A 53782-nucleotide genomic window follows, 5' to 3' on the forward strand; every position below is an offset into this window, starting at 1 on the left:
CGACAGCGCCAGCCCCACATCGTCACCGGCTACTTCAAAGCCCCGCACGTCCGATACGTCCTCGACGAGTGAACCCAATGAGTTTCTGATCAATATCACGAAGACCGTGGTGACGCCCGCAAGGGCCGCTTTGAAAGAGCCGCGATCGTCGTAATCAAGGTACCGAGCCTGCGCATGACGGGAAAGGGCCGGAGGCAGGCGCTTGGGGGTGCGGGTTCCCAACACCAGCGGCTCGTCGAGCTTGGTCAGGCTGCGGCTGACCGCACGCCCCAGGGTGCCGGATGCGCCGGTGACCAGTGTTGCCATGCGTGCGCCTCATTTCTTTTCGGTACGCCGGATGGCGGTCCCGTTGTATGGAATGCGTCTACGCTGCCTGCACTTGGCGATACGCCCAGATCCCTTGAGGGCGGCGCAGCGCCCGCTCAGTCGTTCATCGACTCGGTCGGGGGGGACTGCTTTCACCTACGGGGAAGAGGGGCCGGTTACGCGCCTGCGGGCGAAGGGCGGACCATCGGCGATGGGGAGCCTGAGGGGGCCGACCGTGATGCAGGGCTGTGGACGGTCGCACGCAGTACGGGTGCCGGGGCGGCAGGGGCCCGCCTCCTCCTCGGGCAGCGGCAGGACCGGCCGTTGGGGCCCGCCAGCGCCGAGCCGCCCGAGGTCTGTGCCGGCGCCGTGCGGGTCACAAGCGGTCGGGTGTTCCATGCGAAGGCCCCCTTTTCGGTGGGAAGGGTGGTGCAGATCTCGTCGAGCAGGACGCCGGCGCGGCGCACGTCATCGTCCAGCGGGCGGTCGGGGTCAACGCAGGGAATCTCCTTGTGGATCCGGGCCAGCACATCCGCCAGGAGCGGGGCAGTGGGCCGCCGTGCCCCGACGTGCACCGACTGGCTCAGCGCAACGGCCAGGGACCCGTGCAGCAAGCGCAGCATGCTGGTGATGTCGAGCGTGTTCAACGCAGCCTGGGTTCCGAAGGGGATCACGTCCTGGTTGTGCAGGTTCGTGGGCAGACTCTGGACGGAAGCCGGCGTCGCGCTGCGCCGCATGGCCGCGATCACGGCAGTGGCAGCCAACTGCACGCCCTGCAGGGCGTGTTGTCGACCTGGCTCCCGCGCGAGCATCGGTGGCAGACCGCCGTGCGCTGAGGGTCGAGCAGCAGGTCGAGTTCCCGCTCGGCCAGGTTGCCCAGCTGTACCGCGGCGAGGGTGAGGGTGTCCGCGCAGAACGCCGTGGGCTGGCCGAAGAAGTTCCCGCCGTGGGCCACCAGGTCCTGTTCGGGAAAGAACAGCGGGTTGTCAGTGATTCCGTTGATGTCGTCCCGTGTGATCGTGGCGCAGTGGTCCAGCGTTGAGGCGACAGCCCCGATGAGCTGTGGGGTGCAGCGGATGCTGTACGGCTCCTGGAGTCCCCGGCTGCCCGAGGGGACCGTGCCTTCGAGGAGCTGACGAAGGGTATGACCCACGGCTTCCGTCCTGTGGTGTCCCAAGGCGCCCAGCAGGCTGGCATCGAGGAACGCCGGGGCGCTGCCCAGGACATCTACGAGCAGGGCCACCAGCAGCATCGCACACCGGTGCGAGCGCTCCAGTGCCCGGACGGCAAGCCCGCACGCGGCAGCTGTCAGCGAGGTGCCGTTGACCAGCGCCAGGGCGTCACGCCCGTCCAGTTCGACCGGCGCCAGCCCCGACCGGGCCAGAGCGTGCGCGGCGATAAGGCGCTCCCCGCCGGCGTAGGCATGTCCATGTCCCTGAAGTGCGCGCGCCACATAGGCCAGCGGGATCAGATCCCCACTGGCGCCCAGGGACCCCCATCGGGGCACGGCCGGGGCGAAGTCCGTGCGCAGAGCATCGGCGAGAGCGTCCACGACAGCCGGCGACACCCCGGATCTGCCCTGGCACAGGGACCGCAGCCGGACGAGCATCGCCGCCCGCACAACGGCCGGTTCCAGGTCCGGCCCCTGTCCCGCGATCAGATGATTGAGCGCGTTGTCGCACTGTTCTGCGGCGCTGTCGCGCCCGGGGAACCCCACCAGTGGACCGAACCCCGTGGTTGCTCCATAGACCGGGCGCCGGTCCCGCAGGCAGCGGACCAGGAACTCGCGGCACACCTGCACGCGTTCACGGGTGGCGGCATCGATGAGGACCTCCAGCGGCCGTTCCGCCCGCTCCAGGTCGGACAAGCCGATGAGGGAACCGGGAGACATGGGGGATACGGAAGGTGACCTCTCCGTCATCGGGGCCACGTGTTCTCCTCACGGCGGTAATACGGCCTCAGGCCCACAGGGCATGAGGCCTCCCCTGCAGGGACGCGGACAGGACGCAGATCAGGTGCGGTAGAGGCAGTCCTTGAGCGAAGCCGTCGCCCACTCGGCGCCCACCGGCTCCAGGACGGTGCGAACGGGCTGTGGTCCCGCCGCGGGGCTTCGCCGGGCCCGCGGCGTTGGCGTATGACCCAGTGCACAACCCCACCAGCTCTCCGAACAGAGGGGCGAAGGCATGCGCGTCATGCATCGCATGCAACTTTGTTCCCTTGTGAACACGCGGGTGGGAAGGTGCGTAGGACTGACGGGGCCGGGACCGGTACCGGGAACAGAGGTCACTCGTGGGACACGGGCCGCATGCTCCGCTGCCCGGCAGTTGGTGGACGGACGCGGTGTGAGCGGGGCGTCGTCCTAGAGAGCGCCCGGATTGAGGGCCGCGGCGATCGCGGGAGTCAGGGGATGCCCCGCGAGGAGGTGGCGGACGGCTTCGAGGGGGACGGAGCGCTCGTAGTAGTCCTCGAAGTGGTCCCGGACAGCCTCGGGGGAGCGCTCGGTGAGGAGGTGGAAGAGGAAGCCGGAGCCGTCCGGGTTCTCGTTGCCGGGCGGGAAGGCGAGGGCCGAGCCCGTGTGCCAGGCCGTGTCGCCGGTCTCCCGCCAGAGGCAGGCGGTGACACGGGGGATGTCGATGTCATCGTCGCGGAAGGCCGGTTCGTCCAGGAGCGGTCTCAGCGCAGCGGGCACCTCGTCGACGACACCGGGCCAGACCTGCGGGTCGTCCATGCGGTACGGGCTCATCTCCGACTCGTGGTCGAAGCCGCGTACGAGAACGCCGGCCGGGGTGAAGACGACGGAGAAGTCGTCCCCCGAGCCGTTGTCCATCAGGGCTGCCTCCTCGCCGGGACCCCAGGTCGCGTCGAAGGCGTAGCGGCAGAAACTCGGATCGTCCCCCATCGCGGCGTCCAGAACGGCCAGCGCGCGCAGATGGACGCGGAGTTCGTCGGGGTCGGGGAGGAGGGCGGTGGTGTCGCGCACGGTGCTCATGACGGCATGGAAGCAGCCGCCGCTGACAAAGGGGTACGGCCGGTGCCGGGCGGAGGCGTGGTGCCGTTGCCACCGGCAGGACCTGAGCGATCCCAGGACTCCCTGCGCGGGATCGGGCGGTGCGGGGGAGCGGCCGCAGGCGTTCCCGGTGCGGGATCGGGCGGCCCCGCGCCGGGGCCGGTGGTCTGCTTCCCGTACTCGGCTCCCCGGCCCCGCCGCCGGGCCGGTGGTCTGCTTCCCGCGCCTGGCTTCCCGGCCCCGGCGCCCGCCGCGATGTGTGAACTCCACCACGCCGCCCGTGTGGCGGAGTTCATGTGGGCCGAGCACTCCGTCCATGAGGACGTTCTGTGCGAGGAAGGTGCGCATACCGTCACTCGGGGTGCCGCTCCGAAGGCGGGCGGGGTCCGTTCCGGAGAGCCGGGCGAGTGGGCGCGCGAGGCGCCTTTGCGCTGGTGCGACGCGGATTGCCGAAGAGCCCGGGACCCGGCCCGGCAGCCGTGGGCCGGGCGGCGGCGTCCGGACGGACGCGCTCCCTCGGATCCCGCGCATGCCGGCCGGCCCGTATGGCTTCCCGCTGACCTCGGAGCCGGGTGCGGGGCGAATGCGCACAGCGAAGAGTATGCGTCTCACTACGGTGCGGAATCGCGGGCGGAGTTGTCCGGGCGGGGGTGGCTGTTGTCCGCAGTAAGGTAATGGGGGTTTATCCGTGTTTATAGCTGCGATCAGACCGTTGCCGTGGCCATCGGTCGGTGTAGTCCGTGGCGTCCGCCCGCCGGATGGTGAGGGGTGGCGGCGCACTTGAGAGGGGTGTGTGGGAAGGGCTGGGACGGGTGGGTTCGGCCGCTGTTGTGGGGTTGTGGCCGCCGTCTCGTCTTTGAGGTGGCGAGAGTCGGTAAGCTATGCTCCGGCGACCGTCACATCTGACGCCGACAGGCTCCGTAGCCGTCGCGCATGCCTCCGTAGAAGGTACGACGGTTCATGAACGGAAGGATCACGATGGCGGGCTGCTCAATAGCGGCGATTTCCTGGGAGCGTGTGCACCTCACGCTCGATGTGACGGTTTCGGACTTCAGTGGAGATCCTAGTGCTCTCCGTTTCGTGATTGTTGACAACGAGCGCGAATTCCCGGTGAACTCCCGGCAGATCGACGCCGAACAGCATCGCCTGGAGATCAACGTCACCAACTTCGAGAACCGGCGCCAGGTGCCCAACGGCACCTGGCGGATCGTCCCGGTGATCGGTGAAGAGCGCCTGTCGGCCGCCGACTTCGACCTCACGGCCACGGACGAGCTCGACGTCTGCTCCCGTACCTTCCTCTACGACCGCAACCGCTCCGTGTACGTCATCGCGTTCGGGATCTCGGATGACCTGGACAGCCCCGACTTCCTTATGCGGACGTACCAGCTGTTCCGCAGCGCGGGGCCGGGCAAGAAGCCGGCGAAGAAGAAGCCGATCGGCAAGCGAATAGGGCTCAAGGTATTTCCGCGTGCCCGGCGCCGCAAGATCGCTCAGCGTTTCTACTGGACCGCGCGCCGCCTGAATCCGCCGCGTGGCAACCGGATCCTGTTCGCCTCCGAAATGCGCACCGGCCTCGGCGGAAACCTGGCCCGTGTCCACGACCGGATGATCGAGCGCGGCCTCGACAAGAAGTACGAGTTCAGCCACTCGTTCCGAATACCGGCCACGGCGAACAAGTGGAGCACGCTCCGCCTCATCTATCGCCTGGCGACGTCGGACACCGTGCTGATGGACGACTACTTCGGGCTTCTCGGAAATCTGAGCATTTCGCCGGACACCAAGATCATCCAGCTCTGGCACGCCGGAAGTGGCTTCAAGGCCGTCGGCTACAGCCGGTTCGGGAAGTACGGTTCGCCGAAGCTGTCCAACGCCCACCGCAAGTACACCTACGTGATCACCGGGTCCAAGCACCTGGTGCCGGTGTACGCCGAGGCGTTCGGTATCGAGGAGTCGGCGGTCGTGCCGACCGGTCTGCCGCGCATCGACACGTTCCTCGACGAAGAGCATTCCCAGAAGGTCAAGGACGACTTCTTCGAGTCGTACCCGCAGCTTCGCGGCAAGAAGATCGTGCTGTTCGCGCCGACCTTCCGAGGGAAGAGCATCGGCGACGCGCACTACGACTACGACCGCATCGACTGGGAGAAGCTCTACGAGGTCTGCGGCGACAAGTACGTCGTCCTCTTCCGGATGCACCACTTCATCACGGAAGCCCCGCCGATCCCGGACGAGTACACGGACCGGCTGGTGAACTTCGCGTCGTTCCCCGACACGAACGACTTGCTGCACGTGACCGACGTGCTCGTCACGGACTACTCGTCGGTCATCTACGAGTACACGCTGCTCGACAAGCCGATCCTGTTCTACGCGTACGACAAGGACACGTATTCGGTGATCCGCGGATTCCACCGGGACTACGACTCCGTCGCCCCCGGCACGATCTGCGTGACCTTCGATGATCTGCTCAAGGCCCTGCAGGACGAGGACTTCGATCTTTCGAAGGTCGAGGAGTTCCGGCGGGAGAACTTCGACTACGTCGACACCAACTCGGCGGACCGCGTGATCGACTGGCTGGTGGTCGGCGATCACGGTGGCAGGGACAAGGGCGGCCAGCACCGCTGGCTCGACCCCGTACCGGACGACACGACGGTGGCTGACCAGCCGCTCAGCGACCAGTCGGAGGAATAGACACAATGAACGTTGCTTTGCTTTTTGCCGGCGGTATCGGTTCGCGAATGAACTCCCGTGCCCTCCCGAAGCAGTTTCTGGAGGTCAACGGCAAGCCGATCATCATCCACACCCTTGAGCACTTCGAGTCTCACCCCGAGATAGACAGCATCGCCATCGCGATACTCGCCGAGTACCGCGAATACATGGAGAAGCTGCTGAAGCGGTACGAGATCCAGAAGGTCAAGTGGATCATCGACGGCGGCAAGACCGGCCAGGAGTCGCGGCACAAGGCCCTCTCGACGGTTGCCGCCGAGTGCCCCGACGACACCGTCGTGCTGATCCACGACGGCGTGCGGCCGCTGATCGACGCGAAGCTGATCAGCGCCAACATCGAGACGGTGCGGGAGCACGGCTCGGCCATCACCTGCACCAAGTTCAACGAGACCGTGGTGTCGAGTGAGCACGAGCACATCGACGACGTGATCCCGCGCGATCACATCTACGCCGCGCAGGCACCGCAGAGCTTCCGGCTCGGCGAGATCCTCTCGCTGTACGACCGAGCGGTCGCCGAGGACGAGCACGACACGATCGACTCGTGCTCCCTCATGCACAAGTACGGCCGCAAGATCTACCGTGTGGTCGGCCCCCGCTCGAACATCAAGATCACGACGGCCGAGGACTTCTACCTCTGCCGGACGTTCTTCGAGATCCTTGAGAACCAGCAGATCGTAGGTACGTGACCCCGTGACCACCGTTTCCAGCCCGGTCGTTGCGCACGACCTCGACGAGATCCTTGACCGCGACCTGCCGTGGGGCGAGCTGTCCGGCACCACCGTGCTGGTCACGGGTGCGAGCGGCATGCTGCCGTCGTACGTCGTCTACACCCTCCTCGCGCTGAACGACCGGCACGGCGCCGGTATCACGGTGCACGGCCTGGTGCGGAACGAGGAGAAGGCCAGGCGGCTGCTCGCGGACGTGCTCGACCGCCCGGACTTCCACCTGGTCGTCCAGGACGTGTCGGCTCCGCTGGAGCTGCCCGGCCCCGTCGACTACGTGATCCACGGAGCGAGTGCCGCGCGGCCCGCCCTGCACGGCAGCCAGCCGGTCCTGACGATCAAGGCGAACCTGCTGGGCACGTTCAATCTGCTCGACCTCTGCGTGGAGAAGGCCAGCCGCGGATTCCTGCTGATGTCCTCGGCGGAGGTCTACGGGGCCCAGGCCCCGGAGACCGAGCTGATCGACGAGCAGAGCTACGGCGGCTTCGACATCCTCAACCCGCGGGCCTGCTACGCCGAGGGGAAGCGCGCGGCGGAGACGATCTGCGCGACGTACCAGGCGCAGTACGGAATCGACAGCCACGTCGTCAGGTTCGGCCACGTCTACGGGCCGGGCATGGCGCTGGACGACGGCCGGGTGCAGGCCGACTTCGCCGCGAACGTGGTGGCCGGCAAGGACATCGTGCTCAACAGCGACGGTTCCGGCGTCCGGACCTACACCTACGTGGCCGACGCCATCGCGGGGCTGTTCTACACGCTGCTCCGCGGTGACCAGGTGGCCTACAACGTCGCGGACCCGGACGGTCTCGTCTCGATCAGGCGGCTGGCCGAGCTGTTCACCGAGGTGCGCCCGGAGCGTGGGCAGCAGCTCCGCTTCACCAACGAGTCCGACGCGCGCGCCTACAGCCTGACCAAGAAGCAGGGTCTGGACAGCACGCGGCTTGCCGGTCTCGGCTGGAAGCCGGTGGTCGATCTGCCGACCGGGCTCAACCGCATGGTGACCCATCTGGAGTCGAGCGCCCCGGCGCTCTAGCGTTTCCGGCGTGGGCCGCTCGCCCGTCGAGCGGCCAGCGCCCGCGCCGGCACATCACCGGCGCGGACCGGACGCACGGATGACATCAGACGTATATGGCCTCGGCCCCGGACTTCCGTCCGGGGCCGAGGCCATATACGTGGGTCGCTGAACTGCCGAAAGCGGGTGCTTCAGGAGGAGCGCATCTTCCTGGCCAGCCGCCGCACCGGAGCAGGCAGGAGCCGGACCAGCCGACGCTGCCCGCCCGCCTTCGGCTTCGGCCCGACCACGATCTTCTCCGAAGTGCCGTCGTCATCGGTGAGGTTCCAGTACTGCGTGGACTTCTCGCCCTTGCGCGGATGCAGCTCATTGGGCTGACGCCCGACGACCTCGGGGCGTTCCCAGGCGATGTTCCGCCGTACCACTCGCGCGGGCGAACCCACGGCGGTGCAGTTGTTGGGAATGGACTTCGTGACGACGCTGCGGAAGCCGATCACCGAACCGCTGCCGATGGTGACGCCGCCCATCACGACCGCGTGCTTCGCGATCCAGACGTGCTCGCCCACGACGATCGACTGGGACGGGTTCACACGCTTCTCGGTGCGCACATCGAAGATCGGGTGGGTGTCGTCGCCGCGCACCTCGATGTTCTTGGCGAACATCACGTCGGCACCGATCGTCACGGACACGCCCTCGACGGCGGAGATGAAGGTGCGGCCCGCGCAGCCCACGTTCTCGCCGATCAGGATCCGGGACTTGTGCCCGCAGCGCAGCTCGAAGCGGAGGCCTGCGCGCTTCTTCGTGGTCTGCTCGATGTCTATCTGACCGTTGTCTCCCGTGAAGGTGACGAGTAGGTCCTGGATATCCGCTTTCGGGCTGATGACGAGTCGGTTGTTCGACCCCTTGAAGCGGATATCGATCTTTTCCGTACGGATCTCTCCGTCGTAGACGATCTCGTTTCCCTGATCGTCCTTGTAACGCTCGAGCTTGCGCACTTGCAGCATTGTGATCTGAGGGATGCCCTCGACCGGTTCAGGGTCGGACCTGCCCCTCGTACCTCCATTCCGGCTAGGGATCTCGGCTTAAGTTATCAGATGATTCTGTTACTGAATCTTGGCGTGATCGGACCAATCTTGACCGTTACATCGACTGCCGGTTCCGTGCTTCGATGTCCGAAGGTTCACGCTATGCGCAGTCAGGGGCTTATTGAGTGCTTGGTCATGATTTGGCATTCGCGTGCTCCATGATTCCACCCGTAGGCGGGAGGGGTGCCGCGAAGGTGATATGTCCCTCTTCTCCCGCGAGTTGGGGTGGGGGAGCGGATGCTCCGTGACCGGGGCCGTTCCTGGGGTGACGAGCCGGCGCCTTGGTGTCGCGGGCCGCGGTCCGGCTGCCCGTACCGCCGTGATCACCGGTGGAGACCGGTCCGCCACGGACGGTGGGGTGCCTCTTCGTGGGGTCTGCGGGGGTGGAGGCGGCCCGCGTCGATCGCCGGGTGCGCGGCGGCTCCCGGTTGTGATTCTCCTCATCGGAGAATGACCCGTGCTGCCGGGTGCGTGCAGACACCGGCGAGGTGAATTGGTCCGGCTGTTTTCCATGAACCGGGGGCGGGCGGGCCGTTGTCGGGATTCGCTCGCAGAGTGTACGGAAGGATCGGCTGTGGGTGTTCCGCGCCGGGCCGGTGGATTCCGCCTCGGATACGGCAGCGGGGTGCCGCACCACTGCTTCTCGGTGCCATTCCGGTGTTCACCCCCGGCTGTGGTGCGCTCCTGATGGGCCGCGTCGCCCAGGGGTAGGCCCTCGGCGCAGGGTGGCCGGGGCGTGGGCGGTCGGGGGATGGGCGGCCCCTGTCGCGCCCCCGGCAGGGCGTGATCGTGGGATTCGCCCCGGAGGCGCGCCGCGGTTCGGCGGAAGCGGCGCAATCGACTGCCGAATGTCGATGCTCATTCAGGGCATCAGTCTTTCTTCGGTGAATTCACCCTCTGTTCGGTGGCGATCGGGGCTCCGGTACCCGTCATGGCGGTGGTGGCAATCGGGTTGACTGAGAGCACAAGGTGCCGCTCGTTTCTTCCCGGTTGCCCGACCGGAATTCTGGCAAATTGCCGACGGTGCCTATTCTGTGGGAATTTCGTGCACCGGGGATCCGGGGCGTCACCGCTTTCATGGTGATCTGCGCCGGTCTTCTCCCGGTTGTGCTCGGCCCGGTTTTCCGGCTCCGAGGGCCGGCCCGACCCCGGTCCGTGTTCATCCGCCCTGTGGCGGCTCCACCCGCCCCAGCCACGCCGTCAGCAGTGGCTCCAGTGCCGCCGCCTCGTCCCCGGTCAATGTGTCGAGGAGGCGGCGTTCGTTGCGCATGTGCTCGGCGAAGGCCCGGTCGATCAGGTCGCGCCCCGCGGGGGTGAGGGCGACGACACGGGCGCGGCCGTCGTCCGCCGCGCGGCGGCGGGTGACCAGGCCGGCGCGCTCCAGGCGGTCGATGCGCTTGGTCATCGCGCCGGTGGTCACCATGGTGTGCGTGGCCAGTTCGCCGGGGGCCCGCTCGAACGGCTCCCCGGCCCGGCGCAGCGCGGCCAGTACGTCGAACTCGCCCTCGCTCAGGCCGAACCGGCGGTACACCACGCACAGTTCCTCCGTGAGCAGCAGAGCCAGCCGGTGCAGCCGGCCGATCACGCCCTGGGGGCGCACGTCGAGATCCGGGCGCTCGCGGGCCCACTCGGCCTGGATGCGGGCCACGTGGTCCAGGGGGAGTGGGGTGGTGGAATCGGGCATGGCCCCATCGTAGCTTCCAGGGAAGATATCTCCGGGTAAGGTAGCTTCCATGGAAGCTACCTTGCGATGGGTGCTGATCACGGCGATCGCGCCGGTGGCCTGGGGGACCAACTACTACGTCACCCACGCCTACCTCCCCGCCGGCACCCCGCTGTACGGCGCCGCGATCAGGGCGCTGCCCGCCGGGCTGCTGCTCCTGGCCGTCCGGCGCGAGCTGCCCCGGGGATCCTGGTGGTGGAAGGCCGTGGTCCTGGGCGTCCTGAACATGGGCGGGTTCTTCGCCCTCGTGTACGTCGCCGCACAACTGCTCCCGACGAGCACCGCCTCGACGATCATGGCCGCTTCACCGGTGGCCATGATGCTGATCGCCTGGGCACTCGTCGCCGAGCGGCCGGGCCTGCTCCCCCTGCTGGGGGCCGCCGCCGGTATCGGCGGCGTGTGCCTCATGCTGCTGACCGGGACCGTCCAGGCCGACGTCCGAGGGGTCCTCGCCTCGGTCGCCGCCCTGACGATGTCCTCCCTCGGCTACATCCTCACCAAGCGGTGGGGTTCCGGGACCGATGTCCTCGCGTCGACGTCCTGGCAGCTGATTGCCGGTGGCCTTCTGCTGCTGCCCCTCGCCGCAGCCGTGGAAGGCGCGCCGCCCGCGCTCGACGGGCCCGCCGTCCTCGGGTTCGGCTACGTGACCGTGGTGGCGACCGCCCTCGCCTTCGCCGCCTGGTTCGCCGGGCTGCGCCATCTGCCCGCCGCGACCGTCGGCCTGGTCGGGCTGCTCAACCCGGTGACCGGAGTGCTCCTCGGCACAGTGATCGCCGGTGAGCCGCTCACCCTCCGGCAGATCTGCGGGCTCGTCCTCGTGCTGGGCGGAATCCTGCTCGGCAGGCCGCGGGCACGCCGACGGCCGGCCGGGGTCCGCCGCACCCGCCCTACGGCTGCGTGACCAACAGCTCCCGTACGCCCGTAGGTTCGGCCGCATCCGCCGAGCGGACCGTCACCCGCACCTGGCGGGCCACCGCGCCCGCCCGGTACGGCTGCCAGCTCCGGCCGTCGGCCGAGGTCTCCAGTCGGTACGAGGCGGGGGTGGCGTCGGTCCACCGGGGCGCGAATCCCGTCACCGGGGCCGCCCGCCCCAGGTCCACCGTCAGTGAGCCGGTCGCCCCGTCCGGGGACCAGGCCGTCGCCGTGCTGCCGTCGACCGCCGCCGCCGCGTACAGGCCGGGCGTCTCGGACGTCGCCGTCGCCGGTCGGCAGCGGGCCGCGTCGGTGGTCGGGGTCAGGTCCGGGCGGCGGGTGGGGAGGGAGAGCACGGTGGACAGGGAGCGGGGACCCGACGGGGTGTGGAGAGTGAAGGGGGCGCCGGAGGTGAGGCGGACCTCCGTCGTCCGGGGGCCGATCGCGATGTCGTACGTACGCCCCTGATAGCGCAGGCCCGTCAGTTTCACACCGTCGCTCAGCTGCGGCGGCAGCATCGGGTCCAGACGCACCCCGTCCTCCCGCAGCCGCAGACCCGTCAGCCCGTGGGTGAACACCTGAAGGAAGCCGCCCTTGCCGGTGAGGAAGTCCTCGGCTGGGAAGCCGGACAGAGGATCCTGCGCGCCCGCCTTCGCGCCCCGTGCCTCGCTGAACAGGGCGTACGGGCCGCGCATGAACGGGCGCACGGAACGCTGGAGATAGGTGTACGTGGCACAGCCCGGCTCCCCGATCGCGGCCGCGTCGATCGCGTGGACGGAGTCCGTCATCGCCGGGCCGTCCGGATCGGTGTGAGCCGCGTAGTAGTCGAGCGTCGAGGCTGCCGCGCCCGGCTCCATCGGCCACTCCAGGGGGTAGATCAGCAGCACCGTGTCGGCCTGCTTGATCGTCGAGCCGTCGTAGCCCGCGTACTGGAGATAGAGCTTGCGCTCCGGGTCGTACGGGATGCGCAGGCCGTCCGCGACCTCCGTCCATTCGGCCGGAGCGGGGTGCCCGAGGAGCTGTGCCGCGCGGGTGGCGTTGCGCAGGGCGGTGGCCGCGACGGCGTTGGTGAACACCCCGTCGGTGACGCCGTTGCTGTACTCGTCCGGGCCCGCCACCTCCTTCACCGAGTAGCTGCCGTCGCCGTTCGCGGTGGCGCGCGAGGCCCAGAAGTCGGCGATGCCCCGGAGCAGCTGCCAGCCGTGGCCGGCCAGCCAGTCGCGGTCGCCGGTGGCCAGGTAGTACTGCCAGACGGCCAGCGAGACATCGCCCTGGAGGTGGTTCTGGGTCACGCAGTGCGGCGGGTTCCAGCTCTGGCACTCGGACCAGAGGCTGCCTTCGCTCGCGCTCGTCCACGGGTAGAACAGGCCCTTGTGCCCGAGCTTCTCGGCATTCGTACGGGCTTCGCCGCGCGTCCGGTAGCGGTACTCGACCACCGACCGGGCCAGTTCGGGACGGGTGGCGAGCAGTCCCGGGTACATCCAGGTCTCCGCGTCCCAGAACACCATGCCCGCGTAGTTGTCGCTGGTCAGACCGGCCGGGGCGATGCTGTCGCGGGAGCCGGCCCGGGTCGAGGCGAGGAGCCCGTACTGGGCCGAACGCAGCCACTTCTGCAGATCGGGGCTGCCCGGCACGGACACATCGGCCGACCAGTCCCGGCGCCAGACTGCGGCGTTCTCGGCGAGGACGGCGGACCAGCCGAGCCGCGCTCCGCGCCGGGAGGCCTCGCGCGCGTCGGCACGCGGGGCGCGCGAGGTGAGCGCGGTGTCCACCCCGACGTACTTCTCGAAGGTGTACGTACGCCCGGCGGTCACCCGGGACGGCTGCCCGTTCGTCCCCGCCGGGCGCATCGTCTGGACGATCGCGCCCGCGGTCCCCGTGCCCCGGGTGCGGAACGTCCCGTCGTCCTCCAGCGCGATCCGGCGTGCGCCGCGTGGGTCGAGCCGGCCGGTGACCGTCGCGGTGCCGCTCCAGTGCGGCGTCATCCGCAGCCTCACCGCGCCGGTGTGCACATCGGCGCGGTCGGCCAGCACCTCGTACGTCAGGTCCGTCGCGCGGCCGTCGGCCGTGGTCCAGCGCAGCGACGTCACCACCAGCCCGCAGCGCAGGAACACCGTCTGGCGGTACCGGGAGATCCGGCCGGCCGGGGTGGCGGAGCCGTATGTCTCCTGACCCACCCGCACATCGAGGCCGGTCCAGCTCGGCAGCGCGGCGGCCACCTCGCGGCCCGCCGCCAGGCCGTCCTCGCGGCCGAAGAGCCCGGAGACGAAGGCCCCGTCGTAGCGCGGGGTGAACAGCGGCCAGCCGGTCTTCTCGTCGCGCTCGGCGTACCCGGCACCCGTCGGCGGTACACGGTGCCCCAGATAGCCGTTGCCGACGTAGGGGTCGTAGCCGGCGGCCTCGCCGAAGACGGTGGACGTTGGCGCCCAGGCGGGGTCGGTGTCCCGGCCGCAGGCCGCGGCCGGTGGAGCGGACGGCGGCGGGGCCGTTGCCGACGCGACGGGCGGCAGCGGCGCGACCAGGGCGCATGCGAGGAGGGACGTGAGGAGAGAGGTACGCGAAAGGCTCACGGTACGAACGTAGAGAGGCGGGCGCGACAGCGCGGTCCACGGCGCGCGGGGTGAACGGCTGACGTGCGGGGCGCGAAGCGGCCGGGCGCGGCGCGCGGGTGAACGCCCGGCGCGCGGGGCGGTCCGCAGCGCGCAGGCGAACGGCTGACGCGCGGGCGCGCCCCGCGGTCCCTCAGGCGGCGAGCCCCGTCTTGAGGCCCGCGCCGCACAGCGGTACGACGACGCTGCGGTCCGTCCAGCCGCCCACCGCGGCCCAGCAGGCCACGCCCGTGGTCTCCACGTAGAAGCCCCGGCCGGCCAGATCCCGCTGGGCGGACCGGATCTGATCCTCGGTCACGGTCAGGAAGGTGCCGCCCGACTCCCGTACCGCCGCCAGGATCGCCCGTGCACGCGGCGGACGCGTGATGGCGATGCCCTCGGCGAGGGTGGGGGCGGCGGTGACGTCCGCCGGAGCGTCCACGAGGTCGTCCGCCCCCGCGTGGAAGGCCGCCGCCAGCGGGGACACCGCCTCGGCCTGGACGGCGATCAGGGCGGGCCGGGAGTCGATCAGGCCCTGGGTGAGGAGTTCCGCGGTGGCCAGGGCCGCGCCCAGGAGCAGTGTGCCGTTGCCGACCGGTACGGCGACGGCGTCCGGGAGCCGGCCGCCGAGGTCCTCCCAGAGTTCGTACACGTATGTCTTCGTGCCGTGCAGGAAGTACGGGTTGAAGACGTGCGAGGCGTAGAAGGTGCCGGGGGCGCCGGCGGCGGTCCGGGCCGCCCGCGCGGTCGCCTCGCGGTCCCCGGGGACGGTCTCCAGCCGGGCTCCGTGGGCCCGGATCTGCTCGGTCTTCTTCGCGGAGGTGCCCTCGGGCACGTACACCGTGCAGGGCAGCCCGGCGCGGGCGCAGTACGCGGCGACGGCCGTACCCGCGTTGCCGCTGCTGTCCGCGACGACTCGCTCGGGGGCGAGACGGCGTGCCAGTTCGGCGAGCATCACCGCACCGCGGTCCTTGAAGGAGAGCGTCGGCATGAGGAAGTCGAGTTTGGCGGAGACGGTGCCGGTGAGCGGCACGAGGGGCGTGCGGCCCTCACCGAGGGTGGTCACGGGGGAGGCGAGCGGCAGCACCTCCTCGTACCGCCAGAGGGAGTTGACCCGGCCAGGCAGGGCGTCCGGGAGCAGCGGGCCCGCGCTCTCGAAGTCGAGGTCCCACGGACCCCGGCAGACCGGGCAGCACCAGGTGAGCGAGGTGACGTCGGCACGGGTGCCGTCCTGCGGGCAGCGGTAGGTGGTGGGCATGGCGGCCAGCATGCCAGCCGAGGGGGCGGGGCGGAGTCCGGGGCGGCCGCGTCGGCGCGGCCGCCCCGGAAGGGCCGTTCCTACCGCCGGGAGAGTCCCCGGTCGACGGCGGTCATCAGCTCGCCGTCCTCCGTGTCCCCGTCCAGTGACCAGAACATCGCGCCGCCGAGCCGGTGGTCGCGGATGTAGGCGGTCTTGGCGCGCAGGACCTGCGGGTCGTCGTACGTCCACAGCGTGGTGCCGTCGAACAGCCAGGCGCTGCCGTCGCGGACGTTGCGGTGGATCTTGTACGTACCGGATCCGGCCAGTTCCTTGAGGGCCTTGTAGTCCTCGTAACCGGCCGCCCAGGTGGCGGGCGCGGGGGCCGCGGCGGGCTGGCCGAGGCCGTCGCCACCGCCGGTCACACCGGTCCACCCCTGACCGTAGAACGGCATCCCCATCACGAGTTTGCGGGCCGGGGCGCCGCGCTTCAGCCAGTCGCGCACGGTCTGGTCGACGCTGAAGTCGCCCTTCGCGCGGAGCGCGGACTGCTGGGCCGTCGTCTTCTCGCCGGAGACGTGGAAGTCGTAGCCCTGGAGGTTGACGAAGTCGAAGTCCCGCATGATGCGGGGGACGTCGAAGCCGGCGTCGATCTTCTCGGGGGCCGTGGGGACGAACGCCGAGAGGTCGTAGTGTCTGGGCTTCGCACCGTGGTGGCCGCCCTTGCGCGAGGCGGCCTGGCTCTTCGCGTACGCGTCGAGCTGGGTACGGAACTCGTGCACCAGCGCCGTGAAGTTCCGCTTGTCCTCGGGGCGGTACACCGTGTCGGTGTCACCGGCGGATCCCGGCCATTCCCAGTCGATGTCCACGCCGTCGAAGAGGCCTGCCGCGGCTCCCTCGCCGCCGCGCGTCCCGTCCACCGGCAGGTTGCCCTTGATGTACAGGTCGATGCAGGAGGAGACGAAGGCCTTGCGTGAGGCGGCGGTGCGGGCGGCGTCCGAGAAGTGGGTGGACCAGCTCCAGCCGCCCAGCGAGATCATCACCTTGAGGCCGGGGTGCTTGGCCTTGAGCTTGCGCAGCTGGTTGAAGTTGCCCGCGAGGGCCTGGCCGTCGGTGTCGGCGACGCCGTCCACCGAGCCGGCCGCGTCGAGCGGGCGGGCGTAGTCGGCCCAGGCGTCGGCCTCGCCGGGCACGTTGCCCGTGAAGCACTTGCCGTCTGCGCTGACGTTGCCGAACGCGTAGTTGATGTGGGTGAGCTTGGCCGCCGTGCCGCTCGTCTCCAGGTCCTTGACCTGGAAGTCGCGTCCGTAGACGCCCCATTGGGTGAAGTAGCCGACGCGCTTGTAGGCGGGCGCGGAGCCGTGGTGGTTGTTCCCGCGGTCCGTGCCGTGGCCCGCGGAGGCGTTGGCGGCGGGGGAGAGGGTAGCTGCCAGCGAGAGGGCGCAGGCGGCAATGGCCAGTCCGGACAGGGTTCTTCGACGCATGAGGCCCGTTCCTGTGTGCGTGTGCGGAGGCAGGTGCTGAGAGGTGCGTGGCCGTGCTGTGTGGAGAGGAAACTATTGGTCTGGACCAAACGGGGTCAAGGGGGAAGGGGCGTTCAACGGTCGGGGAATCCTTGGCGGGCCGGGATGGGGGTATGCGCGCGTCCACCGCGAATCATCACTTCGGGTGAAACTCTGGCCTGTGCTTGCGGTTCGGAACCGACCGTTGCGAGGCTGTTGCGGTCTGTCAACCTCTTGGGGAGTTGCCTGTGACTTTCGGTGAGCAGCCCGCCTATCTGCGCGTTGCGAGCGATCTCAGAGAGAAGATCGCCAATGGTTCGCTGCCGCCGCATACGCGCCTGCCCTCGCAGGCGCGTATCCGCGAGGAGTACGGGGTCTCGGACACCGTCGCGCTGGAGGCGCGCAAGGTCCTGATGGCCGAGGGGCTGGTCGAGGGCCGCTCCGGCTCCGGCACCTATGTGCGCGAGCGCCCGGTCCCGCGCCGGATCGCCCGGTCCGGCTTCCGTTCGGAGTCGGGGGCCAGCCCGTTCCGGCAGGAGCAGACGGCGGAGGGTGCGCGGGGGACCTGGGAGTCCCGGAGCGAGCAGGAGGGGGCGAGTCCGGAGATCGCCGAGCGGCTCGGAATCGAGCCGGACGACCGCGTGATGCGTACGAGTTACGTGTTCCGCGACGGCGGCGAGCCGATGATGCTCTCCACCTCCTGGGAGCCCCTCGCGGTCACGGGGCGCACGCCGGTGATGCTGCCGGAGGAGGGCCCGTTGGGCGGCTGCGGGGTGGTCGAACGGATGGCCGCGATCGATGTCGTGGTGGACAACGTGGCCGAACAGGTCGGCGCGCGCCCGGGGCTGGCGGAGGAGCTCCTGGCGCTCGGCGGGGTGCCGGGGCATGTGGTGATGGTGATCGAGCGGACGTACTACGCCTCCGGGCGCCCGGTCGAGACCGCCGACGTGGTGGTCCCGGCCGACCGCTACCGGATCGCCTACCATCTCCCGGTCCGGTGACCGTTTCCGGCCCGGTGGGCTCTCGGCGGAAGGGGAGCGCCGGGATCCCGAAGGCGCGTCCCCGCCCGGCTGTTCGGCCCGCGGGCCGCTGTTCCTGTCGGGTGACCGATACCCGGAGGCAGGTGTCCGGCGCCCGTGACGGCGAGTTAACGGCAGTCCTGGTGTCGTAACAGCCCGGCAATCACCGACCATGACGGCTTGTCATGTCCCGCTCCTAACTTCCCGTTCGGACCCGCACACCGGACCGACGAACGGGAAGTCACCGATGACGGACACAGCCGTACCGAAGACCGGGCCCGCCCCCGGGGAAGACCTCGCGGGCGGGCCGGCCGGCACACCCCCGGCGCGCAGCTACGCCGGACTCGCCGCCGACGAGAGCCGCGAGGACTACTCGCTCCGCTACGCGCCGCACTCCTTCCGGCGCTGGTCGCCCTCCGTGGTCGCGGGCACCGCACTCGGCGGGATCGCCTACCTCGCCGACTTCGCGATCGGCGCTTCGATCGTGTTCACCTACGGGTTCACCAGCGGATTCGCCTCGATCCTGGCCGCCGCGACGATCATCTTCCTCACCGGCATCCCCATCGCCCGAGCGTGCGCGAAGTACGGCCTGGACATGGACCTGGTCACCCGGGGTGCCGGCTTCGGCTACTTCGGCTCGACGCTGACCTCGCTGATCTACGCGTCCTTCACGTTCATCTTCTTCGCGCTCGAAGGCTCGATCATGGCGCAGGCCATGCACCAGGCCGTCGGTCTGCCGGTCGAGGCGGGCTACCTGGTGACCACCCTGATCGTCATTCCGATCGTCTTCCGGGGCATGGGCGCGCTCGCCAAGGTGCAGGCCTGGACCCAGCCCGTCTGGATCATCGGCATGGTGCTGCCGTTCGTCGTCCTCGCCTTCGAGGCGCCGGACGCCTGGGGCGCGTTCGGATCCTTCGGCGGCACGGAGGGGGCGGGGGCGGGCTTCTCCTGGGTCGGGTTCGGACTCGGCACCGGGGTCGCGCTCTCACTCATCGCCCAGATCGGCGAACAGGCCGACTACCTGCGCTTCATGCCGGCGAGGACGGAGGCCAACAAGCGGCGCTGGAACCTCGCCGTTCTCGCCGCCGGACCCGGCTGGGTCGTCATCGGCGCGGCCAAACAGCTCGGCGGCGCGCTGCTCGCCTTCGTCGCCCTGGAGGCTGTCGGCAAGACCCATGCGCTGGAGCCGATCGCCCCGCAGATCGAGGCGCTGAAGCCCTGGCTCGGTTCGTTCGCGCTGCCCGCCGCCGCGCTCTTCGTCATCGTGTCGCAGATCAAGATCAACGTGACCAACGCCTACAGCGGTTCGCTGTCCTGGTCGAACTTCTTCTCCCGCATCACCCACCGCCATCCGGGACGGGTCTGGTACATCTTCCTCAATCTCGTCATCGCGCTGACGCTGATGGAGATGAACATGTTCGCCGCCCTCAACAAGCTGCTGGGCTTCTACTCCAACGTGGGCATCGCCTGGATCGTGGCCGTCGCCGCCGACCTCGTGATCAACAAGCGGATCGGGCTGAGCCCGCCGTACATCGAGTTCAAGCGGGCCTATCTGTACGCGGTGAACCCGGCGGGATTCGGGGCGATGGTGATCGCCTCGACCGTATCGATCCTCGCCTTCTTCGGGCTGTTCGGTACGTACGCGGAGGCGTTCTCGACCTTCATCGCGGCCGGGCTCTCGCTGACGCTCTGTCCGCTGATCGCCTGGGCGACGAAGGGGAAGTACTACCTGGCGCGGCCCAATCCCGTGAACGGGCCGGGCGTCGAGGTCGCGGACATCACCGCCACCCACACCTGCGCGGTCTGTGAAACGGCGTACGAACTCCCGGACATCGCCGACTGCCCCGTCCGGTCCGGTCCGATCTGCTCGCTCTGCTGCTCCCTGGACGCCGAATGCGGCGACGTCTGCCGCAAGGACCCCGCCGGAGGACCGGTGCTCATGCCGATACCGGTCCTGCGCGGCGATGCGGGTTCGGCGTAGCGCCGGTCTCCCACTACCGTGGAACTCCCTGGGGGCGCATTCATCCGGATGCGCCCCCAGGGAGTTGGTCCGCTCCTGGCCGGATCAGTATCTCTTTGTGCGATTACGTATGCGTTGAGTGAAGGTCAGGCGTAGGCTCGGGCATATGCGTACTGCGGTTTCCTGGGGATTCTTAGAGACGTGCATGCCGTTCGGAGGAGGGGCGCGATGCTCTGGAGGGACGCGATGAGCGACAGCGGTGCCGTGCTCCCTTGGCTGGTGATACGGCAGGACGACAACGGCAACCGCTACCGCGTGGGCAGGTATGCCACGCAGGACGAGGCGCAGCGGACGGTCGACAAACTTGAGGACCGGGGCCACAAGCAGCTCTACTGGATCGAGCGCGCGGGGCAGACCGCCCGCCCGTAGTGCGCCCCCTGTGACGCGGTGCTTTCCGGGCGTCGGTGACGGAGCATTACGCTCCGCACCATGACTGATCGCGTGGTGGTGGCCGGAGCCGTCTATGACCGGGGGCGGCTCCTTGCCGCGCGCCGCAGCGCACCGCCGGAGCTGGCCGGGCGGTGGGAGCTGCCCGGCGGCAAGGTCGAGCCGGGGGAGAGCGGCGAACAGGCCCTCGTGCGCGAGCTCCGGGAGGAGCTGGGCATCGAGGCGGAGCCGCTGGAGCGCATTCCCGGTGAGTGGCCGCTCAAGCCCGGCTATGTGCTTCAGGTGTGGACGGTCCGGCTGATCTCCGGCGTGCCCGTGCCACTTGAGGACCACGACGAGCTGCGCTGGCTCGGGCCGGGCGAGACCGGCACGGTGGACTGGCTGGAACAGGACCTCCCCGCGGTGGCCGAAGCCGTACGTCGGCAGCCGGGCGGCGCGGACCGCTGAGCGGAGCGCCCGCACCCGGCCCGTGCGCCCCCTCGTTACGGGTACAGCCGTTCGTGTGCGCGCCCCTACATCCGTACGCCCCACGTGCCGACACCGGGCGGTATTTCATCCTGTATTCCGGGTATGTGGTGTTTAGTCCCCCGTACATAGGATGTTCCCGCTGCTGCTCCTGGGAAGTGATCGGCGTGATCGATACCGAAGCCGAGAGCGCCGAGTGGAGCTTTCCGGCTGTTCCCGGTGCCGTGCGTACGGCCCGGCATGCCGTCCACGACGCGCTGCGCTCCTGGGGGCTCGACACGGCCGTCGGAGACATGACGGTTCTGCTGGTCAGTGAGCTGGTGACCAACTCCATGCGGTACACGCCGGGCCCCATCGGCGTGCGGCTGCTGCGCCCCCGCCCCAACGGCGAAGGCCCCTCGGTCCACCCCGGCCTGGTGGTGGAGGTCTCCGATCCGCTTCCGGATCCGCCCACCGCGCGCAAGGCCGGGCCCGATGACGAGGGCGGCAGAGGGCTGCAGCTCGTGGCCTGTTCGGCCCGCCGCTGGGGGACCCGGCGCGGAAAGAGCGGCAAGACGGTGTGGTTCGAGCTGGCCCTGCCTGGTTAGGAGTGAGGTGGGACGAACAGCGATCACGGAAGGTCCGTCAGAATCTGGCCGAAACGGACTGAGACCGTGCTGTGATCGTGAACGCCGTGTCGGTAGGGGCCGTAGTGCTGAATACTGCGGGCAGGACCGGTCCGGTGTGTGAGCTGGAGGGGACGGTCGCGTGAGCGAAATACCTGGGACAGCGGGCGATGTCGTGTGGCAGAGTAGCCCGCCTGGCTCGATCTACGACTACATCAGGGTCGCCTCCTTCTCGATCGGCCCCGATGGCCTGATCGAGCAGTGGAGCCGCCGGGCAGCCGGCCTCTTCGGCGTTGCCGCCCACGAGGCGGTGGGCATGGACCCGGTCGAGGCCTTCATGCCCGGCGAGACGCGCCGGGACGGCCACCGTCGGATCGCCGAGGTGCTCGACGGCAAGGAGTGGACGGGACTCGTCCCCTTCCGGATGCCGGGCGAGGACGCCGTGCACGGGCTCGCCGAGATCTATGTGATGCCGAGCGAGACGGCGACGGGTGAACGGGCCGCCGTCTGTATCGTCGTGGACGTCCGAGCGCTGCGGCGCATCGAGACGGACCTCGCGGCCTCGCAGGCAATTTTCGGCCAATCTCCTTTTGGATTCGTGCTGTTCGGCACCGATCTGGCCGTGGTGCGGGCCAACCAGAGGTTCGCCACCGTCTTCGGCGGCCGGGCGGAGGACCACCGCGGCCGCACGGTCGACGACTACCTCACAGGCGTGGAGGCGGACCGGCTGACAGCCACGCTCGAACACGTCCTGGCCACCGGCGACTCCGTCACCGACCTCCAGCTCGTCGGCACCGCCCCGGGCGACACCGCGCGCCGCCACTGGTCGATGAACCTCTACCGGGTGCACAGCGGATCGGGCCGCCCGACCGGCATCGCCGGGCTGGCCACCGATGTGACCCGGCGCCACATCGCGGCGCGCGAAGCGGCCAGCGCCCGGCGCAATCTCGCCCTGCTCAACGAGGCGAGCGCCCGTATCGGCAACTCCCTCGACCTGGAGACGACCGCCCGCGAACTCCTCGACGTCGCCGTGCCCGGCTTCTGCGACCTCGCCTCCGTCGACCTCTACCAGGCCCTGCTCACGGGCGAGGAGACGGCACCTGGCAGCGGGGGTCCGCTGCGGGGGGAAGCCGTCGGCGGCTCCGCCGAACTGCGCCGCGTAGCCTTCGCCAGCGCCGTGTCGGACGTCCTGCCCGACATCGGCCCCGATCCCGACCTCGGTCCGGGTTCCGCCGGGCCCCGGACCGAGGACGGCCCGCCCGCACTCGGCGCCGTGCACCGCTACCCGTTCGGCTCGCCGTGCGCCATCGCCCTGCGCACCGGCCATGTGGAGGACGTACCCGGCGACGACCGGGGCTTCGTCCAGTCCACGCTCGCCGTGCCGCTGGTCGCCCACGACACCGTGGTCGGCCTCGTGCAGTTCTCCCGCACGAAGGGCAGCGAGCCCTTCGGCGAACGTGACCGCGCCCTGGCCTCCGAACTCGCCGCACGCGCCGCCGTCTGCATCGACAACGCCCGCCTCTACCGGCGCGAGCACGAGCGCGCGCTGATCCTCCAGCGCAGCCTCCTGCCGCCCGGCGACCCCGAGGCCGCGGGCCTCGACATCGCCTGCCGGTACCTGCCGGGCAACACGGCGACCGAGGTGGGCGGCGACTGGTTCGACGTGATCGAACTCCCCGGCCACCGCACCGCCCTCGTCGTCGGCGACGTGATGGGCCGGGGGCTGCGCGCCGCCGTGGCCATGGGCGAACTGCGCACCGCCGTAAGGACCCTGGCCCTCCTCGACCTGGAACCCGCCGAGGTGCTCTCCGCGCTCGACGAGGTCGCCCGGGGCCTCGGCACGCCCGGCGCCGGCACCTCCTCGGACGCGGGCGGCGGCGCCCAGTGGCCCTCGCGGGCCGCCCACAAATCGCGCGAGGCGGACCTCTCCGAGGTCTATCTGGCAACCTGCGTCTACGCCGTCTACGACCCCGTCACCCGGCGCTGCACCTTCGCCAACGCCGGCCATCTGCCTCCCGTCGTCGTCGAGCCCGGCGAGGCGGCCCTGCTCCTCGACGTCCCGCCGGGCATGCCGCTCGGTGTCGGCGGCGAACCCTTCGAGGAGGTCGAGGTGGAGCTCAAGGAAGGCGCCCTCCTCGCCCTCTACACCGACGGTCTCGTCGAGTCGCGCGATCACCCGCTGGACGAGGGGCTCGAAGCGCTGCGCGGATCCCTCGTGGAACCCGACCGGCCTCTCGAGGACGTCTGCGACCGCGTACTGAGCTCGCTCGACACCCGGCACGGCGAGGACGACATCGCCCTGCTGATGGCCCGCGTCCAGGGGCTTCCGGCCGAGGCCGTCGGCGACTGGCGGCTGCCCCGTGAGCCCCGCTCGGTCGGCCGCGCCCGGGAGCTGGCCCGGGACCGGCTGATCGCCTGGGACCTCGACGACCTGGTGGACACCACCGAACTGCTGGTCAGCGAACTCGTCACCAACGCCCTGCGGTACGGCGAGGGCGAGATCCGGCTGAGGCTGCTGCGCGACCGCACCCTCGTGTGCGAGGTGTGGGACGCGGGCCTCGTCCAGCCGAGGCGCCGGCGCGCACGCGACACGGACGAGGGCGGCCGGGGCCTCCAGCTGGTCGGACTGCTGAGCGCGGCCTGGGGGTCGCGCCGGACTCCGCGCGGCAAGACCGTCTGGTTCGAACTGCCGCTGCCCGGCGGCCGTCCGGCCGCCGAGCGCACGGTGGAGGAACTGCTCAGCATGTTCTGAGACCGGCCCGGCTCCCAGGGTTCGGCGCCGGCTCCAGCCGCCCGCACGGGCTGCGGCCCCGCCGGCCGCCCCGGCCCCGCGAGCCGCCCGGGTCCGGCGGCCGTCCGCGTCCGGGTCTCGCTGACCGGCCGGCCCCTGCCCCGCCCCTCGGCGGCCGGCGGCCCCCGCGGACTCAGGAGCCGGTCTTCAGGGCGGCGAGGCGGGCCTCCACCTCGGCGCTGTCGCCCAGTGCGTCCAACTGCTCGAACTGGGCGTCCAGGGACGACGCCGCGAGCTCCTGCTTGCCCAGCGCCTTCGCCTCCTCGCGCCGCACCTTGTCCTCGAACCGGCTCAGCTCACTGGTCGGGTCGAGGACGTCGATGTTCTTCACGGAGTCCATCATCCGGTTCTGCGCCTGGGCGGACTTGGCGCGGGCGACCAGCTCGTCGCGTTTGGCCTTCAGTTCCGTCAGCTTCGACTTCATCCGGTCCAGTCCGGACTTCAGCTTGTCCACCACCTCGGTCTGCGAGGCGATCGTGGGCTCCGCGGTCCTCGCCTCCTTCTCCGACTGGAGCTGCCGTCCGAGCGCGACCTTGGCCAGGTTGTCGAACTTGTCGGCGTCCGGGCCCGAACCGCCCGCCCGCAGCTCATCGGCCTTGCGGCTGGCGGCGAGCGCCTTGTCGCCCCACTCCTTGGCCGCCGCGACATCCTCGCGGTGGTCCTGCTCCATCAGACGCAGATTGCCGATGGTGGCGGCCACCGCCTCTTCGGCCTCCGCGATGTTGGAGGTGTAGTCGCGGATCAGCTGGTCGAGCATCTTCTGGGGGTCCTCGGCCTGGTCGAGCAGGGCGTTGATGTTGGCCTTCGCCAGCTGGGTGACGCGTCCGAGAACGGTCTGCTTGGTCATGGCATCTCTCCTGTGTCCGGTCCTGCTCCGCGAACGTGATGTGTCGCGATGCGTACGTGTGCGGGCTCCGTTCAGAAGCGGCCGCCGCCACCCCGCCGGCCGCGCGTCCCCCCACCGCCGAAGCTCCCGGGGCTGCCGCCGCCGAACCCACCGCCGCCGAACCCGCCGCCTCGGCCGCCCCCGCCCAGGAGTCCGCCGAGGATGATCCCGCCGAGGACCGCACCACCCATGCCGCCGCCCGGGCCACCCCCTCCCGGCCCGCCCCGGCCCCCGTACGCCCGCACGTCCTGCTCCGCGAGGGTCCGTGCCTCACCGGCCAGCGCGTCCGCCCGCTGTGCCTCGGCCAGTGCGGCCTGCGGATCGTCCGTACCGGCCAGCTCGCGGGCCCGCTCCAGCCGCCGCTCGGCCTCCGCCAGCCGGGTCCGGGCCTGGCTGCCGACCGCACCCCGGTTGGTGGAGACGTAATCGGCTGCGGCTCCGATCGCCGACCGAGCCGTGAGCATCGTCTGGTCGAGGAGGGAGCGGGCCCGCTGGTTGCCCTGCTCCTGCTCGCGGGCCCCGGCCAGCGCCTCGTCCAGCACCGCGTCCGCCTCCTCGACCCGGCGCAGGGCGTCGATGGGGTCGTACGGGCCCGCCCCGGTCTCCGCCCGCACCTCATCGGCCACGGACCGCGCGCGGGCGATCCGGCCCCGGAGGTCCGCGGTGGACACCCCCTGCGCCGTGCCCTCCAGCAGCCCGCCCGCGTCCGCCAGGTCCGTCTCCGTCTCCGTGAGCGCGGCCGGCAGCCGGGCCGCCGCCTCGTCCAGCTCCCGCGCACGCCGGCCGACGGCGTCGACGAGCGTCGCCGCCTGGCCCACCGCACCCTCGGCGGCCCGTATGTACACCGCCGCCGACGAGCGGTCGCCCCCGTCCACCGCCTGCCGCGCCCGGTTGAGCGAGGACGTCGCGAAGACGAGCCGGTCCTTGGCCTGCTCGATGCCGTCCGCGACGGGGGCCGAGGCCGACCGGGCGTAACGGGCACGCAGCGTGCCCAGCGCGGCCTCCGCGGCGGAGACCCGGCCGGTGAGCGAGCGGAACGCGGTCTCGGCCGCAGCCAGCGCCTGCGGGGCGTCGCGTTCGAGTGCGCGCAGCCGGTCGAAGTCCTCCGCGACCGCGTCCAGCCGGGCGTTGGCGTCCGCGCAGCGGCTGATGATCTCGTCCAGCATCCGGCGACGGGTGGCGTCGTCCTCCGGGAAGGCGTCGTCGAGCTGCTGCCGCAGCCGGAACGCCGCCGTCAGCTCATCCCTGGCACAGCCGACCGCCTCGGCGAACGGCGCTGCGGCCTCCTCACCGAACTGGGCGGTGGCGAAGCCCAGTTCCTCGTCGCTCGTGCGGACCGCGTCGTCCGTGCCGACGAGTGTCCGCTTGGCCTCCGCGTCGAGTTCGGGGAGGGGGGTGGGCGGCTGCTCCGGTTCGCCCTGCCCGGCTCCGGCCGGACCCCAGCCGGTCGCGCCGGGTGTCGTGCGGGTGGTGGCGCGCCGCTTGCGCCGGGTGAAGGTGTACGCGGCGACCGCTGCGACGCCGCCGACGAGGACGATCGGCAGCACCAGGTCCCCGGTGCTCGTGCCGCCGGAGCTTCCCGAGCCGGGGTCGTCGGGGCCCGGGGTGATGGCCGGGGTGGGGACGGGGGAGCCGGCGAGGACGGCGGAGTATCCGTTGGCGGCCCCGATCGCGGCACCCGCCCAGTCGTTCTCCTTGAGCGCCGGCTCGATGGCGGTGCTCGCCACGTCCTGGAGCTGTGCGTCGGTGAGGCGGGAGTCCTGGTCGACGGAGTACGCGTACTGCCGGTCGTGGGTGGCGACGGCCAGCAGCACGTCGTCGAGGCCGAGACCGTTGCGGCCGGCCGTCTCGTCGGCCCAGTCCTGCGGGGAGCGCCCGGAGAAGTCACGGACGTAGGCCACGAAGAGCTGGACGCGGCGCTGGTCGTAGAGCCGGTCGAGTGCGGTGACCACCTGGTCCTCGCGGTCCCCGAGGGCGCCCACCCGGTCGGTGATCTGCCCGTCGCGGGACAGCGTGATCGGCCCGTCGGCGCGAGCTGCCGGCACGTGGGACAGGGCCAGCCAGCACACCGTCAACAGCACGGTGAGCAGGGTCCGGCCCGGTATGAGGATCCGGGTTCGGCTCACAGACGGCGTCACGTTCGTGAGGCTATGTCCGCCTTTGGTGGCCCGCGACCCGACGGGTGCGCGGCGCCGCGCCGCGTCGATGTCCCGGGGGGTGCGGCACAGCGGCTCGGACTCCGGTCGGGTGACGAGCGGCGCGCGGGCGGGGCGTGCGCCGGCCCCGGCACGGCAACGGCGGGCGCGAGCGGGGCGTGCGGGGGCGCCGGTACGAGAGCGGCCGGCCGGTGTCCTCGGTACAGGAGGGCCGACCGGCCGGTGGTGCGGTACGGGGACCGGCGGATGTCAGGTTCCGCCGGTTCCCGTGCGCGCGGGAGCCGTCAGGAGCTCCCGGTCATGGAGCCGGGGTGGCCGGGGCCGGGTGATCTCGGGCCGGGGCCCGGGGCCACCCCGGCCGTCGCTCAGCCGGCGTCGCGCGGCAGGGTGCGGGTGCGGCCCATCTCGCCCAGCCAGACGGCGGACGGCTTCGGCAGCCGCTCGAACGTCTCCGGGTCCCAGCCGATGAGGCCGAAGGTGGGCGCGTAGGAGCCCCACTCGTAGTTGTCGAGCGCGCTCCAGGCGAGGTAGCCCTGGATGTTGAGGCCGTCCTCCAGCGCGGAGGCGACCTCGTTCAGCGCACCGGTGTAGTAGTCGACGCGGCGGCTGTCGACGTCGGTGGCGATGCCGTTCTCGGTGACGATCAGCGGCATGCCGGGGCCCACGATGTCGGCGGTGTGGCGCAGCGCGTAGCCGACGGCGGAGGGGTAGTACTCCCACTGCGTCAGGGTGCGCTCGACGTCGTCCGGGGTCGGGATCGGGCCGTCGGTGCCGATCTTCGTCCGGGTGTAGGACTGCACGCCGATCCAGTCGTCGCCCCGGGCGGCCTCGATGAAGACGTCCTCGCGGGGGTGGCGGTAGGCCGCGGTGACCTCTTCGGCGCCGGGGAGGGCCTGGTAGACCTGGTTGGCGATGGTCCAGCCGACCTTGATGTCGGGGTTGATCGCCCTGACCTCCTTGACGGCCGCGTGGTGGGCGGCGATCACGGCGACGGTGGTCTCGTCGTCCGGCGTCGGCAGTCCGGCGGGCGGGAAGCCGATGTCGCCGCGCTTGGCCTGGCCCGCCATGACGGCGATCATGTTCGGCTCGTTGATGGTGCAGACGTGGCTGACGCCCTCGGCGATGACCGGTGCGCAGGCCGCGACGTAACGGGCGAACAGCTCGGTCGCGCCCTCGGAGGTGAAGCCGCCGCGGGCCTCGAACCACTGGGGAACGGTGAAGTGGTGCAGGGTGACCATGGGGCGCAGTCCGCGCTCGATGGCGCCCTCGACCATCCGGCGGTAATGGGCGAGCTCGGCCCGGGAGAACTGCCCCTCGGCGGGCTCGATGCGGGCCCACTCGATGGAGAACCGGTAGTCGGTGAATCCCAGTCCGGCCAGCACGTCCATGTCCTCGTGCCAGCGGTGGTAGCTGTCGCAGGCGTCCAGGCTGGGTTCCTGGATGTGGGTGCCCGCGGTGTGTTCCTTGACCCACCAGTCGCTGTTGGTGTTGTTGCCCTCGATCTGGTGGGCGGCCGTGGAGGCGCCCCACAGGAATCCTTCGGGGAACGGGACCTGGGTGTGAGTCATCGCAGAACGTCTTTCTGGTGCGTGGAGGGGTGTGGCCCGCGCGGGTGCGGGGTGCGCGGCCTCGTACGTATCGGTGGGGCGGCCGGGAAGGGGGGCCGGCCGCCCCGCGGGGGGCGGGTTACTTCATGCCCGCCGTGGCGATGCCCTGGGTGAAGTGCCGCTGGAGCGCGATGAACACGACCAGGACCGGCAGCACGATCAGGAAGGAACCGGCCATCAGCATGCCGTTGGAGCCACCCGCCTTGTTCGGGTCGGTGGCGAAGGTCGCCAGGGCGACCGGGAGGGTGTACTTGTCGGGGTCGTTGGTCGCGATGAGCGGCCAGACGAAGTTGTTCCAGGACCCCAGGAACGTGAAGATCGACAGTGTCGCCAGGGCGGGCTTCACCAGTGGCATCACGATCCGCCAGAAGATGTACCACTCGCCGGCGCCGTCCATCCGGGCCGCTTCCAGCAGCTCGTCCGGGATCGACTGCATGAACTGGCGCATCAGGAAGACCCCGAAGGCGCCCGCCGCGAAGGGCAGCACCAGACCGGCGTAGGAGTCGATCAGGCCCATCTTGCTCATCAGGACGAAGAGCGGGAGGAGCATCAGGTTGCCGGGCACCATGAGGGCGCCGAGCACCAGACCGAAGATCTTGTTGCGGCCGGCGAAGTTCAGCTTGGCCAGGGCGTACCCCAGCATCGAGCAGAACACCAGGTTCGAGACGGTGACCAGCACCGCCACGATCACCGAGTTCATGAAGTACAGCGGCAGGTCGAGCTTGTCGAGCAGGTCCCGGAAGTTGTCCAGGGTCCACTCGGTCGGGATCCAGACCGGCGGGCTCGCGGTCAGCTCGCTCGTCGTCTTGAACGCGGACAGGGCCATCCACAGGAACGGCGCCGACATGATCAGCAGGCCGAGCGAGAGCAGGACGTAGACGAGGACCCGCTTCAGCGAACGCGGCTGCTTGCCGCCGTCCGTCCGGCCGTCGTTCCCGGGCTTCTTCGACGGCGCCGTCGAGACGGCGCCCGGTGCACTGGTGGCGCTCATTTCGTGTTGTCCTTCAGCAGTCGGAGCTGCAGCACCGTGATGCCCATGATCACTACGAAGAGGACATACGCCATGGCGCTCGCATAGCCCATGTGGAAGAAGTTGAAGCCCTCGCGGTACATGTTCAGCGAGACGGTGAGCGTCGAGTCCGAGGGACCGCCCTGCGTCATCACGAACGGCTCCTCGAAGACGTTGAGGTAGCCGATGGTGGTGATCACCGTGGCGTAGAGCAGCGTGGGCCGCAGCAGCGGGACCGTGATGCCCCTGAACTCCTGCCAGACGTTCGCGCCGTCCAGCCGCGCCGCCTCCCGCACCTCGGTGGGGATGGCCTGGAGGCCGGCGATGAAGAGCACCATGACCGTGCCCAGGTTGCGCCAGACCGCCATCGCGATCATCGACGGCATGGCGAGCTTCTCGGAGCCGAGGAAGTCCGGCGCGGTGAGTCCCACTTCGGAGAAGAGGCCCGCGACGAGGCCGTCGCTCGGATCGAGTACGAAGCGCCAGACGACGGCGACCGCGACGATGGTGGTGACGACCGGGGCGTAGAAACCGACGCGGAAGAAGGTGCGGGCCCGGTCGATGCCGTTGTTCAGCAGTACGGCGACGACCAGTCCGAGGAAGATCGTCAGCGGCACGCCGACGACGACGAAGTACGCCGTGTTGAACAGCGACTTGAGGAACTTCTCGTCGCTGAACAGCTTGGTGTAGTTCTCGAAGCCGATGAAGTTCGCGTCCATCGGGTGCGTCACGTTGCGCAGCCCGAAGTCCGTGAAGCTCATCACCAGCGTGGCGATGATCGGGACGGCCATGAAGACGAGGAAGAGCACGAGGAAGGGGGTGGAGAACAGCCAGCCGGCCATGTTCTGCACGCCCATCGAGGGCTTCCTGCGGCTTCGTGAACCCTTCGGCCCGGCGGCCGGGGACGCGGTGGTCCCCGGCCCGGCCTGCACCTTGGCCGGCTGTGCGGCCTTTCCGGTCGTGGTGCTCATGGCTCCTACTTCACGAGGCCTTCGATCTCGGACTGCGCGGTCTTCAGCGCGTCCTCGGCGGAAGCCTTGCCCTGGGTCACCTTCGCTATCGCCTGGTCGACCTTGTCGGTGATCTCACTCAGGTTGGACAGCGACGGGGAGGACTTGGCGGTGTCCATCTGCTTCTTGAAGATCTGCAGATCGGTGTCGGCGGCGAGGTCGCCCGAGGTCCAGGCGGCGGTGTTGGCCGGCAGGTCCTTGGTGCGCTTGTACCAGTCGGCCTGGCCCTTGGTGTCCGTCAGGTACTTGATGAACTCGGTCGCCGCGGCCTTGTGCTCGCTGTCCTTGGAGATCACCAGCGAGGAGCCGCCGGCCATCGAGGTGGACGACTTGTCGGCGGGCACGTTGGCCACCGCCCACTTGCCCTTGAGCTGCGGCTGGCCCTCGTTGAGCAGGGTGACGTGCCAGGGGCCGCCGAAGAACATCGGGACCCGGCCGTTGCCGAAGTCCTTCACGACGTCGTAGCCGGGCGGCACGGACTTGTTGGAGAGCCCCTTGTCGAAGTACGAGCCGTACTCCTTGAGCGCCTTGACGGCCTCGGGGCTGTCGATGACGGCCTCGCCCTTGTCGTTGACGATCTCGCCGCCGGCCGAGTAGAGGAACGAGTAGAAGTTCTGCACCGTGTCCAGGCCGCTGGGCTGGATGGACAGGCCCCACTTGGTGCCCGCCTTCTTCTGGTAGGCGGTCGCGAGGTCCTGGAGCTCCTTCCAGTTGGTCGGAGCCTTGGTGATGCCGGCCTTCTCGGCCAGGTCGGTGCGGTAGTAGAGGACGCGGGTGTCGACGTACCACGGCACGCCGTACGCCTGGCCGTCCACCTCGCCCTGCTTCCACCCGGCCGGGAAGAAGTCCTTCTCCTGGAAGGTCTTGGTGTCGACCGGCTCCAGCACGCCGAGCTCGGAGAACTCGCCCATGTACGAGCCGCCCATCTGGGCCACGTCCGGCATGGTGCCGGCGGCGGCCGCGGAGACGAGCTTCTGGTGGGCGACGTCCCAGCCGACCGGAGTCACCTTGATGGTGATGTTCGGGTTGGCCTTCTCGTACACCTTGGCCACATCCGCGAGCTTCTCGCCCTCGGCCCCCATGGCCCAGACAGTGAGCGTCTGCTTCTTGTCCGCGGCGACGTCGTCGCCACCGGAACTGCCGCACGCGGTCAGACCGAGAGCGAGCACGACTGCGATTCCGATGCCGGTGGAGGCGGTTCTGGCGGTGCGGGACATGGAGGGCTCCTCCTTGAGCAATCCGAATGTATGCGCTGCCTGTAAGCGCATACATCACTCTGCGGCAGAGATTCGGGAATCCGCAAGAGGGTGCTTGGTCACACTCGTGCAACGTGCTGGACATCTGAATGTTCGACTTGGAACGGTAAGCGGGGTGTTTGCGAAAAAGGTGATGGTGTGACCGATTCCGCATGTTTGTTCCGAGGCCGGATGCGGGTCCCTGCCGTGAGCCGGGCGGCGATAGTGTCGTGATCATGACTTCGTTCGCGCATGACTTCCCGTTCGACCCGGCCCACGGGCGCACTCTCGACGACCTGATGACCGTCCCCGCCCCGTCGGCCCCCGACGACTTCGCGGACTTCTGGCGTGCGCGGTACGACGCGGCCCGCGCGGTGGCGACGGACCCGGAGATCGGGCCGGTTGAGGACGAGCGCGACGGCGTACGGATCCACGGCGTGACGTACAACTCGGTGGGCGGGGTGCGCCTGGGCGGCTGGCTGGCCCTGCCGGTGGAGAGCGCGGAGCCGGTGCGCCACGGCTTCGTCATCGGGCACGGGTACGGGGGCCGCCAGGAGGCCGGGCCCGACGTGCCGCTGCCGCTGCCGTCGTCGGCCGCGATCCTGCCGTGCGTACGGGGCATGGCGGAGCGCGGCCGGGTGGCGGGCATTCCCGAGGTCTCCGCCGGGCATGTGCTGCACGGCATCGAGTCGCGCGACACCTATGTCATCGGCGACTGCGTGGCGGACCTGTGGTGCGCGGCCTCCGCGTTGGAGGAGCTGGTGCCCGAGGTCGCCGGGACGGGCCGGCTGGGCCTCCTCGGGGAGAGCTTCGGCGGCGGGCTCGGCGCGCTGGCCCTGCCGTGGGACGACCGCTTCGGGGCGTCGCAGCTGACGGTTCCCACGTTCGGCAACCACCCGCTGCGGCTCACCTTGCGGTGCACCGGGAGCGGCGAGTCCGTGCGCGGGTACCGGAGCGAGCACCCCGAGGTCGTGGAGGTGCTGCGGTACTTCGACGCGGCGACGGCCGCCGGGTTCGTGGAGCGGCCGACGATGGTGGCCGCGGCGCTGTTCGACCCGTCCGTGCCGCCGCCGGGCCAGTTCGCCGTGCACAACGCGCTGGCGGGGGAGCGGGAGCTGCTGGTGCTGCCGGCGGCGCACTTCGAGTACGAGGGGCTGGCGGGGCAGGTGGCCGGGCTGGTCGAGGCGCGGCGGAGCTTCTTCGGGAAGTGGCTGGAGGGGTGATCGCGGGGCGCGCCGCCGGACGTTCTCGTCCGGCGGGCGCCCCTGAGCGGGTCGCGTCGCCCGGTCCCGTCCGGCGGGGCCTGCCGGCGGGCCCCGCCCGTCGGAGCGGAGCGCCGGCCCTTCTCGTCCGGCGGGCGCCCGTCAGCCCGCCGCGTCAGCCGGTCCTGTCCGGCGGTCCCGTCAGCCGCAGCCGCAGCTGGCCCGGCGGATGACGGAGACCGGGAGGGTCAGCGAGACCGGTTCGCGGCCGCTGTTGTTCAGCCGCTGGACCAGCAGCTCGACCGCCTGCTCGCCCAGCCGCCGGATCGGCTGGCGCACCGTCGTCAGCGGCGGCTGGACGATCCGGCCGAGCGGAATCCCGTCGAAGCCGGTCACCGCCATGTCCTGGGGCACCCGCACTCCGCGCCGGGCCAGGGCGCGCAGGGCGCCCACCGCCATCTGGTCGTTGGCGAAGAGCATCGCCTCGGGCCGCTCCCCGCCCCGGTCCAGCAGGGTCTCGGCCGCCTGGGCGCCCTCGGCCTGCTTCATCATCGCCGTCCGCAGGGCCGGCTCGTCCGGCACCGGGAGGCCGGCGTCCCGGCACGCTTCCCGGAAGCCCCGGAACCGGGCCTCCGCGTCCGGTGAATCGGTGTCGCCCCCCACGAACGCCAGCCGGCGCAGGCCGTGGTCCTCGATCAGGTGGCGGGCGAGCTCGCGTTCGCCCTCGGCGTTGGCGACGACGATGTGGTCGAGATGGTCGATCTCGCGCGGTCCGGCGAGCATCACCACCGGCAGCCGGCGCGATATCACGTCGAGGTCCTCGGTCGGCACGGTCTGTGCCAGGACGGCGAAACCGTCGACCCGCCCCGCGACCTTCGCGACCAGGCTCTCCGGGCCGCCCTCCAGTGATGCCGCGATCAGCAGCGCGTACCCGTGCCGCCGGGCGGCCCGCTCCATGCCCCGGATGATCTGGTCGGAGTAGAGCATCACCGCGTCGTCGGCGTCGCTGTCCGCCTCGGCGTCGGCCTCGGCGTCCGGGTCGGCGTAGTCCGGGAAGCACAGACCGAGCACCCCGGTGGTGCGGCTCGCCAGTCCTCGCGCGTTGCCGCTGGGTACGTAACCGAGCTCGCGCGCCGCGTCGAGCACCCGCTCACGGGTCTGGGCGCGCACGGATTCCGGGGTGCGGTAGACACGCGAAACCGTGGCGATGGAGACGCCCGACCGCTCCGCGACGTCGTAGACCGTTGGGGCGCTCACTCGACCGACCGTCCGCTTCTTCTTCCGTGCCGAGGCGTATCGGCACAACCATCTGTGTACACGTAATGAAAGCGCATTCACCCTAGATCGCGGTCCGTTTACGGGCAAGGATACGCCTTGATTGACAGGTAACCTTGCAAGATGACCTGTGCACCTTTTACGGTGGGGGCATGACGCATCCGTCCGGAACCACGCCCGCCGACCCGACCCCCCAGGAGGTGGCGGACCATCTCGCCTCCGTGGTCGGCAGGCTGGTGCGGCGGCTGCGCTCCTCGTCGTCGGAGAGTCTGCTGACCCCGACCCAGCGCTCGGTGCTGGCCCGGCTGGAGGACGGGGGGCCGACCACCACGGCCGATCTGGCCCGCGCCGAGTTCGTCCGGCCCCAGTCCATGCGGCTGACGCTGGGCGCCCTGGAGGATCAGGGACTCGTCGAGCGGGCGCCCGATCCGGACGACGGCCGGAAGTCGGTCATGTCGATCACGGACACCGGCCGTTCGACGCTCGCCGACGTCCGGGCCGCCAAGCGCAACTGGCTGGCCGAGACCGTCGCCGCCGAACTCGACGGCGCGGAGCGGCGTACGGTCGCCGAGGCGGTCGCGCTCATCGAGCGCCTGGTCGGTTCATGACCCGTCGCGAGGTGCTTCCCGGGCCGGTATCCGCGTCGGCGTCCGCGGCCGGGACCGCGCCCGCCACCGGGTTCAGCGCCCGGCTCACCGCCCCGCTGCTGCTCGGCTCGCTGCTCAACCCGCTCAACACCACCATGATCTCCACCGCTCTGGTGGCGATCGGGCACCACTTCGGCATCGGCGCCGCCGACACCGCCTGGCTGATCTCGGTCCTCTACCTCGCGAGCGCCGTCGCCCAGCCCGTCCTCGGCAAACTCGCCGATGTCCTCGGGCCCCGCCGCGTCTTCCTGGCCGGCCTCGTCGTCGTCATCGCCTCCGGTCTGGTCGGCACGCTCGCCCAGAGCTTCGGCGCGCTGATCGTCTCCCGGCTGCTGCTCGGCATCGGTACGTCGGCCGCCTACCCGGCCGCCATGGCGGTCCTGCGCGACGAGTCGGCCCGGGTCGGCCGGACCACCCCGAGGCCGGTGCTGGCCCGGCTCTCCTTCGCCGCGCTCGGCAGCGCCGCCGTCGGTCCCACGCTCGGCGGTCTGCTGGTCATGGCCGTCGGCTGGCGAGGCATCTTCGCCGTCAACGTGCCCGTCGCCCTCATCGCGTTCGGAGCCGCCCTGCGCTGGATCCCCGCCGACCCGCCGCGCCGGGCGGACGCGGGCGGCGCCAGGCCCCGGCTCGGCCTGGACCCGCTCGGCATCGGCCTGTTCACCACGGCCCTGACCGTTCTCGCCTTCTTCCTGCTCGACCTCGCCCACCCGATGTGGTGGCTCCTCGCGCCCTTCGCGGTCCTGACCGCGGCCCTGGTGGGATGGCAGCTGCGGTGCCCCGAGCCCTTCATCGATCTGCGGATGCTGGCGGGGAACGCCGCCCTCTCGCGGACGTATCTGCGGCACGGGATCAGCTATCTGCTGGTCTACTGCGTGATGTACGGCTACACCCAGTGGCTGGAGGAGGCCCGGGGCTACTCGTACGGGCACACCGGGCTGCTGATGCTGCCGATGTCCCTCGCCGCGCTGGCCTGCTCGCTGCTCGGCGCCCGCACCAAGGGCATCCGGGGCCCGCTCACCCTGGCCTGCGTCCTGCTGACCGCCGGAGCCGGGCTGCTGTTCCTGCTCTCCGGCGACAGTCCGGTGGGGATCCTGCTGCTGGCCGGAGCCTGCTTCGGCGTCCCGCAGGGCCTGATCGGCACGAGCAACCAGGCGGCCGTCCAGGCCCACGCCCCGCCCGAGTCCATCGGCTCCGCCGCGGGACTCCAGCGCACCGCCCAGTACATAGGAGCCATCACCGCCTCCAGCCTCATCGCGCTGGCGTACGGCCAGTCGACCGGCGACCGGGGTCTGCACCTGATGGCGGGCGTCGCGGCGGTCCTGGGCGTCCTGCTCATCGTTCTCACCGTCACCGACCGCGCCCTGCGCGGCCGTACCTGAATCCGTCCGAGCACCACCAGGCCAGGAGCACCGCCCATGAGCGCCACCACCCTCGACCCGAACACCGCGCTGGTCGTCGTCGACCTCCAGAAGGGCATCGTCGGACTGCCGACCGCCCACCCCGCCGCCGAGGTCGTCGCACGCGCCGCGACCCTCGCCGACGCCTTCCGGGCCAAGGGGCTCCCGGTCGTCCTGGTCCGTGTCACCGGCGGCGCCCCCGGCCGCACCGAGAGCCCCGCCGGGTCCGGCAGGCCGCCCGCCGACTGGGCCGAGATCGTCCCCGAACTGGGCCCGCACGACGGCGACATCGTCGTCACCAAGCAGCAGTGGGGCGCCTTCTACGGCACCGATCTCGACCTCCGGCTGCGCCGCCTGGGCGTCACCCAGATCGTGCTGGCGGGCATCGCGACCAGCATCGGCGTCGAGTCCACCGCCCGCTCCGCGCACGAGCACGGCTACCACGTCACCGTCGCCACCGACGCGGTGACCGACATGAGCGCCGAGGCCCACGACAACAGCGTCGGGCGGATCTTCCCCCGCCTCGGCGAGACGGACACCACGGACGCGCTCGTCAAGCTGCTCGGCTGACGAACGGCCCCGGCGCCTGTCGTCCGGGCCGGACCGGGCTCGCGGAATCCGGCCCGGCCCGGACGGACGGCCCTACAGCGCGTCGTGCCGCCGGATCTTGTTGCCCAGCCACACCAGCGGGTCGTACTTGCGGTCCACGGCCCGCTCCTTCAACGGGATCAGCGCGTTGTCGGTGATCTTGATGTGTTCGGGGCAGACCTCCGTACAGCACTTCGTGATGTTGCAGAGGCCGAGCCCGTGCTCCTCCTGGGCCGTCGCCTTCCGGTCGAGTCCGGATTCGGCGGCGGCGTCCAGGGGGTGCATGTCCAGCTCGGCGACCCGCATCAGGAAGCGCGGACCGGCGAAGGCCGCCTTGTTCTCCTCGTGGTCACGCACCACATGGCAGGTGTCCTGGCACAGGAAGCACTCGATGCACTTGCGGAACTCCTGCGAGCGGTCCACATCGACCTGCTGCATCCGGTACTCACCCGCCTTCACCCCCTCCGGGGGCACGAAGGCCGGTATCTCCCGCGCCTTGGCGTAGTTGAACGACACATCCGTCACCAGGTCGCGCACCACGGGGAAGGCCCGGAGCGGGGTGACCGTGATGGTCTCCTCGCGGCCGAAGACCGACATCCGCGTCATGCACAGCAGCCTCGGCCGTCCGTTGATCTCCGCGCTGCACGAACCGCACTTGCCCGCCTTGCAGTTCCACCTCACCGCCAGATCGCCCGCCTGGGTGGCCTGGATGCGGTGGATGATGTCGAGGACGACCTCGCCGTCGTTGACCTCGACCTCGAAGTCCTCCAGACCGCCGCCCTCGGTGTCCCCGCGCCACACCCTGAACCGTGCGTCGTAGCTGCTCATTCGTGGAGCTCCTCATCGGCGAGGTACTTGACCAGCTCCTCCTTCTCGAAGAGGGAGAGCAGATCCGGACGGATGGGTTCGGTCGCCACGCGTTCGAGCTCGATCCGGCCCCCTGAGGCATCCGGACCGGCCACCGGCCGGCACAGCAGATTGACCGGGCGCCAGGAGCGGTCCATCCCCGGGCAGTCCTCGCGGGTGTGGCCGCCCCGGCTCTCGGTACGCTCCAGCGCCGCCCGCGCGATGCACTCGCTGACGAGCAGCATGTTGCGCAGGTCCAGGGAGAGGTGCCAGCCGGGGTTGAACTGCCGGTGCCCCTCGACCCCGGCCCGCCGCGCGCGCTCACGCAGTCCGGCCAGTTTCTCCAGGGCCTGTTCCATCTCGGGGGCGCGGCGGATGATGCCGACGAGGTCGTTCATCGTCTGCTGGAGTTCCTGGTGCAGGGTGTACGGGTTCTCCGCCGGCGCACCCTCGGCGAGGTCCTCCGCGCTGAACGGACGCAGTGCCTCGGCCGCGGCGGCGTCGATCTGCGCCTGGTCCACCACCGGCGGGGCGTCGGCGCAGGACGCGGCGTGTCCGGCGGCGTGCAGTCCCGCCCGCCGGCCGAAGACCAGCAGGTCGGAGAGGGAGTTCCCGCCCAGCCGGTTGGAGCCGTGCATGCCGCCGGCGACCTCGCCCGCCGCGTACAGGCCGGGGACGTCCAGGGCGGCGGCGGTGTCGGAGTCGACGGCTATGCCGCCCATCACGTAGTGGCAGGTCGGGCCCACCTCCATGGCCTCGGCCGTGATGTCGACGTCCGCCAGCTCCTTGAACTGGTGGTACATCGACGGCAGCCGGCGCCGGATCCGCTCCGCGTCCATCCGGGTCGACACGTCCAGGAACACCCCGCCGTGCGGCGATCCCCGGCCGGCCTTCACCTCGGAGTTGATGGCGCGGGCCACCTCGTCGCGCGGCAGCAGCTCGGGCGGGCGGCGGTTGTGGTCCGGGTCCTCGTACCAGCGGTCGCCCTCCTCCTCCGACTGCGCGTACTTCTCCTTGAACACATCGGGGACGTAGTCGAACATGAACCGCTTGCCCTCGGAGTTGCGCAGCACCCCGCCGTCACCGCGCACCGACTCGGTGACGAGGATGCCCTTCACCGAGGGCGGCCAGACCATGCCGGTCGGGTGGAACTGCACGAACTCCATGTTCAGCAGGGGCGCGCCCGCGAGCAGGGCCAGCGCGTGGCCGTCGCCGGTGTACTCCCAGGAATTCGACGTCACCTTGAAGGACTTGCCGATGCCGCCGGTGGCGAGGACGACCGACGGCGCCTCCAGGACGAAGAAGCGGCCGGTCTCGCGTTCGTAGCAGAAGGTGCCCGAGACCCTGTTCCCGTCCTTCAGGACGCGGGTCACCGTGCACTCCTGGAAGACCTTCAGCCGCGCTTCGGGATCACCGAGTTCGCGTGCGTCCTCCTGCTGGAGCGAGACGATCTTCTGCTGGAGGGTGCGGATCAGTTCGAGGCCGGTACGGTCACCGACGTGGGCCAGGCGCGGATACTCGTGGCCGCCGAAGTTGCGCTGGGAGATCTTGCCCTCGGGGGTGCGGTCGAAGAGCGCGCCCCAGGTCTCCAGCTCCCAGACCCGGTCGGGGGCCTCCTTGGCGTGCAGCTCGGCCATCCGCCACTGGTTGAGGAACTTCCCGCCGCGCATGGTGTCGCGGAAGTGCACCTGCCAGTTGTCCCCGGAGTTCACATTGCCCATGGAGGCCGCGATTCCGCCCTCCGCCATGACCGTGTGCGCCTTGCCGAAGAGCGATTTGCAGATGACGGCCGTGCGGGCCCCGCGCTCGCGGGCCTCGATCGCGGCGCGCAGCCCGGCGCCTCCGGCACCGACCACGACGACGTCCCACTGCTGCCGTTCGAGCTCAGTCATTCAGAAAAACCTCGGATCGTCGAAGGCGCCGGAGGCGACGAGGTACACGTAGAAGTCGCACGCCGCCACGCTGATGAGCGAGGCCCAGGCGAGCAGCATGTGACGGGCGTTGAGCCGCCCCACCCAGCCCCACAGCCGGTAGCGCACGGGGTGCTTGGAGAAGTGCCGCAGCCGGCCGCCGATGATGTGCCGGCAGGAGTGGCAGGACACCGTGTACGCCCAGATCAGAACGATGTTCACGACGAAGATCAGCGAACCGAGACCCATGTGGCCCCAGGCGTAGTGCTCGTCGCGGAAGGTGAGCACGGTGTCGTACGTCAGGATCCCGGCGACCGCCACCGCGGCGTAGAAGGCGTACCGGTGGATGTTCTGCATGATCAGCGGGAAGCGGGTCTCGCCGCTGTACTTCTGGTGCGGCTCGGCGACCGCGCACGCCGGGGGCGAGGCCCAGAAGCCCCGGTAGTAGGCCTTGCGGTAGTAGTAACAGGTCAGCCGGAAGCCGAGCGGGAAGACCAGGATCAGCAGGGCGGGCGACAGACCCCACCAGCTGCCGAAGATCTCCCAGTTCGGGCCGTGCCGCATGGGCGCGCAGCTGTCCGCGAGACAGGGTGAGTAGAAGGGCGAGACATAGGGGGCGGCGTAGTAGTCCGCGTTCGAGAACGCCCGCCATGTCGAGTAGACGATGAAGGCGAGCAGCCCGCCCGCCGTCACCGCGGGCGAAAGCCACCAGCGGTCGGTCCGCAGATGCAGGGCGGTGATGGCGGCCCGCGTGGGATGGTGCACACCCCGCGGCCGGGCGGCCGGTGGTTTCGCACCCGCAGCCGTGCTGGGAGACGTGCCTGGATCTTTGTCTGAATCCGTTCCTGTTTCCGTACCGGTGGCCAAGGAGATCTCCTAGGAGGTGTCAGACATGCCTTTCAGGGGGCATGTCTGCCGCGGACGCCCAGACCCTCGTCGTCCGAGTCCGTCCACAGGGTGGTGTCGTACGGCGCTTCGGTGATCGTGATGACGCCGTCGACGGGTGCGGTGTCGCAGGGCTGCGCGGTGTCTCGGGCCGGGGCGAGCGGGTCCCGCACGGTGTCCGTTTCGCGCAGCTGCGCGATGCTCCGCTCCAGCCGTCCGACGGTGCGGACCAGGTCGTCGAGACAGTTCTGAACTGCCGTCAATTCGTCGCTTAGTGACATGACTTGATCTCACTTCCGCAGTCGCGTGTGGCCATGCTCATGCGCCTGCGAGTGTTGCGCCTCACATCCCTGTTGGGAAGAGAGCCGACCGCTCCGTCTTGCCGGTTGCGGGGCCGCGACCCCTTGCGGCGTCGCTTTCCGGCCGGGCCCGGCACTCCGCCGCACGGGTGAGATTTCGGATGGTTGCGCCGTGTCTGCGTGGTCTCCCGCGCGTGGACGCTTTCAGTGGAAGGGCGGAACCAGTGTGATCAACTGCAAATGCCACCACATACGAATCATCCGGTCTATTCGGGTAAGAGTGGGCCGGGCCGTCCCCGGAGGTCTCAGTCATGTCCCACGTCGGCGTCCCGCGCGGGACATCCCGAAAGCGCCGCTCGCTCGCACTTCTCACCACGGGGGTGCTCACCCTCCCCGTACTCGCCGGCTGCGGCTCGGGCGACGACGAGGCCGTCGGCGCGGCCGTCGTCCCGCAGGACATCGCGGCAGCGGCACGCGCCCAGGTGGCGCAGGGCGGCACGGTCAACTGGGCGATCGACGCGATGCCCGCCACCCTCAACGCCTTCCAGGCCGACGCCGACAGCGCCACCACCCGGATCACCGGCGCGCTCCTGCCCACGCTCTTCCCGCTGGACGCGAAGGGCCGGCCGCAGCTGAACCCGGACTACCTGGAGTCCGCGAAGGTCGTGGAGACCGAGCCCCGGCAGGTCGTGCTCTACCGGCTGAACCAGCAGGCCGTCTGGAGCGACGGCCGGGAGATCGGCGCACCGGACTTCCTCGCCCAGTGGCGCGCGCTGAGCGGCAAGGACTCCGCCTTCTGGACGGCCCGCAACGCCGGGTACGAACGCATCGAGAAGATCGAGCGCGGCGCCGACGACCTGGAGGTCAAGGTCACCTTCGCCAAGCCGTACGCGGACTGGCGCTCCCTCTTCTCCCCGCTGTACCCGAAGCAGGTGACGGGCTCCCCGGACGCCTTCAACGACGGTGCGCGGTCCACGCTCAAGGCGACCGCGGGACCCTTCCGGCTGCGCGAGGTGGACAAGGAGGCGAAGTCCGTCGCGCTGGCCCGCAACCCGCGCTGGTGGGGCAGCCCCGCCAAACTCGACTCCCTGGTCTTCAAGGCCGTCGAGCCGCAGGACCGCACCGAGGCACTGACCGAGGGGACGGTCGACGTCGCCGACATCGACGCGGCGGCCGCCCACCGGATCGCCCTGGCCGCCCGCGACACCGGCAGCAACGGCGCACCGCCCGCCCACGGCCCCGGCTCCTACAGCTCCCCGGCAGCGGCGTTGCGGTCCTGGGCACTGGCGCACGGCTCCGACGAGGAGGTGGCCGAGGAGGCGCAGAAGGCCCGGGACGAGAAGGCCAGGGCCGCGAAGGCGTACGCCGCCGAGCAGAACGACCTGCGCGGATACGTGGTCCGCAAGTCCCTGGAGCCCGCCTACACCCAGCTCGCGCTGAACGGTGAGACCGGGCCGCTCGCCGACGACCGGGTACGCCGGGCCGTGGCCCGCGCGCTGGACCGCCAGGAACTCGCCGACGCCGTACTCGGGCCGCTCGGCCTGCCCGCCGAACCGCTCGGCAGCCACCTGGCCCTGGCCGGGCAGCCCGGGTACAAGGACAGCAGCGACGCGCTGGGCAGCCAGGACACCGAGGAGGCCCAGGCCCTGCTGGCCGACGCGGGCTGGACGCGCGAGGGCGCCACGAAGAAGACGGACGGGACCAAGGCCGGCAGCGAGGGCGAGAAGCAGAAGGGCACGGACCAGGCGGAGGAGAAGAAGGCCCAGGAGAAGAAGGAGGAGAAGAAGGCCCAGGAAAGGGCCCAGGAGGAGGAGACGGCGTCGGAGAACGAGGACGCGTCGGAGGAGGAGTCCGGCAGCGCGACGGACGACGGCAAGACGAACCACGCCGCCGGGCGCGAGCCCTCCGCCGACGACGGCCTCTACATCGTCGGCGACGACAACAAGCCCGGCGACGCCGACGGCGCGGCCACCCGCGTCATCGCGCCCGCCGCGGTCGCCGCCGAGCAGAGTGCCGCCCTGCTGCGCCAGGCCGGACGCCTGGGCGAGACGGGTACCTCCGAGGACGCCCCTGTCCGGATCACCGCGCAGGACCGGCAGCCCGGCGGCGCGGCCGGCGCCTACGCCCCGGCCGGTACCGCGGCCCCCGCCCAGGCTCCCGACCAGGCCCCCGACTCGGCACGCGGCCCCCTCGGCAAGGACGGCAAGCCGCTGACGCTGCGGTTCGTCCTGCCGTCCGGTCCCGGCTCCGAGTCCCTGCGAGGCGTCGGCGACAGGATCGCGGCGATGCTCGACACGATCGGGGTCCGTACCGAGATCACCAAGGTCTCCGACGACAGCTACTTCCAGGACCACGTGGCGTCCGGCGACTACGACCTGGCGCTGTACTCCTGGCCCGCCACCGCCTACCCGGCCACGGACGACCGTCCGATCTTCGCCAAGCCGGTACCCGCCACCGACGGCTCGCTCCTGGTCGAGCAGAACTACACCCGTGTCGGTTCGGACCACATCGACCAGCTCTTCGACGAGGCGGCGTCGGAGCTCGACGAGGGGGCCGCCAGGAACCTCATGAAGCAGGCGGACGCCCGTATCTGGGCCGCCGCGGGATCGATTCCCCTCTATCAGCGCCCGCAGCTGGTCGCGACGGACAAAAAGCTGGTGAACGTCGGAGCCTTCGGCCTCGGGGCGCCGCACTATCAGGACATCGGTTTCAAGACGCCGCAGTCCGCCGGTGCTCCGGCCAACCAGAAGAAGTAGCAGGTCAGAGCGGAAGCGAAAGCTCAGAACTGGCTCAATTTCCTTGCCCGCCGGCTGCCGGCGGGCAAGGCTGTCTCCACCTGCTGACCCGGGTAGCACTCCGCCTTCCGGACGCCGGGGCCCCAACCCCGTAGAACCGGCCGCGGAGTCCCCGCTCCGAGCCCCACCTCGGAGCAGTGGCTTCGGAGCCCCACCTCTGAAGTCGCTCAAGTCCCGCGTCCGCGACACCCCGCCGGGGGACCGTGGTCATGACCACCGGTGAACTTCACCGGAAGAACTGATCACGGGGGCTGGAACATGAAGCGGACGCGGGCTTTCAGCTGCGCGGCAGGTCTGTTCGCCGCGGGAATCCTCGCAGGCGCGGGCGGCTGCGGCTCGACGCCGGACGACCCGGGCGCGAGCGCGGGCGCGAGCGCGAAGAAGTCGAGGCCGGCCGATTCGCCGACGGCCTCGCAGACCGGCGCGGAGCAGGTGTCGGTTCCCCAGGAGCGGGCGTGCGAGGGCGGCACGTACACCTGGTTCAACCTGCGGAAGTACTCCGTACTGAACGGGGTCACCAAGGTGCAGCGCGTCACTGCCGCGCCGACCAGGTTGACTGTGCCGATGCAGCGGCTGCGGACTGACCAGGCGTCGCTGGAGACCGAGGGGCCCCGGCTGGACTCGCACGCCGTCTTCTTCGCCCTGAGCAAGCGCATCGGCCTCGCGGAGAAGGGGGACGAGCTGGATGACCCTGCGAGCTGGTCCGGGCTGGGTGAGCCGGGGGCGTACGTGCCTCTCAGTGAAGGCGGCGGAGAAGTCAGCGGGCTTGCCGGCGGCCTTGTGAGCTACAGCATCGTCAAACTGGTCGAGGCGGACTTCCGCTACTCCTGCGGCAGTGGCGGAGACCGGGAACCGACCACCGGGCATGTGTCGACCTGGATCGTGACAGGCGAGGGGTTCCTCGCCTGCGAGGAGCCTCCCCTCAAGGACGCCGGGGCCCCTGCGCGCGAGGCCGTGCGCCTGTCCTGCGGCCGGTAAAACTTGCCCGGGAAGCCGCAGGCGCGCCCGCCCCGTACCATGGGGACTAGCCGTGGCGCGTCCGCCCGGCGGGCGTACGAGGACTCAAGACCGACTAAGACGCCTGAATCCCCGATCCGAGAGAAGCGCAAGCCACCCATGCCCACGCGCCACGACATCCGTAACGTAGCCATCGTCGCCCACGTCGACCACGGCAAGACCACGCTGGTCGACGCCATGCTCAGGCAGGCCGGCGCCTTCGCCGCGCACGCCGCCGAGAACCTCGACGAACGCATGATGGACTCGAACGACCTGGAGCGTGAGAAGGGCATCACGATCCTGGCCAAGAACACGGCCGTGAAGTACCACCCCAAGGATGGCGGCGACGTCATCACGATCAACATCATCGACACCCCCGGCCACGCCGACTTCGGTGGTGAGGTCGAGCGAGGCCTGTCGATGGTGGACGCGGTCGTGCTGCTGGTCGACGCCTCCGAGGGCCCGCTGCCGCAGACCCGCTTCGTGCTCCGCAAGGCGCTCACGGCCAAGCTGCCGGTCATCCTCTGCATCAACAAGACGGACCGGCCGGACTCCCGGATCGCCGAGGTCATCGACGAGACGTACGACCTCTTCCTGGACCTGGACGCCGACGAGGACCAGATCGAGTTCCCGATCGTCTACGCCTGCGCCCGTGACGGCGTCGCCTCGCTGACCAAGCCGGAGGACGGCTCGGTCCCGGCGGACAGCGACAGCCTGGAGCCGTTCTTCAGCACCATCCTCTCCGCGGTCCCGGCCCCGGAGTACGACGAGGACGCCCCGCTCCAGGCGCACGTCACCAACCTGGACGCCGACAACTTCCTCGGCCGTATCGCGCTCTGCCGTGTCGAGCAGGGCGAGCTGCGCAAGGGCCAGACGGTCACCTGGATCAAGCGCGACGGCACGCAGTCCAACGTCCGCATCACCGAGCTGCTGATGACCGAGGCGCTCACCCGCAAGCCCGCCGAGAAGGCCGGTCCGGGTGACATCTGCGCGATCGCCGGTATTCCGGACATCATGATCGGCGAGACCCTGGCCGACACCGAGAACCCGATCGCGCTGCCGCTGATCACGGTCGACGAGCCGGCCATCTCGATGACCATCGGTGCCAACACCTCGCCGCTGGTCGGCAAGGGCGGCAAGGGCCACAAGGTCACCGCGCGCCAGATCAAGGACCGCCTCGACCGCGAGCTGATCGGTAACGTCTCGCTCCGCGTGCTGGACACCGAGCGTCCCGACGCGTGGGAGGTCCAGGGCCGTGGTGAGCTCGCCCTGGCCATCCTGGTCGAGACCATGCGCCGCGAGGGCTTCGAGCTGACCGTCGGCAAGCCGGAGGTCGTCACCAAGCAGGTCGACGGCAAGACGCACGAGCCGATCGAGCGCATGACGATCGACTCGCCGGAGGAGCACCTCGGCGCCATCACGCAGCTCATGGCGACCCGCAAGGGCCGCATGGAGACGATGACGAACCACGGTTCGGGCTGGGTCCGCATGGAGTGGATCGTCCCGTCCCGAGGCCTCATCGGCTTCCGTACGGAGTTCCTGACCCAGACCCGCGGTACGGGCATCGCGCACTCCCTGTTCGAGGGCCACGAGCCGTGGTTCGGCGAGCTGCGGACCCGTCACAACGGCTCGCTGGTGGCCGACCGTTCGGGCGTCGTGACGCCGTTCGCGATGGTCAACCTCCAGGAGCGCGGTGTCATCTTCACCGAGGCCGGCACCGAGGTCTACGAGGGCATGATCATCGGCGAGAACTCGCGCGCCGACGACATGGACGTGAACATCACCAAGGAGAAGAAGCTCACCAACATGCGTGCGGCTTCCGCGGACACCACGGAGAACGTGGTGCCGGCGCGCAAGCTGTCGCTGGAGCAGTCGCTGGAGTTCTGCCGCGACGACGAGTGCATCGAGGTCACCCCGGAGACGGTCCGTATCCGCAAGGTCGTCCTGGACCAGAAGATGCGCGGCCGTTCCGCCTCGCGCGCCAAGCACAACTGACGTCTCCCGCACGGCTGACGTCCCGCACGGCGGGACGTCGGGCAGGGCACGGGCGCCCGGCACTGCACGGGCGCCCCGCACTATTGACGTCCCGCGTCACCGGCGTCCCGCATCACCGACGTCCGGATGTCCTGACGTCTGACCGTCCGGACGTCTGACCGTCCTGACGTCTTGTACCGCTGACACCGAGCAGCACAACCGGTCCGGCGACGGATAGGCCATTTTCGGCCGATGATCCGTCGGCCCGGGGCATTGCAGAAGGCCAGGGCCCTCGCAGACACTGTGGGGGCCCTGGCCTTTGGCAACCGGTTTTCCGGTCACGGTGTCCACCATGCGAGACATGGGCGTCCGATAATCGGGCGTCGCTCTCCGAAACGTGTGTTAACAGTCCGTTTCGGGGGTGTCTGTCTGGGATCGGTTTGTCCGGATTTTGATCCGCACGAGTGGCGGATGTTGTCAAACCGAGACCCTTTAAGTGTGGTTTACGGCCCAGTCGTACTTAATAGTTGGCTCCATTGAGCTCGGGTCAATGGGTCACGCACTGTGGGGAGTGCCGACTCACGAGCACACTAAGGGCACTGAAACGATCACCGTCAGGGGTGTCGGTGTATCGACCCAGTGCCCTTCTTGTAGTCAAAAGTGGACTCATGAGGAGGAAACCCATGCGTGGTGCCAAGAGCGCCAAGTGGGTCGCGGGAGCGGCCATCATCGCCCTGGCTGCGACTGCCTGTGGCGGCGGCGACGACGACGCCGACAAGGGCAAGGGCGGCACCAAGGGTGCCGTCAACGCTGACGGCATCTTCTCCGTCGAGGTCGGTGAGCCGCAGAACCCGCTGCAGCCGGCCAACACGATGGAGTCGAACGGCAGCATCGTCACCGACTCGATCTTCTCGCAGCTGGTCGACTACGACGCGTCCGGCAAGCTTGAGATGATCAACGCGGAGTCTGTCGAGACCACGGACAGCAAGCTCTGGACGGTCAAGCTCAAGAAGGACTGGAAGTTCCACGACGGCACGCCCGTCACGGCCGAGTCCTACATCAAGGCCTGGAACTGGGCCGCCAACGTCAAGAACAACCAGACCAACGCGTCCTGGTTCGGCGACATCAAGGGCTTCACCGACGTCTACCCCGAAGACGCCAAGGCCAAGCCCAAGGCCGACGCCATGTCCGGTCTGAAGAAGGTGGACGACTACACGTTCACCATCGAGCTCAACGCCCCGCTCCCGTACTTCTCGTACAAGCTCGGCTACACGGTCTTCTCCCCGCTGCCCGAGTCCTTCTACGCGGACCCGAAGGCCGCCGGCGAGAAGCCGGTCGGCAACGGCGCGTACAAGTTCGTCAGCTGGGACCACAAGAAGCAGATCAAGGTCGTCCGCAACGACGACTACAAGGGTCTCGACAAGGCGAAGAACGGTGGTGTGATCTTCAAGAACTACACCACCCTCGAGACCGCCTACGAGGACCTGAAGTCCGGCAACGTCGACGTGCTGCGCCAGATCGGCCCGAAGGACCTCCCGGTCTACCGGTCCGACCTCGGTGACCGCGCCGTGGACAAGGCGTACTCCGCGATCCAGACGATCGCCGTCGCCTACTACACGGACCAGTTCAAGGACATCAACCCGAAGGTGCTCCAGGGCCTGTCGATGGGTATCGACCGCGCCACGATCACCAAGACGGTGCTCCAGGGCACGCGTGAGCCCGCCACCGGCTGGGTCGCGCAGGGTGTTCTCGGCTTCCAGAAGGACGCCGCCGGCGACGTCACCAAGTACGACCCGGCGAAGGCCAAGGCTCTCATCAAGGAGGGTGGCGGCGTCCCGGGCAACAAGATCTCGATCCAGTTCAACGCCGACGGTGGCCACAAGGAATGGGTCGAGGCCGTCTGCAACAGCATCACGCAGTCGACCGGTGTCAAGTGCACCACCGACTCGAAGGCCGACTTCCAGGCCGACACGAACGCTCGTGACGCCAAGGAGGTCAAGTCCCTCTACCGTTCCGGCTGGGTGCTCGACTACCCGGTGAACGCGAACTTCATCTCGGACCTGTTCCGTACCGGTGCCGCCGGTAACCAGGGTGACTTCACGAACAAGGGCCTGGACGCGGAGATCAAGAAGGCTGACTCCGCGGCCTCCCTCGACGAGTCCGTCGCGGCGTACCAGAAGATCGAGAAGGAGCTGGCGAACTACATGCCCTCCATCCCGCTCTGGTACTACAAGGTCAACGCCGGTTTCTCGGAGAAGGTCCAGAACGTGAACTACGCGCAGGACGGCGACCCGATCCTGAGCCAGATCGAAGTCAAGAAGTAATCACACCTACGTAGTCCGCGCGCAGGCGCGGGACCGGCATCGAAAGACGGTCCGCGCTTGTCCGCACGCCGTGGCCGGGGGGCCCTTCCACGCAACCGACGACCCCACAGGGGGAGTCGGTGCGGGGGAGGGCCCGTCGGCTGCTGCTTGCCTATTACATGGAGGCATGATGGGGCGCTATGTCGCACGACGACTGCTCCAGATGATCCCGGTCTTCCTCGGGACAACTCTGCTGATCTTCCTGATGGTCTACACACTGCCCGGCGACCCCGTGCGTGGGCTGTTCGGGGACAAGGGTGTCGATCCGGCCACACTGGCGAGACTTCGCCACGAAAAGGGCCTTGATCTGCCGATCCTGCAGCAGTACTGGAATTACATGACAGGCATCGTCCTGCATCTCGATTTCGGTGATCAGATAGCCAGCGGACGTCCCGTCACGGACGTCCTCGGCGACGCGTTCCCCGTCACCCTCCGGCTGGCCGGCATGGCGTTCGTCATTGAGATCGTCGTCGGCATCGGCCTCGGCACCATCGCCGGTCTGCGGGCCGGCCGGCTCACCGACAACGCGGTGCTGGTCTTCACCCTGTTGATCATCTCGATCCCGGTGTTCGTCCTCGGCTTCATCATCAAGGCCGTGTTCGCCTTCCAGCTCGGCTGGATCGATCCGAACGTGTCCAATGACGCCAAGTGGGGCGAACTGCTGGCGCCCGCCATCGTGCTGGGCTCACTGTCACTCGCCTACGTCGCGCGCCTCACGCGTACGACGATGGCCGAGAACCTTCGCTCCGACTACATGCGTACCGCCATCGCCAAGGGACTTCCCAAGCGGCGCATCGTCGGCGTGCACCTGATGCGCAACTCGCTGATCCCGGTCATCACCTTCCTCGGCACCGACCTCGGTGCCCTGATGGGCGGCGCGGTCGTCACCGAGGGCCTGTTCAACGTCAAGGGCATCGGCGGCACGATCTACGAGTCGATTCAGAAGCGTGAAGGCACGACGCTCGTCGGCCTCGTCACCATCCTGGTGCTCGTCTATCTCCTGATGAGCCTCATCGTCGACCTGCTGTACGCGGTCCTGGACCCGAGGATCCGTTATGCCTGACGTGACCAAGACCGCTCCCGCGCCCGAGGACTCCAAGGCGCCCCTCGCGGACCCGTCGGCGACGGTGAAGGCGGAGAAGGCCCGCAGCCTGTGGGGCGACGCCTGGCGGGACCTGCGCTCCAACTGGTACTTCATCATCTCGTCGGTCCTGATCCTCATCCTTCTCGTGATGGCGGTCTTCCCCGGCCTGTTCACCAACGCCTCGCCGACCTCGGCCGACCTGGTGCACCACTACCTGGGCAAGCCGGAGCTGAGCAAGATCGGCTCCGAGGGCTGGCTCGGCTACGACGGCCAGGGCCACAGTGTCTACGCGCGTGTCATCTACGGCACCCGCGCCTCGATCACCGTCGGCGTCTGCGTCACGCTCCTGGTGACGCTGTTCGGCGGACTGATCGGCATGCTCGCCGGCTACTTCGGCGGCTGGGTCGACGCCCTGCTCTCGGGCTTCTTCACCAACGTCTTCCTCGGCATCCCGTTCCTGCTGGGCGCCATGGTCGTCCTCCAGGCGTTCACCGAGCGGAAGGTCTGGGTGGTCGTCTTCGCCCTGGCGTTCCTCGGCTGGACCCAGATCGCGCGTGTCATGCGTGGTGCGGTGATCGTCATCAAGCAGTCGGACTACGTCCAGGCCGCCAGAGCGCTCGGCGCGGGCACCGGCCGGATCCTCTTCCGGCACATCCTGCCCAACGCCATGGCCCCGGTGATCGTGGTCGCCACCATCTCGCTCGGTGTCTACATCTCGGCCGAGGCGACCCTGTCCTACCTCGGTCTGGGTCTCGCCGACCCGACGATCTCGTGGGGTATGGACATCTCCGGTGGCTCGGCCCAGATCCGCGTCGCACAGCACATCCTGCTGTACCCGTCGATCATGCTCAGCATCACCGTTCTGGCGTTCATCATGCTCGGCGAAGCCGTCCGCAACGCCCTCGATCCGAAGTCGCGATAAGGAGGGCGAACGTGGCCACCATCAACAAGACCGCAGAAGTCCCGTCCGCACGCTCGGGTGACGACTACGTCGGGCCCCTGCTCGATGTCCGTGACCTGCACGTGGAGTTCCACACCCGCGACGGTGTGGCCAAGGCGGTCAACGGTGTCAACTACAGCGTGAACGCGGGAGAGACCCTCGCCGTTCTCGGTGAGTCCGGCTCCGGCAAGTCCGTGACGGCGCAGGCCATCATGGGCATCCTCGACATGCCGCCGGGGAAGATCCCGCAGGGCGAGATCCTCTTCCGCGGCCAGGACATGCTCAAGATGTCCTACGAGGAGCGCCGGCAGATCCGGGGCCAGAAGATCGCGATGATCTTCCAGGACGCGCTCTCCTCGCTGAACCCGGTCCTCACCGTCGGCTACCAGCTCGGCGAGATGTTCCGGGTCCACCAGGGCCTGTCCAAGAAGGAAGCCCGCGCCAAGGCCATCGAGCTGATGGACCAGGTCAAGATCCCGGCCGCAGCGGCCCGGGTCTCGGACTACCCCCACCAGTTCTCCGGCGGTATGCGACAGCGCATCATGATCGCCATGGCGCTGGCCCTGGAGCCGGACCTGATCATCGCGGACGAGCCGACCACCGCGCTCGACGTGACCGTCCAGGCCCAGGTCATGGACCTGCTCGCGGAGCTCCAGCGCGAGTACAACATGGGCCTGATCCTGATCACGCACGACCTCGGCGTCGTCGCGGACGTGGCCGACAAGATCGCCGTGATGTACGCGGGCCGGATCGTCGAGACCGCTCCCGTGCACGAGATCTACAAGCGCCCGGCGCACCCGTACACCAAGGGTCTGCTGGAGTCGATCCCGCGCCTGGACCAGAAGGGCCAGGAGCTCTTCGCGATCAAGGGCCTGCCGCCCAACCTGCTCAACGTGCCCACGGGTTGTGCCTTCAACCCGCGCTGCACCATGGCGCAGGACATCTGCCGTACGGACATTCCGGCGATCGCTCCGGTGACCGAGCAGGACGGCACCGAGCTGGTCGGACGCGGCAGCGCCTGCCACTTCTGGAAGGAGACGATCCATGGCTGACATCAAGAAGGAGCCCGTGGACGCCACCCCGAACGTCTCCGACGTGGAGACGGTCGACGCGGCCACCGAGGCGGAGGCCGTGGCCGCCATCGACGCACCCGTGTCGCAGGGCGAGCCGATCCTCCAGGTCCGCAACCTGGTCAAGCACTTCCCGCTGACCCAGGGCATCCTGTTCAAGAAGCAGGTCGGTGCGGTCAAGGCCGTGGACGGGATCTCGTTCGACCTGTACGCGGGCGAGACGCTCGGCATCGTGGGCGAGTCCGGCTGTGGCAAGTCCACCGTCGCCAAGCTCCTGATGACGCTGGAGCGGGCCACCGCCGGCGAGGTCTTCTACAAGGGCCAGGACATCACCAAGCTGTCCGGCCGCGCGCTGAAGGCCGTGCGCCGCAACATCCAGATGGTGTTCCAGGACCCGTACACCTCGCTGAACCCGCGTATGACGGTCGGCGACATCATCGGCGAGCCCTACGACATCCACCCCGAGGTGGCCCCGAAGGGCGACCGGCGCCGCAAGGTGCAGGAGCTCCTCGAAGTCGTCGGTCTCAACCCGGAGTACATCAACCGGTACCCGCACCAGTTCTCCGGCGGTCAGCGCCAGCGCATCGGCATCGCCCGCGGCCTCGCGCTCAACCCGGAGATCATCATCTGCGACGAGCCGGTCTCCGCGCTCGACGTGTCGGTGCAGGCGCAGGTCATCAACCTGATGGGGAAGCTCCAGGACGAGTTCAACCTCTCCTACCTCTTCATCGCGCACGACCTCTCGATCGTCCGGCACATCTCGGACCGGGTCGGCGTCATGTACCTCGGCAAGATGGCCGAGATCGGTACGGACACGCAGATCTACGACCACCCGACGCACCCCTACACCCAGGCGCTGCTGTCGGCGGTCCCGGTTCCGGACCCGGAGGCCCGTGAGGGCCGCGAGCGGATCATCCTGACCGGCGACGTCCCGTCCCCGGCCAACCCGCCGTCGGGCTGCCGCTTCCGCACCCGCTGCTGGAAGGCCGAGGCGAAGTGCGCCGAGGAGATGCCGCTGCTGGCGATCCCGGAGCGCTTCAAGACCGCGAAGACGCCGGCCGCGCACGAGTCGGCGTGCCACTTCGCGGAGGAGAAGGACGTGGTGCACGCGGCCTGACGCGTCACGACGTCCCTCGCGGACATGACCGGACCCCTCGGGAGCCCTTACGGGAACCCGGGGGGTCCGTTTTTCTTGTGCCAGCTTCTTCTGGTGCCCGATCAGGGGCGACGGCCGGTCAGTGGTCCGTGGTGAAGATTTCCTCGGCGGTGGTGGCGGTGGCGGCGCGTTGGAGCCACTGGTTCAGCAGGTGGGAGTCGGTGCAGGTGGTGATCTTCTGGCGGAGTTCGTCGGTGAGGGCGATGCCGCGTGCGTCGACGATCAGGAGAAGGCTCTTTGCCCGGGCTTCTGCCTGGCCTTGGGCTCGGCCCTGGGCTCGGCCTTCGTCCCGGATTTCTTCGGACATGAAGGATGTGTAGAAAGAGGTATCCACGGCCACCAGGTTCCTC

General features: G+C 69.6%; 40 protein-coding genes and 2 pseudogenes. 22 read left to right on the plus strand and 20 right to left on the minus strand.

Annotation, left to right across the window (positions count from 1 at the left end; genetic code table 11):
* The 3 genes and pseudogenes from ACZ4LX_RS32260 to ACZ4LX_RS32270 form a co-directional block, all read right to left on the minus strand.
* The coding region (locus ACZ4LX_RS32260) for an NAD(P)H-binding protein (RefSeq protein WP_467650498.1) at window positions 1-306 on the minus strand (306 nt) is incomplete at its 3' end.
* A gap of 176 nt (window positions 307-482) precedes the next feature.
* Window positions 483-2227, minus strand: a pseudogene (locus tag ACZ4LX_RS32265) (HAL/PAL/TAL family ammonia-lyase).
* Between the two features lie 438 nt (window positions 2228-2665).
* Window positions 2666-3295, minus strand: coding sequence for a hypothetical protein (locus tag ACZ4LX_RS32270; RefSeq protein WP_467650497.1), 630 nt, complete (start codon window positions 3293-3295; stop codon window positions 2666-2668).
* Window positions 3296-4273: 978 nt separating this feature from the next.
* Between ACZ4LX_RS32270 and ACZ4LX_RS32275 the strand changes: the two genes are divergently transcribed.
* The 3 genes from ACZ4LX_RS32275 to ACZ4LX_RS32285 are packed head-to-tail and all read left to right on the plus strand — an operon-like array spanning window position 4274 to window position 7789.
* Window positions 4274-5998 carry a CDP-glycerol glycerophosphotransferase family protein gene (locus tag ACZ4LX_RS32275; protein WP_467650496.1) on the plus strand — a complete coding sequence of 575 codons (1725 nt, stop codon included), beginning with the start codon at window positions 4274-4276 and terminating at the stop codon, window positions 5996-5998.
* 5 nt (window positions 5999-6003) lie between these two features.
* Window positions 6004-6720, plus strand: coding sequence for an IspD/TarI family cytidylyltransferase (locus ACZ4LX_RS32280; protein ID WP_467650495.1), 717 nt, complete (start codon window positions 6004-6006; stop codon window positions 6718-6720).
* A gap of 4 nt (window positions 6721-6724) precedes the next feature.
* Window positions 6725-7789: an NAD-dependent epimerase/dehydratase family protein gene (locus ACZ4LX_RS32285; RefSeq protein ID WP_467650494.1), complete on the plus strand. Its 1065-nt coding sequence runs from the start codon at window positions 6725-6727 to the stop codon at window positions 7787-7789.
* A 170-nt stretch (window positions 7790-7959) separates the two neighbouring features.
* On the opposite strand, the gene ACZ4LX_RS32290 is transcribed toward ACZ4LX_RS32285, so the two are convergent.
* Window positions 7960-8772 (minus strand): acyltransferase, encoded by an 813-nt coding sequence (locus ACZ4LX_RS32290; protein ID WP_467650493.1) that lies wholly within the window; start codon window positions 8770-8772, stop codon window positions 7960-7962.
* Between the two features lie 1240 nt (window positions 8773-10012).
* On the minus strand, window positions 10013-10537 hold the full coding sequence (locus ACZ4LX_RS32295; protein ID WP_467650492.1) for a MarR family winged helix-turn-helix transcriptional regulator: 525 nt from the start codon (window positions 10535-10537) through the stop codon (window positions 10013-10015).
* 49 nt (window positions 10538-10586) lie between these two features.
* Here ACZ4LX_RS32295 and ACZ4LX_RS32300 point away from each other — a divergent pair, with 49 nt between their 5' ends.
* Entirely contained in the window at window positions 10587-11477 is an 891-nt protein-coding gene (locus tag ACZ4LX_RS32300) for a DMT family transporter (RefSeq protein WP_467650491.1), read from the plus strand.
* On the opposite strand, the gene ACZ4LX_RS32305 is transcribed toward ACZ4LX_RS32300, so the two are convergent.
* From ACZ4LX_RS32305 to ACZ4LX_RS32315, 3 genes are all read right to left on the minus strand, one after another.
* Entirely contained in the window at window positions 11464-14058 is a 2595-nt protein-coding gene (locus ACZ4LX_RS32305) for a discoidin domain-containing protein (protein WP_467650489.1), read from the minus strand. The genes ACZ4LX_RS32300 and ACZ4LX_RS32305 overlap by 14 nt on opposite strands.
* Before the next feature lie 172 nt (window positions 14059-14230).
* Entirely contained in the window at window positions 14231-15346 is a 1116-nt protein-coding gene (locus ACZ4LX_RS32310; RefSeq protein ID WP_467650488.1) for a threonine synthase, read from the minus strand.
* 68 nt (window positions 15347-15414) lie between these two features.
* On the minus strand, window positions 15415-16797 hold the full coding sequence (locus ACZ4LX_RS32315) for a glycoside hydrolase family 18 protein (protein WP_467650487.1): 1383 nt from the start codon (window positions 16795-16797) through the stop codon (window positions 15415-15417).
* Between the two features lie 266 nt (window positions 16798-17063).
* Here ACZ4LX_RS32315 and ACZ4LX_RS32320 point away from each other — a divergent pair, with 266 nt between their 5' ends.
* The 6 genes from ACZ4LX_RS32320 (at window position 17064) to ACZ4LX_RS32345 (ending at window position 24063) form a co-directional block, all read left to right on the plus strand.
* Window positions 17064-17816 carry a GntR family transcriptional regulator gene (locus ACZ4LX_RS32320; RefSeq protein WP_467650486.1) on the plus strand — a complete coding sequence of 251 codons (753 nt, stop codon included), beginning with the start codon at window positions 17064-17066 and terminating at the stop codon, window positions 17814-17816.
* 265 nt (window positions 17817-18081) lie between these two features.
* The gene (locus tag ACZ4LX_RS32325; RefSeq protein WP_467650484.1) at window positions 18082-19815 is read left to right on the plus strand and encodes a purine-cytosine permease family protein; all 1734 of its coding nucleotides are present in this window, start codon (window positions 18082-18084) and stop codon (window positions 19813-19815) included.
* A gap of 225 nt (window positions 19816-20040) precedes the next feature.
* Window positions 20041-20223: an SPOR domain-containing protein gene (locus tag ACZ4LX_RS32330; protein ID WP_467650502.1), complete on the plus strand. Its 183-nt coding sequence runs from the start codon at window positions 20041-20043 to the stop codon at window positions 20221-20223.
* Window positions 20224-20283: 60 nt separating this feature from the next.
* Window positions 20284-20688: a (deoxy)nucleoside triphosphate pyrophosphohydrolase gene (locus tag ACZ4LX_RS32335; protein ID WP_467650483.1), complete on the plus strand. Its 405-nt coding sequence runs from the start codon at window positions 20284-20286 to the stop codon at window positions 20686-20688.
* A gap of 176 nt (window positions 20689-20864) precedes the next feature.
* Window positions 20865-21293, plus strand: a complete 429-nt coding sequence (locus ACZ4LX_RS32340; protein ID WP_467650482.1) for an ATP-binding protein — start codon at window positions 20865-20867, stop codon at window positions 21291-21293.
* A 193-nt stretch (window positions 21294-21486) separates the two neighbouring features.
* Entirely contained in the window at window positions 21487-24063 is a 2577-nt protein-coding gene (locus tag ACZ4LX_RS32345; RefSeq protein ID WP_467650501.1) for a SpoIIE family protein phosphatase, read from the plus strand.
* Window positions 24064-24235: 172 nt separating this feature from the next.
* On the opposite strand, the gene ACZ4LX_RS32350 is transcribed toward ACZ4LX_RS32345, so the two are convergent.
* The 6 genes from ACZ4LX_RS32350 to ACZ4LX_RS32375 all read right to left on the minus strand — a co-directional run bounded on the left by ACZ4LX_RS32350 (window position 24236) and on the right by ACZ4LX_RS32375 (window position 31987).
* Window positions 24236-24949 (minus strand): PspA/IM30 family protein, encoded by a 714-nt coding sequence (locus ACZ4LX_RS32350; RefSeq protein WP_467650481.1) that lies wholly within the window; start codon window positions 24947-24949, stop codon window positions 24236-24238.
* Window positions 24950-25020: 71 nt separating this feature from the next.
* The gene (locus ACZ4LX_RS32355; protein ID WP_467650500.1) at window positions 25021-27114 is read right to left on the minus strand and encodes a TPM domain-containing protein; all 2094 of its coding nucleotides are present in this window, start codon (window positions 27112-27114) and stop codon (window positions 25021-25023) included.
* Between the two features lie 395 nt (window positions 27115-27509).
* The gene (locus ACZ4LX_RS32360) at window positions 27510-28712 is read right to left on the minus strand and encodes a glycoside hydrolase family 1 protein (RefSeq protein WP_467650480.1); all 1203 of its coding nucleotides are present in this window, start codon (window positions 28710-28712) and stop codon (window positions 27510-27512) included.
* Window positions 28713-28830: 118 nt separating this feature from the next.
* The gene (locus ACZ4LX_RS32365; protein WP_467650479.1) at window positions 28831-29742 is read right to left on the minus strand and encodes a carbohydrate ABC transporter permease; all 912 of its coding nucleotides are present in this window, start codon (window positions 29740-29742) and stop codon (window positions 28831-28833) included.
* Window positions 29739-30731: a carbohydrate ABC transporter permease gene (locus ACZ4LX_RS32370; RefSeq protein ID WP_467650478.1), complete on the minus strand. Its 993-nt coding sequence runs from the start codon at window positions 30729-30731 to the stop codon at window positions 29739-29741. Before ACZ4LX_RS32370 ends, ACZ4LX_RS32365 begins: the two co-directional genes overlap by 4 nt.
* Before the next feature lie 5 nt (window positions 30732-30736).
* On the minus strand, window positions 30737-31987 hold the full coding sequence (locus tag ACZ4LX_RS32375; RefSeq protein WP_467650477.1) for a sugar ABC transporter substrate-binding protein: 1251 nt from the start codon (window positions 31985-31987) through the stop codon (window positions 30737-30739).
* 254 nt (window positions 31988-32241) lie between these two features.
* On the opposite strand from ACZ4LX_RS32375, the gene ACZ4LX_RS32380 reads away from it, so the two are divergent.
* The gene (locus tag ACZ4LX_RS32380; protein ID WP_467650476.1) at window positions 32242-33228 is read left to right on the plus strand and encodes an acetylxylan esterase; all 987 of its coding nucleotides are present in this window, start codon (window positions 32242-32244) and stop codon (window positions 33226-33228) included.
* Window positions 33229-33408: 180 nt separating this feature from the next.
* Here the strand turns inward: ACZ4LX_RS32380 and ACZ4LX_RS32385 are convergent, their stop codons facing one another.
* A complete protein-coding gene (locus tag ACZ4LX_RS32385) occupies window positions 33409-34464 on the minus strand; it encodes a LacI family DNA-binding transcriptional regulator (RefSeq protein WP_467650475.1) in 1056 nt (351 codons plus the stop codon).
* 170 nt (window positions 34465-34634) lie between these two features.
* Here ACZ4LX_RS32385 and ACZ4LX_RS32390 point away from each other — a divergent pair, with 170 nt between their 5' ends.
* From ACZ4LX_RS32390 to ACZ4LX_RS32400, 3 genes are read left to right on the plus strand one after another with little or no spacing between them, the layout of a single operon-like run.
* The gene (locus ACZ4LX_RS32390) at window positions 34635-35090 is read left to right on the plus strand and encodes a MarR family winged helix-turn-helix transcriptional regulator (protein WP_467650474.1); all 456 of its coding nucleotides are present in this window, start codon (window positions 34635-34637) and stop codon (window positions 35088-35090) included.
* Entirely contained in the window at window positions 35087-36508 is a 1422-nt protein-coding gene (locus ACZ4LX_RS32395) for an MFS transporter (protein WP_467650473.1), read from the plus strand. Before ACZ4LX_RS32390 ends, ACZ4LX_RS32395 begins: the two co-directional genes overlap by 4 nt.
* A gap of 36 nt (window positions 36509-36544) precedes the next feature.
* Complete coding sequence (locus tag ACZ4LX_RS32400; protein WP_467650472.1) at window positions 36545-37096, plus strand: isochorismatase family protein; 552 nt, start codon at window positions 36545-36547, stop codon at window positions 37094-37096.
* A gap of 72 nt (window positions 37097-37168) precedes the next feature.
* Here ACZ4LX_RS32400 and ACZ4LX_RS32405 read toward each other — a convergent pair whose 3' ends face one another.
* The 4 genes from ACZ4LX_RS32405 to ACZ4LX_RS32420 are packed head-to-tail and all read right to left on the minus strand — an operon-like array spanning window position 37169 to window position 41036.
* Window positions 37169-37942 (minus strand): succinate dehydrogenase/fumarate reductase iron-sulfur subunit, encoded by a 774-nt coding sequence (locus tag ACZ4LX_RS32405; RefSeq protein WP_467650471.1) that lies wholly within the window; start codon window positions 37940-37942, stop codon window positions 37169-37171.
* Window positions 37939-39852: a fumarate reductase/succinate dehydrogenase flavoprotein subunit gene (locus ACZ4LX_RS32410; RefSeq protein ID WP_467650470.1), complete on the minus strand. Its 1914-nt coding sequence runs from the start codon at window positions 39850-39852 to the stop codon at window positions 37939-37941. Before ACZ4LX_RS32410 ends, ACZ4LX_RS32405 begins: the two co-directional genes overlap by 4 nt.
* Complete coding sequence (locus ACZ4LX_RS32415) at window positions 39853-40737, minus strand: hypothetical protein (protein ID WP_467650469.1); 885 nt, start codon at window positions 40735-40737, stop codon at window positions 39853-39855.
* A 32-nt stretch (window positions 40738-40769) separates the two neighbouring features.
* Window positions 40770-41036: a hypothetical protein gene (locus ACZ4LX_RS32420; protein WP_467650468.1), complete on the minus strand. Its 267-nt coding sequence runs from the start codon at window positions 41034-41036 to the stop codon at window positions 40770-40772.
* Window positions 41037-41365: 329 nt separating this feature from the next.
* Here ACZ4LX_RS32420 and ACZ4LX_RS32425 point away from each other — a divergent pair, with 329 nt between their 5' ends.
* The 8 genes from ACZ4LX_RS32425 (at window position 41366) to ACZ4LX_RS32460 (ending at window position 53393) form a co-directional block, all read left to right on the plus strand.
* Window positions 41366-43810, plus strand: coding sequence for an ABC transporter family substrate-binding protein (locus ACZ4LX_RS32425; protein ID WP_467650467.1), 2445 nt, complete (start codon window positions 41366-41368; stop codon window positions 43808-43810).
* A gap of 297 nt (window positions 43811-44107) precedes the next feature.
* On the plus strand, window positions 44108-44827 hold the full coding sequence (locus tag ACZ4LX_RS32430; protein ID WP_467650466.1) for a hypothetical protein: 720 nt from the start codon (window positions 44108-44110) through the stop codon (window positions 44825-44827).
* Between the two features lie 138 nt (window positions 44828-44965).
* Window positions 44966-46840 (plus strand): translational GTPase TypA, encoded by a 1875-nt coding sequence (typA, locus tag ACZ4LX_RS32435; protein ID WP_467650465.1) that lies wholly within the window; start codon window positions 44966-44968, stop codon window positions 46838-46840.
* 662 nt (window positions 46841-47502) lie between these two features.
* Window positions 47503-49143: a peptide ABC transporter substrate-binding protein gene (locus ACZ4LX_RS32440; RefSeq protein ID WP_467650464.1), complete on the plus strand. Its 1641-nt coding sequence runs from the start codon at window positions 47503-47505 to the stop codon at window positions 49141-49143.
* 169 nt (window positions 49144-49312) lie between these two features.
* Window positions 49313-50245 (plus strand): ABC transporter permease, encoded by a 933-nt coding sequence (locus tag ACZ4LX_RS32445; RefSeq protein ID WP_467650499.1) that lies wholly within the window; start codon window positions 49313-49315, stop codon window positions 50243-50245.
* Window positions 50238-51188, plus strand: coding sequence for an ABC transporter permease (locus ACZ4LX_RS32450; protein WP_467650463.1), 951 nt, complete (start codon window positions 50238-50240; stop codon window positions 51186-51188). Before ACZ4LX_RS32445 ends, ACZ4LX_RS32450 begins: the two co-directional genes overlap by 8 nt.
* A gap of 11 nt (window positions 51189-51199) precedes the next feature.
* Complete coding sequence (locus ACZ4LX_RS32455) at window positions 51200-52258, plus strand: ABC transporter ATP-binding protein (RefSeq protein WP_467650462.1); 1059 nt, start codon at window positions 51200-51202, stop codon at window positions 52256-52258.
* Complete coding sequence (locus tag ACZ4LX_RS32460) at window positions 52251-53393, plus strand: ABC transporter ATP-binding protein (RefSeq protein WP_467650461.1); 1143 nt, start codon at window positions 52251-52253, stop codon at window positions 53391-53393. The genes ACZ4LX_RS32455 and ACZ4LX_RS32460 overlap by 8 nt, the downstream gene beginning before the upstream one ends.
* Window positions 53394-53511: 118 nt before the next feature.
* Here ACZ4LX_RS32460 and ACZ4LX_RS32465 read toward each other — a convergent pair.
* Window positions 53512-53782, minus strand: a pseudogene (locus tag ACZ4LX_RS32465) (hypothetical protein); the annotation flags it as partial.

This window comes from Streptomyces sp. NPDC026062, assembly GCF_055568375.1.

Coding starts and splice junctions, on each gene's coding strand:
- ACZ4LX_RS32365 (WP_467650479.1), bottom strand. CDS start 29,742: ATGAGCGCCACCAGTGCACCGGGCGCCGTCTCGACGGCGCCGTCGAAG.
- ACZ4LX_RS32395 (WP_467650473.1), top strand. CDS start 35,087: ATGACCCGTCGCGAGGTGCTTCCCGGGCCGGTATCCGCGTCGGCGTCC.
- ACZ4LX_RS32290 (WP_467650493.1), bottom strand. CDS start 8,772: ATGCTGCAAGTGCGCAAGCTCGAGCGTTACAAGGACGATCAGGGAAAC.
- ACZ4LX_RS32300 (WP_467650491.1), top strand. CDS start 10,587: ATGGAAGCTACCTTGCGATGGGTGCTGATCACGGCGATCGCGCCGGTG.
- ACZ4LX_RS32370 (WP_467650478.1), bottom strand. CDS start 30,731: ATGAGCACCACGACCGGAAAGGCCGCACAGCCGGCCAAGGTGCAGGCC.
- ACZ4LX_RS32325 (WP_467650484.1), top strand. CDS start 18,082: ATGACGGACACAGCCGTACCGAAGACCGGGCCCGCCCCCGGGGAAGAC.
- ACZ4LX_RS32450 (WP_467650463.1), top strand. CDS start 50,238: ATGCCTGACGTGACCAAGACCGCTCCCGCGCCCGAGGACTCCAAGGCG.
- ACZ4LX_RS32460 (WP_467650461.1), top strand. CDS start 52,251: ATGGCTGACATCAAGAAGGAGCCCGTGGACGCCACCCCGAACGTCTCC.
- ACZ4LX_RS32410 (WP_467650470.1), bottom strand. CDS start 39,852: ATGACTGAGCTCGAACGGCAGCAGTGGGACGTCGTCGTGGTCGGTGCC.
- ACZ4LX_RS32390 (WP_467650474.1), top strand. CDS start 34,635: ATGACGCATCCGTCCGGAACCACGCCCGCCGACCCGACCCCCCAGGAG.
- ACZ4LX_RS32315 (WP_467650487.1), bottom strand. CDS start 16,797: ATGCGTCGAAGAACCCTGTCCGGACTGGCCATTGCCGCCTGCGCCCTC.
- ACZ4LX_RS32280 (WP_467650495.1), top strand. CDS start 6,004: ATGAACGTTGCTTTGCTTTTTGCCGGCGGTATCGGTTCGCGAATGAAC.
- ACZ4LX_RS32380 (WP_467650476.1), top strand. CDS start 32,242: ATGACTTCGTTCGCGCATGACTTCCCGTTCGACCCGGCCCACGGGCGC.
- ACZ4LX_RS32270 (WP_467650497.1), bottom strand. CDS start 3,295: ATGAGCACCGTGCGCGACACCACCGCCCTCCTCCCCGACCCCGACGAA.
- ACZ4LX_RS32310 (WP_467650488.1), bottom strand. CDS start 15,346: ATGCTGGCCGCCATGCCCACCACCTACCGCTGCCCGCAGGACGGCACC.
- ACZ4LX_RS32425 (WP_467650467.1), top strand. CDS start 41,366: ATGTCCCACGTCGGCGTCCCGCGCGGGACATCCCGAAAGCGCCGCTCG.
- ACZ4LX_RS32400 (WP_467650472.1), top strand. CDS start 36,545: ATGAGCGCCACCACCCTCGACCCGAACACCGCGCTGGTCGTCGTCGAC.
- ACZ4LX_RS32360 (WP_467650480.1), bottom strand. CDS start 28,712: ATGACTCACACCCAGGTCCCGTTCCCCGAAGGATTCCTGTGGGGCGCC.
- ACZ4LX_RS32430 (WP_467650466.1), top strand. CDS start 44,108: ATGAAGCGGACGCGGGCTTTCAGCTGCGCGGCAGGTCTGTTCGCCGCG.
- ACZ4LX_RS32420 (WP_467650468.1), bottom strand. CDS start 41,036: ATGTCACTAAGCGACGAATTGACGGCAGTTCAGAACTGTCTCGACGAC.
- ACZ4LX_RS32330 (WP_467650502.1), top strand. CDS start 20,041: ATGAGCGACAGCGGTGCCGTGCTCCCTTGGCTGGTGATACGGCAGGAC.
- ACZ4LX_RS32275 (WP_467650496.1), top strand. CDS start 4,274: ATGAACGGAAGGATCACGATGGCGGGCTGCTCAATAGCGGCGATTTCC.
- ACZ4LX_RS32405 (WP_467650471.1), bottom strand. CDS start 37,942: ATGAGCAGCTACGACGCACGGTTCAGGGTGTGGCGCGGGGACACCGAG.
- ACZ4LX_RS32295 (WP_467650492.1), bottom strand. CDS start 10,537: ATGCCCGATTCCACCACCCCACTCCCCCTGGACCACGTGGCCCGCATC.
- ACZ4LX_RS32375 (WP_467650477.1), bottom strand. CDS start 31,987: ATGTCCCGCACCGCCAGAACCGCCTCCACCGGCATCGGAATCGCAGTC.
- ACZ4LX_RS32445 (WP_467650499.1), top strand. CDS start 49,313: ATGGGGCGCTATGTCGCACGACGACTGCTCCAGATGATCCCGGTCTTC.
- typA (WP_467650465.1), top strand. CDS start 44,966: ATGCCCACGCGCCACGACATCCGTAACGTAGCCATCGTCGCCCACGTC.
- ACZ4LX_RS32335 (WP_467650483.1), top strand. CDS start 20,284: ATGACTGATCGCGTGGTGGTGGCCGGAGCCGTCTATGACCGGGGGCGG.
- ACZ4LX_RS32350 (WP_467650481.1), bottom strand. CDS start 24,949: ATGACCAAGCAGACCGTTCTCGGACGCGTCACCCAGCTGGCGAAGGCC.
- ACZ4LX_RS32440 (WP_467650464.1), top strand. CDS start 47,503: ATGCGTGGTGCCAAGAGCGCCAAGTGGGTCGCGGGAGCGGCCATCATC.